The sequence below is a fragment of the Sporomusa sp. 246TCP1 genome (genome assembly GCF_057319775.1).
Genome location: NZ_CM170492.1, coordinates 5,537,501 through 5,595,171, shown reverse-complemented (window position 1 = coordinate 5,595,171; position 57,671 = coordinate 5,537,501). Strand labels below are relative to the sequence as shown.

Sequence of the window (57,671 nt, the reverse complement as noted above, 5' to 3'; positions counted from 1 at the left end):
GATTTGGGCCGTATTTTAAGCTTACCCGAATCATACCCTGCTTGCCATCGGCAATCATATCATAGTCTCGAACAAATCCTTCGTCTTTCAGGATTTGTACTACAGCTTGCTTGATTTTGGATGCCGGAATTTCGACTTTATCGTGATAAACCGAGTTGGCATTGCGTATGCGAGTCAGCATATCGGCAATTGGATCGGTCATTACCATGGTTCAGAACCCCCTTCCTATATGTTGCTGCTACTACCAGCTGGCCTTGGTTACTCCAGGAATGGCGCCTTTGTAGCTCAGTTCCCGGAAACAAATCCGGCACATTTCAAATTTACGCATATATCCGTGCGGACGACCGCAAATTTTGCAGCGATTGTATTTACGGACTTTAAACTTCGGCTCATTCTTCCATTTTTCAATCAAAGACTTTTTGGCCACCGATTTCCCTCCTTTGATTTAACTGTTTCCTAAAGATTATGCGCTGAATGGCATACCCATCAATCGTAACAGCTCTCTAGCTTCCTCGTCAGTCTTGGCGGTGGTAACTATGATGATTTCCATACCGCGAATCTTATCTACTTTATCATACTCGATTTCAGGAAAAATCAGTTGCTCTTTAATACCCAAGGTATAGTTACCGCGACCATCAAAAGATTTAGGGCTTATACCTCGAAAATCTCGAACCCGGGGTAATGAGATGTTGACTAGTTTATCAAGAAATTGATACATCCGCTCGCCACGCATAGTAACTTTGGCACCAATTGGCATACCTTCACGAATTTTGAACGCAGCAATTGATTTTTTTGCTCTGGTTATGACCGGTTTTTGGCCGGCAATGAGTGTCATATCGTTTACCGCTGCGTCGAGAACTTTGGGGTTGCCTACAGCTTCACCAACACCCATATTAATAACTACTTTCTCGACTTTGGGGATCTCCATAACATTTTTGTAGCCAAACTTCTGCATCATAGCTTGTGCTACTTCGTTTTTATATTTTTCTTTCAGTCTTGTAGCCATGAGTTAACCTCCTTTCCGGAAAGAATGGTTTTACTTATCTTTATCAATAACTTCGCCGCATTTTTTGCACGTGCGTGCAAACGCGCCGCTACTTAATTGCGTTTTTTTAATGCGTGTAGGTTTGTCACAAGCAGGACATACCAGCATAACTTTGGACGATGCAAGGGCTGCTTCTTTTACCATAATGCCGCCTTGGGGCGCCTTCTGGCTGGGTTTTGTATGACGTTTTACTTTGTTTACGCCTTCAACCACAACTTTGCCTTTTTTAGGCTGAGCCTCCACAATTTTGCCTTGTTTGCCTTTATCTTTTCCTGACAATACAACTACTTTATCGCCTTTTTTAACATGCAATTTTTGGGCTTCGGACACTCCGGACACCTCCTTAATCTAGATAACTTCCGGCGCCAGTGAGATAATTTTCATGAAATCTTTGTCCCTGAGTTCGCGTGCTACAGGTCCAAATATCCGTGTACCTCTCGGGCTTTTATCATCTTTTATAACAACGGCTGCATTTTCGTCAAACCGGATATAGGAACCATCCGGACGACGCAGTCCTTTACGAGTACGAACAACAACGGCTTTAACTACATCGCCTTTCTTGACAACGCCACCGGGTGTAGCGTCTTTAACAGCAGCTACGATAATATCACCAATGTTGGCATAGCGGCGGTAAGAGCCACCCATTACGCGGATGCACATAATCTGCTTTGCGCCGGTATTGTCAGCAACATTCAAGATAGTCTGTTGTTGAATCATAGTGCTTATCCTCCTTCCTTATGCGGCTCAATGCACTTGGCATTCTTGAGCGTTAGAAGCATATTCTTGGTGCTATGCTCGTATTATTTTGCTTTTTCCAAAACTTCTACTACACGCCACCGTTTTTCTTTAGATAATGGACGCGTTTCCATGATTTTGACAGTATCCCCAACATGGCTTTCATTATTATCATCATGGGCTTTAAATTTAACAGTTTGTTTAATCAATTTATGATACAGCGGATGGCGTACTAAACGTTCAACCGCTACTACTACTGTTTTTTCCATTTTATCACTTACTACTTTACCGATACGGGTCTTGCGGTCGTTTCTTTCAACGGTCACTTTTGCTGCCTCCCTTCATCCTCACTTCTATAATGCCCTTACTATTGAGCCTTAAGTTCACGTTGACGCTGAACGGTTTTAATGCGGGCAATTGTTTTCTTGACGGCAGGAATCCGCATAGGGTTATCCAGTTGACCGGTTGCATGTTGGAACCGTAAGTTAAACAGCTCTTCTTTCAGTTTGTTTAAGTTTTGGTCAAGTTCGGCGGCACTCATTTCGCGGATATCATTAGCCTTCATTTACTTCACCACCCGCTTTAGCATTAGCACCTGGTGCGTCCATATCCAAATTCGCGGTATCCTCCCGCGTAACGAACTTGGATTTAATAGGCAGCTTATGCGCAGCAAGGCGCATAGCTTCACGCGCTATTTCTTCAGGCACGCCATCCATTTCAAACATTACACGACCAGGCTTAACAACAGCTACCCAATACTCTGGTGAACCTTTACCACTACCCATACGAGTCTCAGCAGGCTTGGCAGTGATTGGTTTATCCGGGAATATTTTTATCCAAACTTTACCGCCCCTTTTGATATAACGGGTCATAGCAATACGGGCTGCTTCAATTTGACGGTTGGTAATCCAAGCCGGTTCAAGCGCTACAAGTCCGAATTCACCATGGGAAACAGTAATGCCTTTAGTGGCTTTACCAGTCATACGTCCACGGAATTGTTTGCGATGTTTTACTCTCTTTGGAATAAGCATTATTATTCGCCCCCTTCAGTGGCGGCAGCGGCAACAACAGTTTTCTTGGCTTCAGGCAGAACTTCACCTTTATAAATCCAAACTTTTACGCCGATACGACCATAGGTGGTATGAGCCTCGGCTGTGCCATAATCAATGTCGGCACGCAGTGTATGAAGAGGAATGCTGCCTTCACGATAGCTTTCAGTACGAGCAATTTCAGCGCCGCCCAGACGTCCACCTGCCGTTACTTTGATCCCTTTGGCACCCATACGCATTGTACGGGTTACTGACTGTTTCATCGCCCGACGGAAAGCAATACGCTTCTCGAGTTGAGCGGCAATATTTTCAGCAACCAATGTGGCATCAAGCTCAGCCTGTTTAATTTCAGCGATGTTAACATCAACACTTTTATTGGTAAGATCTTTTAGCCATCTTTTAATATTCTCAATTCCGCTACCGCCGCGGCCAATAACCATACCAGGCTTAGAGGTATGAATGGTAACTTTCACCCTATTTGCCGCACGTTCAATAATGATTTGCGACACATTCGAAGTGTAAAGTTTTTCTTTCAGCAAAGCACGGATTTTAATATCTTCATGCAGGTTTTTAGCATAGTCTTTGTCGGCATACCATCTTGCGTCCCAAGTCTTGATAATGCCAAGGCGAAGACCATGTGGATTAACTTTTTGACCCACTAATTTTCCCTCCTTCGTCCTTAGTTTATCTCTCTTTAACAACCAATGTTACATGGCTGGTACGTTTTAAAATTTTGAATGCTTGACCACGTGAGCGCGGATGAATGCGCTTTAATGTCGGACCTTGATCCACAAACACCTGCGATACATAAAGAGCATCAGTATCCAAATCACAGTTGTTTTCAGCATTGGCGACAGCTGATTTAAGCACTTTTTCCACAACTTCAGCTCCAACTTTCGGAGTGTATTTTAGTATTGCAAAAGCTTCGCCCACGTTCTTGCCGCGAATTAAGTCAACAACAATGCGGATTTTGCGGGGAGCAATACGAATGTGTCTGGCAATTGCTTTAGCTTCCATTATTTAACCCCCTTCCGGCTATAATTTCCGGATTTTTGCTAAGCGAATTATTTTACCCCGGTAGACCGCTCAGAACCGCTGTGGCCTTTATATGTCCGAGTTGGCGCAAATTCGCCAAGTTTGTGCCCTACCATATCTTCGGTAACATATACTGGCACATGCTTACGGCCATCATGAACAGCGACGGTGTGTCCGATAAAAGTAGGCAGGATGGTCGAGCTGCGCGACCAGGTTTTAATAACTTTTTTTTCATTTTTAGCATTAAGTGCATCAATCTTTTTAGTCAAGCTTGCATGCACATAAGGCCCTTTTTTAATTGATCTTGACACCTAAAATAGCCTCCTTTCGCTATGTTCGCGGGTCGTTCATTCGTGATTTCTCACTACTCCTCATCCCCGAACATTTAAACTCGACTTATCTGCCTGTCGTCTGCCTGGAACTACGTCTCTTAACGATCAGTTTGTCAGAAGCTTTCTTTTTACGGGTTTTGGCACCCATAGCACATTTACCCCACGGAGTAACCGGATGCTTACGGCCAACAGGGGAACGGCCTTCACCACCGCCATGTGGATGGTCACACGGGTTCATGGATACACCACGGTTAGCAGGACGGACGCCCAGCCAACGAGAACGGCCAGCTTTGCCAATGGTAATATTTTCGTGTTCAAGGTTGCCTACCTGACCAATAGTAGCCCGGCAATTAATATGAACTTTTCTAAGTTCACCAGATGGCAATCTGAGAAGTGCATAACTGCCTTCCTTAGCCATAAGCTGAGCAGACGCACCGGCTGAACGGACCAATTGGCCGCCTTTACCGATTTTCATTTCAATGTTGTGAACCAGGGTACCTACCGGTATATTTTTAAAAGGTAAGGCATTACCCACCTTGATATCGGCTTCAGGACCGCTCACGATGGTATCGCCTACTTTAAGACCGTTAGGAGCTAAAATATAACGTTTCTCGCCATCAGCATAGCTCAAGAGAGCAATCCGTGCTGAACGGTTCGGATCATATTCAATAGTGGCAACGTTTGCAGGAACGCCATCTTTATTGCGTTTGAAGTCAATTATACGGTACAGGCGTTTATGTCCACCGCCTTGATGTCGAACAGTTAAACGACCTTGCTGGTTACGACCGGCGTGTTTTTGTAAACGCTCGGTAAGAGAACGCTCGGGACGATCTGCGGTAATATCCGAAAAATCGGCTACCGTCATAAATCTTCTGCCAGGAGCGTATGGTTTAAAACTTTTAACTGGCATGTATGCCCCTCCTTTTTTTAAGAATTTGGTTATACACCTTCAAAGAATTCTATGCGCTCGCCGGCAGCCAATTTGACAATGGCTTTTTTGAAGTCCGAACGTTTGCCGATATTCTTACCCATACGTTTGGTTTTACCCATTACCCGAATGGTGTTCACGTTAAGAACTTTTACTTTGAAGATTTGCTCAACAGCTTGACGAACTTCAACTTTATTAGCTGTAAGCGGCACAATAAATGTATATTTGTTCTCAGCCATCAATGCATTAGTTTTTTCAGTGATGTATGGTCTGAGGAGAATGTCGCGTGGATTTGCCATTATGCCAGCACCTCCTCAATCTTAGCGACTGCTTCTTTGGTTACAAGTACCTTATCATGATGAAGAAGGTCAAAAACATTCAGTCCAATAGTCCCGATAGCTTTAACACCCGGAATATTGCGGGACGATTTTGCAACATTTTCATCATTATCAGCAGTAATAATTAAAGCTTTTGCCGGCGCTTCAAAGTTACCAAGGAAATTTACTACGTCTTTGGTTTTTGGTTCAGCAAAATTAATACTTTCAACTACCATTAATTCACCATCGTTGACCTTGGCGGTCAGTGCCGATTTAATTGCTAAACGGCGAGCTTTACGAGGCATACTAAACTTGTAGCTGCGTGGATGCGGTCCAAACGCAACACCGCCACCTACCCACAACGGAGACCGAATGCTACCAGACCGTGCCCGGCCGGTACCTTTTTGTTTCCAGGGTTTTCTGCCACCACCACGTACCATAGATCTGGTCTTAGTTGCGTGATTACCTTGACGCTGGCTTGCCAGCTGCATAACTACGGCCTGATGAACAACAGCTTCATTTATTTCTACGCCAAATACGCTATCATTAAGTTCCATTTCACCGGTTTTTGCACCGGTCATGTCATATACTGCCACTTTCGGCATATAGCACGTCCTCCTTTCGATGCTCGCAACCTGTACTCTACGACAAATCGCAAAGCTGCAAGCTGCGATTACTTATTGGGTTTTACTGTATTTTTAACAATGACGAAACTGCCTTTAGGTCCGGGAACAGCACCTTTAACCAGTAAAAGGTTACGAGGTACATCAACGCGAACCACTTGCAGCCGCTGTACGGTAACTTTTTGTCCGCCCATACGACCCGGAAGTTTCTTACCTTTAAATACTTTACCGCCGCCACCGCTCATCCGGGAACCAATAGTTCCTGGCTCACGATGGGATTTAGAACCGTGCCCCATAGGTCCGCATGCAAAGTTGTGGCGTTTAATGGTACCAGCAAAACCTTTGCCTTTAGCAGTACCGGTTACATCAATAAGTTCACCTTCGCCGAACACATCAGCATTGAGAACTTGACCTACTGTATATTCAGAGGCTCCAGGCAGGCGCAACTCACGGATAAATTTTACCGCTTTAACGTTGGCCTTGGCAAAGTGGCCCTGCATAGGTTTGTTAACATTTTTCTCTTTAACAGCGCCAAATCCAAGTTGCACTGCATTGTAGCCATCATTTTCAACTGTCTTGTTTTGCACTACGACATTGGGACCGGCTTCAATAACAGTAACCGGAATAACTCTACCCTCAGCCGTAAAGATTTGGGTCATGCCCAGTTTTTTTCCTAAAATTCCTTTAGCCATATTATCGCACCTCCTCTTACAGCTTGATTTCGATGTCCACACCAGCCGGCAAGTCGAGACGCATTAAAGCATCTACGGTCTTAGGGGTCGGCTCCAGAATGTCAATAAGACGTTTATGTGTCCGCATTTCAAATTGTTCGCGGGAGTCTTTGTTGACATGGGGTGAACGCAAAATAGTAAAAATATTTTTCTCTGTAGGAAGCGGAATAGGGCCAGAAACCATAGCGCCGGTACGTTTCGCAGTCTCAACAATCTTGGCCGCACTTTGGTCAAGCGCCTTATGGTCATATGCCTTAAGGCGGATTCTGATTTTTTGTTGTTTAGCCATTTATTTTATTCCTCCTTATCGCCCAGTTTCTCTGAACGGACATTCTCGGTGGAAATTTCCCCGCGCGTGCGGGCCACCTTCCACGTCATCGCCGGTCAATATCCTGGTAAAAGGCGGCATCTGCCGCCCTACCAGATATTATATTTATAAAAAGAGATTATTCTTCAACAGCAGTTACAACACCAGCGCCTACCGTACGACCGCCTTCACGAATAGCAAAGCGCAGACCTTCTTCAATAGCAATTGGGGTAATAAGCGCTATATTCATTTGAATGTTATCGCCAGGCATTACCATTTCTACACCTTCAGGTAATGTAACAACACCAGTTACGTCTGTTGTTCTAAAGTAGAATTGCGGACGGTAACCGTTAAAGAACGGGGTATGACGACCGCCTTCTTCTTTGGACAATACATATACTTCGGACTTGAATTTGGTGTGCGGTTTAATGGTACCAGGCTTAGCCAATACTTGGCCACGCTCGATTTCTTTACGCTCAACACCTCTTAAAAGTGCGCCAATGTTGTCACCGGCTACTGCCGAATCCAATAGTTTCCGGAACATTTCTACACCAGTTACTACTGTGGATTTCGGTTTTTCGCTCATACCAACGATTTCTATGGTATCGCCTACTTTTACTACGCCACGCTCTACACGACCGGTAGCTACAGTACCACGACCAGTGATGGTGAATACGTCTTCCACAGGCATCAGGAAGGGCTTGTCAGTAGCACGCTCCGGAGTTGGAATATATTCATCAACTTTGGCCATCAGCTCATGGATTTTGCCACACCATTCGCAATCAGCTTTCGCGCAACCGCAGTTAAGTACTTTTACGGCCGAACCTGATACGACCGGAATGTCGTCACCTGGGAATTCGTAGCTGGTGAGAAGTTCACGAACTTCCATTTCTACTAGTTCCATCAGTTCAGCATCATCAACCAGGTCGGCTTTGTTTAAGAATACAACCATGGCAGGTACGCCAACTTGGCGGGACAGCAAAATGTGTTCGCGAGTTTGCGGCATCGGGCCGTCAGCTGCCGATACAACCAGGATAGCGCCGTCCATTTGCGCTGCGCCGGTGATCATGTTTTTAACATAGTCAGCATGACCTGGGCAGTCCACGTGGGCATAATGGCGAGCTGCAGTTTCATACTCAACGTGAGCTGTGTTGATGGTGATACCGCGTTCCCTTTCTTCTGGTGCTTTGTCAATCATGTCATAAGCCATGAACTCAGCGCCACCGTGTTTTGCCAATGTCATGGTAATGGCAGCAGTCAGCGAGGTTTTGCCATGGTCAACGTGACCGATAGTACCAATGTTAACATGTGGTTTGTTTCTTTCAAACTTTTTCTTAGCCATTTGAGTGTTACCTCCTAAGTTTATTACTTTAATGTTTTAGGTAAGCAATTAAGCGGGCAAGTTATCAGCCTTTGTTCTTAGAGGCGATAACTTCGGCAATATTTTTAGGAACTTCTTCATAATGATCAAATTCCATGGAGTAGTTACCACGTCCTTGCGTCTTCGAACGAAGGTCTGTTGAATAGCCGAACATCTCAGACAGCGGCACAAATGCTTTTATCGATTGTGCACCAGAACGTCCTTCCATACCTTCAATGCGGCCTCGGCGGGAGTTTAAGTCGCCGATAACATCGCCCATGTAATCTTCAGGTACTATAACTTCAACTTTCATGTATGGTTCAAGAATAACCGGGCCCGCCTTAGCACAACCAGCTTTAAAGCCCATTGAACCCGCAATTTTGAATGCCATTTCTGAGGAGTCAACGTCATGGTACGAGCCGTCATAGACAGTAACCTTGATGTCAACCATCGGGTATCCAGCCGATACGCCTGTGGCCATAGCTTCTTTAACACCGGCTTCAATTGGGGAGATGTATTCTCTAGGAATAGCACCACCGACAACTTTGTTCTCAAAGATAAATCCTTGTCCTGGTTCCAATGGTTCAATTTCCAACCAGCAATGACCATATTGGCCGCGTCCACCAGACTGACGAACAAATTTACCTTCAGATTTAACTGTTTTGCGGATCGTTTCACGGTAAGCAACCTGGGGTTTACCCACGTTACATTCCACCTTGAATTCTCTTAGCATCCGGTCAACGATAATCTCAAGATGCAACTCACCCATACCCGAGATAATAGTCTGACCGGTTTCCTGGTCAGTATACATCTTGAAGGTAGGGTCTTCTTCTGCCAGACGATTGAGGGCTACACCCATTTTCTCCTGGTCAGCCTTAGTTTTGGGCTCAACAGCTATAGAAATAACAGGATCAGGGAAAACCATGGATTCAAGAACAATAATGTTTTTATCATCACAAAGGGTATCCCCGGTAGTAGTATCTTTAAGGCCTACTGCAGCAGCGATATCACCTGTATAAACTACTTCGATCTCTTCCCGGTGATTAGCGTGCATTTGTAGAATCCGCCCAATACGCTCCCGTTTGCCTTTAGTAGAGTTATATACATAAGAGCCAGAAGCTAACTGACCGGAGTATACCCGAAAGAATGCCAACTTACCAACATAAGGATCAGCCATAATCTTGAAGGCCAACGCCGAGAATGGCAAGCTATCATCTGCCGCACGTTCACCTTCTTCACCAGTCTCAGGGTTAACACCCTTAATAGCCGGGATATCGATTGGTGCAGGCATATAGGCAACTACTGCATCCAAGAGCGGTTGTACGCCTTTGTTCTTATAAGATGACCCACACAGCACCGGTGTCATCTTACAGGCAATGGTGGCTTTACGGATAGCTGTCTTGATTTCCTCGACAGAAATTTCTTCCCCCTCGAGGTATTTCATCATTAGTTCATCGTCGCTTTCAGCAACAGCATCCAAGAGGTTTTGACGGTAAGTCTCAACATGTTCAGCCATATCTTCAGGTATATCAGCAGCTTCACTTACCTTACCCAGGTCGTCGGTATAGACAACAGCCTTCATTTCAATAAGATCAACAAATCCTTTAAAGGTATCTTCAAAACCGATGGGCAGTTGGATTGGCACAGCATTAGCGCCTAGCCGAGTCTTCATCATTTCGACAACCCGGTAAAAATCAGCACCGGTAATGTCCATTTTATTAACATATGCCATACGGGGAACGTTATATTTATCAGCTTGACGCCATACAGTCTCAGACTGTGGCTCTACGCCACCTTTAGCGCAAAAAACTGCAACTGAGCCATCAAGCACTCGCAATGAACGTTCTACTTCAACTGTAAAGTCCACGTGCCCTGGCGTGTCAATGATGTTAATACGATGCCCGTCCCATTGGGCTGTAGTGGCCGCAGAGGTAATCGTGATACCTCTCTCTTGTTCTTGCACCATCCAGTCCATAGTCGCAGCGCCATCATGTACTTCGCCGATTTTGTGTACTCTGCCAGTGTAAAACAGAATGCGTTCAGTGGTAGTGGTCTTGCCGGCGTCTATATGTGCCATAATACCGATGTTCCGCGTCTTTTCCAGTGGAAACTTTCGGGCCACTATTTTCACTCCTTAGTATCGTGAGTTCGCATGTTCGTTTAGACACAGGGGTTGCTTACGCAACCCTACTTGGTCCGAACTCGAACCCCAGACCTTGAACTTCAAATTTTACCAGCGATAATGTGCAAAAGCCTTATTAGCTTCAGCCATTTTATGGGTATCTTCACGTTTTTTAACAGACGCGCCAGTATTATTAGCAGCATCCATCAATTCCGAAGCAAGTCTTTCGTGCATGGTTTTTTCGCCGCGCAAGCGAGAATAATTAACCAGCCAGCGAATACCCAGTGACATTTTGCGGTCAGGCCGCACTTCTACAGGAACCTGGTAGTTAGCACCGCCTACACGGCGAGCACGAACTTCCAGAACCGGCATAACGTTTTTCAGCGCAACTTCAAATACTTCCATCGGATCTTTACCTGTTTTGGCGCGAATGGCTTCAAACGCATCATATACAATATTTTCAGCAACACCTTTTTTGCCGTCCAACATAATTTTGTTGATAAATCTTGTTACAAGCTTGGAACTATATACCGGATCCGGCAATACATCCCGCTTGGGAACAGCACCTTTTCTTGGCATCAGTATCCCTCCTTCTTCCAAAAATCTGCAGCAGGTCTAGTAATTATTTCTTGGCAGCAGCGGCCTTTTTAGCACCATATTTCGAACGGCCCTGACCACGCTTGGCAACACCAGCGGTGTCAAGAGCTCCACGAACAATGTGATAACGCACACCTGGCAAGTCCTTTATTCTGCCGCCGCGGATAAGTACAACCGAGTGTTCTTGCAAGTTGTGACCAATACCCGGGATGTAGGCAGTTACTTCAATGCCGTTAGTCAAACGCACACGAGCAACTTTACGGAGTGCAGAGTTAGGTTTTTTGGGAGTAGTTGTATATACCCTCGTGCATACACCACGTTTCTGTGGACATTCCTTAAGTGCAGGAGCAGTAGACTTTTGCAGTAACGACTCCCGGTTTTTGCGCACTAATTGATTAATTGTTGGCATGTTATTAAGCGCACCTCCTTCCCCAATCTCGTTATTTATTATTAAAAATTTCAGCCACCGACAAGCATGTGGATAAAATTATTAACGACCTGTCCCCATACTGACTTATTTCAATAATGCTACAGCCGCCGCAGCTACTTCAATACCACAAGCTTTTCCCAGTTCAGTCATGGTTGACTGATCGTCAACCTGGACTTCTTTTTGATTACATAGCAGTGCAAGTGGAGCAACTACCCGTCTATCAGCATCAGCAGCAAGGTATACCTTGGTAGCCAGACCTTTTTCCACAGCTCGCACCGTTTGTTTAGCACCAATGGCTTTCTTGCCACTCTTGAAAACTTCCAGTTCTTCACTGTTCACGGCGTCCAACTCCTTCGGAAAAATGCAATATTCCCAAGACACTCTAATATATTATCATTTTGGTTTCTAAATGTCAATAAAGTATTAGAGTTTCTGCGGATATTTATAACCACTATCCCGGGTGTTTCCAAAATGCAAAATACTACTGCTTAATTTTTATCCCTGATACTATATCTATATCCTAATAGCTTAGTCTTTCTAAATCTTTTGTTTGAATTAATAATCTCCAAGGCAGACAGTTCCCGTAAATCACCCCATATGCCTAGACGGGATAATTTTTCTGCATCATAATAACCATACTTATAAGCATATGCATTCCACTCCTCATGACTGGGCCAGTAACCTTTTTCTTTTATATACATTATAAGTGCTTGCGTAGATTTAATTAACTCTGGATACATTAGATACCTCCACTAAGTTATCCCCGTAAACATTGATGAATTATCAGCAGCTTTTTGCCTCATAGCTGAAAGGCATTCCTTACAGACATTTTTTTCCTTGAACTTCGTTACCTCATCTCTACTGCCGCAAAGTACACAAGCCAACTCGTATTTCCGCAAAATAATTTGATCATTGTAGGTATATATTTCGAGACCATCATATTCTTTAATGCCAAAGGTACGGCGTAATTCGATAGGCAATACAACTCTACCAAGTTGATCAATTCTTTTAACAATTCCAGTAGCTCTCATTTTCTCTCCTTTTTTTACCCTATTCAACGTAAACATATTTGAATTATATTCCTCTATTTTTAGATTTTTTTTAGAAAAGACTGGAAAATTATTGCCGCCCACCAGGACGAACCCGGTAGACGCCACGCAAAGAGCCTATAATCCTAGTAAAATCAACATCTACAGGATTATAGGCTCTATTTTACCACTATACCGGGTGTTTCATAATACTAAAACTGGGAACGGTGTAAACCGTCCCCAGTATGTGTATGCTTATTCAACTGGGAATTCTTCCTCCACTTGATCAGAAACAACTTTTTTTAATCGAATGTTACGGTAACGACTCATGCCTGTACCAGCAGGAACAAGTTTACCAATTATAACATTCTCTTTAAGCCCCAATAGTGGATCAACCTTACCTTTTATGGCCGCTTCGGTGAGCACGCGTGTGGTCTCCTGGAAGGAAGCCGCAGATAAGAAGGAATCAGTGGCCAGCGAGGCTTTCGTAATACCAAGAAGAATGGGTCTGGCAATGGCGGGTTCTCCGCCAGCTTCAATAGCCTTAGCATTTTCTTCTTCAAAGGTATTCAAATCAATATACTCGCTTGGCAGAAGATCGGTGTCGCCTGCCTCCTCCACCTTGACTTTGTGGAGCATCTGACGAACCATAACTTCAATGTGCTTATCGTTTATTTCAACACCTTGGGATTTATATACTTTTTGAACTTCGTACACCAGATACCGTTGTGTGGCTTTTAGCCCGCTAACCCGCAAAATATCATGCGGATTAACGGCACCCTCAGTCAGACGATCACCTGCCTCAACCATTTGACCTTCGCTGACAATTAGTCGTGAGCCATAAGGTATTGGGTATACACGTTCTTCACCCAGGGACGCGTCTGCCGGATAAATGGTAACTCGGCGCATACCTTTGATTTCTTTTATTTCCGCCCTACCGTCAACTTCAGTAATAATAGCCTGACGTTTAGGTTTACGGGCCTCGAACAATTCTTCTACCCTCGGCAAGCCCTGGGTAATATCGTCACCAGCAACACCGCCGGTATGAAACGTTCTCATTGTAAGCTGAGTACCTGGTTCACCGATAGACTGAGCAGCGATAATACCGACAGCCTCACCGACATCGACCATGTGGCCTGTGCCCAAGTTACGGCCATAGCAATTAATACATACACCATAACGGGAACGGCAAGTGAGTACTGAGCGGATGGAAACCTTATCACGTACTTTAACAACCTTCTCAGCCAATTCTTCCGTAATCAGGTCACTAATCTTGACAATAATCTCACCGGTGGCTGGATCAATAATATCTTCCGCCGCCATTCTGCCGACGATTCGATCTTTAAGTGATTCAATTACACCAGAGCCTTCTGTGATAGCCTCAACTTCAATTCCTCTAACATTATTATTCCGCACTTTAACTTCTTTAACAGAACTAGCTAAAACAGCCTCAATGTGTTCTTCGGTAAACGGCGTATCAGCAGGAACAAGCTCGACGCCATCCCTGGTTTTGATGGCCTCTGTTGTGTTTTTGCCAAGCATCTCACGGATCATAGCTTCTTTGAGAGCAGCGCGTACTTTCTCTTCCGGTGCACCAAGAACAATGGTTTCAGCAGCTGCACGACCGACATCTTCTTCTATTTCATCTGCCTGACCTTCAATCATGATTTCCGGAACACCATTTTCACCAATTAAGCGTAAGGCATCTTCATCAAGTAGTGTTCCTTGGGGCAAAATTATATCTAATGTTTTGGGATCTAATACATCCTGAGCCAAAACTCTGCCTAACAAGCTATCTTTCAGCATATCAATTGCCCCGGCACTTGACTTAGCTAAACGAGCCCGTTCCCGCACTAGGTTAAGTCCGACAACATCACAATCTTCTTCACGAACGATAACGTCTTGGGCGACATCAACAAGCCGACGGGTAAGGTAACCGGAGTCAGCTGTCCTAAGTGCAGTATCTGCCAAGCCTTTACGCGCTCCATGAGTAGAGATAAAGTACTCTAACACGGTCAAGCCTTCCCGGAAATTAGCTTTTATCGGCAAGTCGATGATTCGTCCGGAAGGATCGGCCATAAGACCCCGCATACCGGCCAACTGACGTATCTGCTGAATATTACCACGGGCACCGGAGTTAGCCATCATATATACCGGATTAAAGCGATCCAGGCTGTTCATGAGCGCTGTGGTAACATCATCAGTTGCCTTGGTCCAAAGATCAATCGTCTTTTTATAGCGCTCATCATCAGTAATCAAGCCGCGACGATACTGTTTATCAATGGTGTCAACTTTTATCTCAGCCGTCGATAAAATTTCTTTCTTGGCAGCTGGAATCTTGATGTCTGAAATCGCTATGGTTATCCCGGCGCGACAGGCAAACGAGAAACCAAGACGTTTTACAGCATCTAGTACAACTGCTGTTTTGGCATTACCAAAAGTTTGGTAGGAGTCAGCAACTAATTTACCAAGCTGCTTTTTGTCCATTATCTTACCTAAATGCCAGCCATCGTCCTGTTTGGAAAAATGCCTGAGCTCTGGCGGCAATACTTCATTAAAAATCACTCGACCTAATGTGGTATGTACCAAGCCATAGCCGTCTAAACGCATTTTTATTTTTTCGTGTAACCCCAGCACCTTATGCTGATAAGCTAGTAATCCTTCGTTTAAGCTTGAAAAAGCTCTGATTTTACCATCTTCAGGTTCTTTTTCAATCGTTAAATAGTAAGCACCCAATACCATATCCTGAGTAGGCGTAGCTACCGGCCTGCCATCTTTGGTGGATAAGATATTATGCGCTGACAGCATCAGCATGCGTGCCTCGGCCTGGGCTTCGGCTGAAAGTGGTACGTGCACGGCCATTTGGTCGCCATCAAAGTCCGCATTATAGGCAGTACATACCAAAGGATGAATTTTAATAGCCCGCCCTTCGGACAATACCGGTTCGAATGCCTGAATACCAAGTCTGTGCAGGGTCGGTGCACGGTTTAAGAGTACTGGATGTTCTTTGATGACCTCTTCCAGTACATCCCATACCTCAGGACGAACCCTTTCCACCATCCGTTTAGCACTTTTAATATTATGAGCATGACCGGCATTAACCAGCTTTTTCATAACAAAAGGTTTAAACAGTTCCAGCGCCATTTCTTTAGGCAGACCGCATTGGTGTAACTTAAGTTCCGGACCAACTACGATAACCGAGCGTCCAGAATAATCAACCCGTTTGCCCAAAAGGTTTTGCCTAAACCGCCCTTGCTTACCTTTAAGCATATCACTCAAAGATTTTAAAGGGCGATTACCAGGACCGGTGACAGGGCGCCCACGTCGTCCGTTGTCGATAAGCGCATCCACAGCTTCTTGCAACATGCGTTTTTCGTTGCGCACGATGATATCAGGTGCACCTAAATCTAACAGTCTCTTTAGGCGGTTATTGCGGTTAATTACCCGGCGATACAGATCATTTAAGTCAGAAGTGGCAAACCGTCCGCCATCCAATTGAACCATGGGGCGCAATTCCGGCGGAATAACAGGTACTACGTCCATAATCATCCAGGCTGGGTTATTTCCTGATTTACGGAAGGCTTCTGTAACTTCCAAACGTCTAATCGCCCGGATTTTACGCTGTCCGCTTACTTCTTTTAGTTCCTGGCGGAGTTCACGACTCATCTTTTCTAAATCAAGTTCTTCCAGCAACTTTTTGACAGCTTCCGCACCCATGCCAACCTTGAATGCGCTGCCATATTTATCGCGGTGTTCCCGGTACTCATTTTCATTTAAAAGTTGTTTTTTCATAAGCGGCGTATCGCCTGGATCAAGCACAATATAGGAAGCAAAATATAAAACTTTTTCCAGTGAGCGTGGTGAAACGTCCAAAATGAGTCCCATCCTGCTGGGTATACCTTTAAAATACCAGATATGAGAGACTGGTGCAGCCAGCTCAATATGCCCCATTCGGTCACGCCGGACTTTGGATCGAGTTACTTCTACGCCACATCGATCACAAATAATACCTTTATAACGAATCCGCTTATACTTACCGCAATGACATTCCCAATCCCGGGTTGGCCCAAAAATCTTTTCACAGAACAAACCCTCTCGTTCGGGTTTTAGCGTACGGTAATTAATGGTTTCCGGTTTTTTAACTTCACCGTGCGACCACTTAAGAATTTGCTCCGGTGATGCCAGACCAATACGCATTGAATCAAAATTATTTACGTCTAACAAGGGGTTATCGCTCCCTTCTAACTAGTCTAAATCCTAGTCTTCTAGGACTTCTTCCAAATCTTCATGGGAAGTAGACTTTTTAGCATTTTCCTTGAGCTTCGCAGCATTGCTTGCAGAGGACTGCAAATCAAATTCATCTTCATGGGATCTATGAGCCGCATCAGGCTCCATTTCACCAATCTCAGCAATAATATCAAGTTCTTCTTCCAGCGGTTCGATGTCATCATTTGCTTCTAGTTCGTCAACCATGTCCGCCTCAAAGTCCGTCTTTTTACGTTCAAGCGAGGCTTTCGGCATGTCATCACCAATATTCAATTCTAATTCTTTAGCTGTTTCATTGATGTCTTCGTCTGAGTCCCGAATCATAATTTCTTGGTCATCTTCTGTCAGTATCTTAATATCAAGGCCGATACTCTGGAGTTCTTTGATCAGTACCTTGAAGGATTCAGGCACGCCTGGTTCAGGTATATTTTCGCCTTTTACAATGGCCTCATAGGTTTTTACGCGACCAACAACATCGTCAGACTTGACAGTTAATAATTCTTGCAGAGTATAGGCGGCTCCGTATGCTTCCAAGGCCCACACTTCCATCTCACCGAAACGCTGACCGCCAAACTGCGCTTTACCACCAAGCGGCTGTTGCGTTACAAGCGAGTACGGACCAGTAGAACGAGCATGAATTTTATCATCAACCAAGTGATGCAGTTTGAGCATATACACATAACCAACAGTAACGTGATTATCAAATGGTTCACCTGTTCTGCCATCAAACAGTTCGGTCTTGCCATCTTCTGATAAACCGGCAGCTTTTAATGTGTTAATGACGTCAGTCTCAGTGGCGCCATCAAATACTGGTACAGCCAAATGAATACCAGCCTTATCCGGTTCAGGCATTCCATTTTTGTCAAAATCATAATTGACCGCTTTCAGTCTATCAGCTACGGTCGGATCGCCCAGCTTAATCTGCATGCCAATAGCAGCGGCAGCACGACCTAAGTGAGTTTCAAGTACCTGACCAATATTCATACGCGATGGTACGCCTAGTGGATTTAATACGATTTGAACAGGTGTGCCATCAGGCAGGAAAGGCATATCCTCCTTCGGCATTATCCGGGAAACGACACCTTTGTTGCCGTGACGACCGGCCATTTTGTCACCTTCAGAGATTTTACGTTTTTGGGCGATATAGCATCGTACCAGCTGGTTTACACCTGGTGGCAATTCGTCGCCATTTTCACGGGTAAAGACCTTTACATCAACAATCTTACCTGCTTCGCCATGCGGTACTCTAAGTGAGGTGTCACGAACCTCGCGGGCTTTCTCACCAAAGATGGCCCGTAATAATCGTTCTTCGGCAGTCAGTTCAGTTTCGCCTTTTGGTGTTACTTTACCAACCAGGATATCCCCTGGACGAACTTCTGCACCAACACGGATTATGCCGCGATCATCAAGATCACGCAGTACGTCTTCGGCAACGTTTGGAATGTCACGGGTAATTTCTTCAGGACCAAGCTTGGTATCACGGGCATCACATTCATATTCTTCAATATGTATAGAGGTAAATACATCGGCTTTTGTTAAGTCCTGGCTTAGGAGAATAGCATCTTCGTAATTGTAGCCTTCCCAAGGCATAAAAGCTACCAGTACATTAAAGCCTAAAGCCAGTTCACCGTTATCGGTGGCCGGTCCATCAGCAAGCACTTGCCCCTTAACAATAGTATCGTTTTTGTATACGATGGGTTTCTGATTAATACATGTTCCCTGGTTGGAACGCAAGTATTTAAGCAACTTATAGGTATCAAGCGCACCCTTTTCGGTACGAATATGGATTTCTGTGGCTGTTACTTTTTCAACAACACCCGCATTTTTTGCCAAAATTACAACCCCGGAATCACGGGCGGCTTTATATTCCATGCCAGTACCGACAAGTGGTGCCTGCGTTCTAAGAAGCGGTACAGCCTGACGCTGCATGTTTGCCCCCATCAACGCCCTGTTAGCATCATCATTTTCCAGGAAGGGTATCATGGCAGTAGCAATAGATACTACTTGTTTGGGCGATACGTCCATATAGTCAACTTTTTCAGCTGGAACTACCAATATTTCATTTCTGTAGCGACAGGTAACACGCGGCTCCACAAACCAGCCATTTTCGTCCAAAACATCATTAGCCTGGGCAACAATCATTTCATCTTCTTCGTCAGCCGTCAAATAGTATACTTCTTCTGTTACCCGATGCTCTTGTTTGTTGACTTTACGATATGGTGTCTCAATAAAACCGAATTCATTAATTCGTCCAAAAGTGGAAAGTGAACCGATAAGACCGATGTTTGGACCTTCAGGTGTCTCAATCGGACACATCCGGCCATAGTGGGAATGGTGGACGTCACGAACCTCAAAACCAGCACGTTCCCGGCTAAGACCACCAGGGCCGAGGGCACTGAGACGCCGTTTATGAGTAAGTTCAGCCAACGGATTGGTCTGATCCATGAACTGGGATAATTGACTGGACCCAAAAAATTCTTTTATGGCAGCAACCACTGGTCGGATGTTTATGAGCGCCTGCGGCGTAATTACATCAATATCCTGAATAGTCATACGTTCTTTAACTACCCGTTCCATCCGGGACAAACCAATGCGGAACTGGTTTTGCAAAAGTTCGCCTACTGAGCGCAATCGACGATTACCTAAATGGTCAATATCATCAGTAGTTCCATGACCCTCTGTTAAGTTAAGAAGATAGCTAATGGAAGCAATAATATCTTCTTTCGTAATGGTACGATGCGTAAATGGCAATACTGTATTAAGCAGCAATTTTACAGATGTACCATCTTTTTGTTTAATCCAAGCTTCATTCAGGCCCACATCGTCAAAAACTTTAGCAGCAGCGACCCTATTAAGAACGTCCTCATCTACTTGTGTATTTTCATCTACTACAAGTTCACCAGTTTCTTTATCCACCAGCGGCTGAGCAAGAACTTTTCCTAACAGACGGCGACGCCACCCTAACTTTTTGCCAAGTTTATAGCGCCCTACAGTAGCCAAGTCATAGCGCTTAGGATCAAAAAATAACGTTTCAAGCAATTGCGCAGCATTATCTACCGTTGGCGGTTCACCAGGACGCAATCGTTTGTAGATTTCGACAAGAGCCTCTTCGCGTGAATCTGTGTTGTCTCGTTCCAGTGTCGCCCGAATGCGAACATCCTCATTAAAGAGTTCAGAAATCACGCCATTAGATACATAGCCTAATGAACGGATCAGGACAGTTACTGGTAACTTACGGGTGCGATCGACGCGAACAGATATAACATCATTGGCGTCAGTCTCAAGTTCCAGCCAGGCACCACGATTAGGAATCACAGTCGCATTATACAGTTTCTTACCGGTAGCATCAATGCTCTCACCATAATATACTCCAGGTGAGCGCACTAATTGGCTGACAATAACCCGTTCAGCGCCATTAATGATAAATGTACCGTTGTCGGTCATGAGTGGAAAATCACCCATAAATACTTCTTGTTCTTTTATTTCCTGTGTTTCTTTGTTGTATAGCCGAACACTAACACGAAGCGGAGCGGCGTAGGTAACATCCCGCTCTTTACATTCCTCAACATCATACTTAGGTTCGCCCAGTGTAAAGTTTTCAAACGATAGGATCAGGTTGCCGGTAAAGTCCTGGATTGGAGAGATATCATGAAATATCTCTTGTAAACCCTCCTTAAGAAACCAACGATACGAATTCTTCTGAATTTCAATAAGGTTGGGCATGTCCAGCACTTCTTTAATTTTGGCATAACTATACCTGAATCTTTTGCCCACCGGAACAGGATTAAACATTAACCCCTTCACCCCTTAGCCATTTTGCCTGGCATATTGCATTATTCACAGCTTACACATAAGCAAGCGATATTTCGCAAATACTAAGCCAGCAAATGAATGATTAAATAAATACAAAACAAAGCAAGGTTCTTTTCGTTTTTGGTAAGGACCTTGCCTTTTTTTTCGATGAAAAACGATTCATCCTCCATTATATTACTATTTCCTGCCATTCCATAATTTATACAAGGTTTTGCTATGATTCTGCTAATACACAGTAAAATAAATATGTACGGCAATATATAATGTTATCACGTAACTTTTACTATGTCAAGAACTTTTACCCTTATATGTATAGTTTTTCAATTGAAAAAAGGAGCACCAGTAGGTGCTCCTTCCTTTATTAAGCTTAAATTACTTAACTTCGACAGTTGCGCCAGCTTCTTCAAGTTTAGCTTTAAGAGCGTCAGCATCAGCCTTGGAGATTTTCTCTTTAATGGCTTTAGGAGCGCCGTCAACCAGTTCTTTAGCTTCTTTGAGGCCAAGACCGGTAACTTCGCGCACCACTTTAATAACATTGATTTTGCTCGCACCAGCGCTGGTTAAAATTACATCAAACTCGCTTTGTTCTGCAGCAGCAGCAGCAGCCCCGGCAGCAGGAGCAGCAGCTACAGCTACAGGAGCAGCAGCAGATACGCCAAATTTTTCTTCAAGCGCTTTTACCAGTTCGGAAAGTTCAAGCACAGTCATTTGCTCAATAGCTTCCATAATTTGTTCTTTAGTCATTTTAAAATTCCTCCATAAACTTTCATTAAAATAATTTTTTTAGGCAACAATCAAATCGATTTGTTTACAAGATCCTCGCTTAAGCGGATTCTTTTTGTTTACGAACAGCTTCAAGCGCATACACCAGGTTGCGCAACGAACCAGAAAGTACGTTGACAAAACCGGCAATAGGAGCCTGCATGCCAGCCAGCACTTGAGCAATAAGAACTTCCCGTGCCGGCAAGCTGGCTAGAGCTTTAACACTGTCAGCATCAATCACTTTTCCTTCAACCAAACCAGCTTTTACTTCCAGAGCTTGCAACTTATTCTCTTTTACAAAGTCAGCAATGACTTTAGCTGGGGCTACCGGATCAGTGTAAGACATAGCAATAGCAGTCGGGCCTTCCAGATAAGGATCAAGACCTTCAATACCAGCTTCTTTAGCAGCAATGCGTGTCATGGTATTTTTGAATACACGGTATTCCACGCCAGCTTCCCGTAATTGACGGCGAAGCTTGGTATCCTGTGCCACAGTCAAACCACGGTAATTAGTTAAAACAGCACCTTTGGTAGTACTGAGCTTTTCTTTAATCCCAGCAACCGTCTGCAGTTTTTCTTGAGTTACAGCCATTTAGATTACACCTCCTTAATCAAGTATTCTTGAAACCAAAAAGCGACCCACGGTGTAAACACCGGAGGCCGCATAATAACTAGTTAGTAGTTATATCTTGCAATTCTCCGGCCTCGGCAGGAAAGTTTCAACAAACTTTTACATAAACCTGCTGTCTACAGCCGCATATTATTCATAAATACCCATTTGCGTTATTGCTACTGAGTATTCCCATATAATATTCTATATAATATTATTCTTTTTTACCCGCAGATTTAAGCGGGTTAACTTTAACACCAGGTCCCATTGTTGAACTTAAGGAAATGTTCCGCATATACTGGCCTTTGGCCGCAGCGGGCTTAACCTTAATCAATGTATCAATCAGGGTATGGAAATTTGCGAGCAGTTTTTCGTTGTCGAAAGATGCTTTACCAATCGGAGCATGGATATTACCAGCTTTATCGGTACGGTATTCAATCTTACCGGCTTTAATTTCGTTAATGGCACGTGTTACATCAAGAGTAACAGTCCCTACTTTAGGATTAGGCATTAAACCTTTTGGGCCGAGAATTTTGCCAAGACGCCCTACCATACCCATCATGTCCGGCGTGGCTACTGCAACGTCAAAATCAGCCCAACCACCCTGGATTTTTTCTACCATATCTTCGGCACCTACAAAGTCGGCACCAGCAGTTTCCGCTTCTTTGGCTTTTTCGCCTTTGGCAAAAACAAGAACTTTTTTACTCTTACCTGTGCCATGAGGAAGTACAACAGCACCACGCACTTGCTGATCAGCATGTTTCGGATCAACACCCAGTTTGACAGCAATTTCTACTGTTTGATCAAACTTTGCGGTAGCAGTTTTTTTGATAAGTTCTACTGCTTCTTCAGGATCATACAACTTATCCTTATCAATGAGCTTAGCAGCTTCAATATACTTTTTACCATGTTTTGGCATATTATTTTTCCTCCTTTGTGGTAATAACGGAAGTACATAGTCCTCCCACGCAAGACTGCAACAATCTATTAGTCAACAATCTCAATGCCCATACTGCGGGCAGTACCCTCAATCATCCGCATAGCAGCTTCAACGCTAGCGGCATTCAGGTCTTGCATTTTGGTTTCTGCAATTTCTCTAACCTGATCACGTTTTACTTTGGCAACCTTCTTCTTGTTCGGTTCGCCGGAAGCTGTTTCAATACCAGCAGCCTTTTTAAGAAGAATAGGTGCAGGTGGAGTTTTGGTAACAAAGGTAAATGATCTATCTTCAAATACCGTAATTTCCACCGGAATGATAAGACCGGCTTGGCTGGCCGTTCTTTCGTTAAACTCTTTAACAAAAGCCATGATATTGACACCAGCTTGACCAAGTGCCGGACCTACGGGAGGAGCCGGAGTGGCTTTGCCAGCGGGAACTTGCAGTTTTACAAGCTTTACAACCTTTTTAGCCATTTATTATATTACACCTCCTTAATCAACTTTCGTAATCTGTGTGAAATCAAGTTCTACTGGTGTTTCACGACCAAACATATTGACAAGCACCTTGATCTTGCCTCGTTCAGGATTAATTTCAACTACAGTGGCTGTCCAATTTTCAAAAGCACCTGCAGTGATACGTACCAATTGGTCAAGCTCAATATCAATTTTAGGTTTCGCATCTTCTATTCCCATTGACTTGAGGATATGTTTCACTTCATTTTCGCTCAACGGAATAGGCTTGGTTCCCGACCCGACAAAACCGGTAACACCCGGAGTGTTACGAACAACATACCAGGAACGGTCTGTAACAATCATTTCTACCAAAACATATCCGGGGAAAACCTTTTTCTTGGTAATTTTTTTCTTACCATCTTTTATTTCCACTTCATCTTCCATAGGTACAAGCACACGGAAAACTTCATCTTCCATCGCCATGGAATGAACTTTTTTCTCCAGATTGGCTTTTACCTTATTTTCATAACCGGAATATGTATGGATAACATACCAATGTTTTTCGAGTTTTTCGGATTCCATAGCCTCAAGGGACGTATTGCGTCCCCCACCCCCAGTCTACTTGATGATAGCCTTTAAAATTTGAGCGAAAGAAGCATCAAGCACCCAAATCAAGGCCGCGACAACAGTAACCGTCACAAATACAACCCCTGTAAAGGAAATAAGCTCTGCCTTGCCTGGCCATGTTACCTTTTTAAGTTCAGCTTTTACTTCCCGTAAAAATTTTTTCCAGCGCGATGCATTCGACTGGATAGCTGTTTCCTGGGCGGCCATTTTCTCACATCCTGTGCATACGTTTTGGCAGGGGCAGAAGGACTTGAACCCTCAACCAACGGTTTTGGAGACCGCTACTCTACCAATTGAGCTATACCCCTACAGTGTAGCGAAGTTACCCTATCTTAGAATTACTTTGTTTCTTTGTGCAGCGTCTGTTTTTTGCAAAACTTGCAGTATTTGTTGAATTCCAATCTATCCGGGTCATTTTTTTTGTTTTTATTGGTCTGATAATTGCGTTGTTTGCATTCTGTGCAGGCCAATGTTACCGCGTTGCGCATCCTGTTACACCTCTCTTACCAGTAAATATAGCATCATGCCTATTTATTGATAACACTTTTTTTAAATGTCACTAATACAATTTATCATAATTATATCAGTGTGTCAATAGCCCACAGGCTCGGGTATGTCAATAAATAAAGCAGGGTTATCCCCCGCTCTATTATTATATCAGGCAATGACCAATTTATACCTTTTTTCGTAAAATATTAGCAGTTATTCTTCAATAGCAGTTACAACACCAGCGCCTACCGTACGGCCGCCTTCACGGATAGCAAAGCGCAGACCTTCTTCAATAGCAATTGGGGTAATAAGCGCTATATTCATTTGAATGTTATCGCCAGGCATTACCATTTCTACGCCTTCTGGCAAAGTAACAACACCTGTTACGTCTGTTGTTCTAAAGTAGAATTGCGGACGATAACCATTAAAGAACGGGGTATGACGGCCGCCTTCTTCTTTGGACAATACATATACTTCGGATTTGAATTTGGTGTGCGGTTTAATACTGCCAGGCTTGGCCAGTACCTGTCCACGCTCGATTTCCTTACGTTCAACACCTCTTAAAAGTGCACCAATATTGTCACCGGCTACTGCCGAATCCAATAGTTTCCGGAACATTTCTACACCAGTTACAACTGTTGATTTCGGTTTTTCACTCATGCCAACGATCTCCACTGTATCACCGACTTTTACTTCGCCACGTTCTACACGGCCGGTTGCTACTGTGCCACGGCCAGTGATGGTAAATACGTCTTCTACAGGCATCAGAAAGGTTTTATCGGTAGCACGAACCGGAGTCGGAATATATTCGTCAACTTTAGCCATCAGTTCATGGATTTTGCCACACCATTCGCATTCAGGGCTCGCGCAACCGCAGTTAAGCACTTTTACAGCAGAACCTGATACGACCGGAATGTCGTCACCTGGGAATTCGTAGCTGGTGAGAAGTTCACGAACTTCCATTTCTACTAGTTCCATCAGTTCAGCGTCATCAACCAAGTCGGCTTTGTTTAAGAATACAACCATGGCAGGTACGCCAACTTGGCGGGACAGCAAAATGTGTTCGCGAGTTTGCGGCATCGGGCCGTCAGCTGCCGATACAACCAGGATAGCGCCGTCCATTTGCGCTGCGCCGGTGATCATGTTTTTAACATAGTCAGCATGGCCTGGGCAGTCCACGTGGGCATAATGGCGAGCTGCAGTTTCATACTCAACGTGAGCTGTGTTGATGGTGATACCGCGTTCTCTTTCTTCCGGTGCTTTGTCAATCATGTCATAAGCCATGAATTCAGCGCCACCGTGTTTTGCCAATGTCATGGTAATGGCAGCAGTCAGCGATGTTTTGCCATGGTCAACGTGACCGATAGTACCAATGTTAACATGTGGTTTGTTTCTTTCAAACTTTTTCTTAGCCATTTAAGTTAATAGCCTCCCTTACTATATCTTTAATTGCCACTATAGTATACAGCTTTTTACAAAATTAGAAATTCTATCTCCTATGTAAAAATCCTGCTGCAAAAAGTTACTAAATAAAACTTTCATAGATAAAAAACCTTGCAATTAATTGCAAAGTTTTTTATCTGGTGGCGGCGCAGGGATTTGAACCCCGGACACTGCGGGTATGAACCGCATGCTCTAGCCAACTGAGCTACGCCGCCGTATTAAAATGGAGCTAGTGACCGGGATTGAACCGGTGACCTTATCCTTACCAAGGATACGCTCTACCGACTGAGCTACACCAGCGAAAGTTCTTGGTTGCGGGGACAGGACTTGAACCTGTGACCTTCGGGTTATGAGCCCGACGAGCTACCAACTGCTCCACCCCGCGATATAAGGTGAAAAAGGCCTTGGTGGAGGGAGGTGGATTCGAACCACCGAAGTCAAAGACGGCAGATTTACAGTCTGCTCCCTTTAGCCACTCGGGAATCCCTCCAAGATTATTTATTAGAGAATGTTCTTTGCTACGGCTTGGAGAATTAAGCAACTTATTCTAATTCCCTACCTGCTTAAGAATGGAGCTGGCGAGAGGAATTGAACCCCCAACCTGCTGATTACAAGTCAGCTGCTCTACCAATTGAGCTACGCCAGCATCATTTTTCGAGAATTCGCCTCAGTGACAAAACTTATTATATAATAGTCTATAGACTATGTCAACATCTTTTAGGCCTTAATTATATTACTTTTATTTACATTTACCTTAGGAAAAAGTAGTAATAGGATATACCTGCAACAATAAACCGATAATAGGCAAATGAAGCCAGCGTCGAGTTATTTAGGAAACGCAAAAACCATACAATGGATATATACGCCGTAATAAATGCAACAATAAAGCCAATTATAAATAGGTTAAACTCAGCCATACTCAATTTATCCCAGATCTTCATTAAATCATAAACACAGGCAACAAGCATTAACGGCACAGCGATAATAAAAGAAAATTCAGCTGCTGCTTTACGGCTCATCCCAAAGAATAAACCACCCGCAATAGTTGATCCTGAACGCGAAAAACCTGGCCACAGTGATAACACTTGAAACAACCCCACCCAAAATGCCTGTTTAATTGTCATGCTATCAACACTATGAGTAACCGGACGATTTGCCATTTTTTCAGCCACCAACATAAAAATTGCACCAACTATCAAGCCAATAATTACAGTATACGGAGAAAATAAGTAGGTCTTTATCGGTTTATGTAAAAAAAATGCTATTCCCATGACAGGCACAATCCCAACCAGAATGTGCATAGCAGTTAGTCCATTACCATAAATATTAATGGGGCGCGGCCTAATCATAGCTAAAAACTTGTCTCGATACAAAATTAGTACAGATAAAATAGCACCCAATTGAATAAACACTTCAAATACACTGGCCTTTTCCCCTTCAAATCCCAGCAGCGAACCAACTAAGATCATATGTCCGGTTGAAGAAATAGGCAGAAATTCTGTCAATCCCTCCACTACGCCAATAATTACTGCAATGATATTTTCACTCACATAGTCACTTCCTTAGTCTTTGTTGTTGTGCCATCCCAATAGGACGATGTTACTATTTTACCATATTCATCGCAATATCCTGCATAATTAAAAAAATAAATTAAAAAGTCGAGGATTTCAGTGTAAAAATACACTTTGTCCCCGAGCATTCTCATTTACTATATGCAGCCGTTTATTTTGATCCATGAAAGCAATAAACACATTATGAATAGTATCTTGGTGCTGGCGGCGAAATTCTTCAATCTGTCGCTTAGAAAGTCCCATCTCTGCCAAAGCATTTTCTTGCAGCTTCCCCTCCAAAATTACCGGTATTAAAACACTGTTCGGGGTTACGCTAAAGTTAACCTGACTTGGTGTCAATGGCAGATGTTCTGCTTTTTTAAGTACACTTAATCTGCCATACGGCTCCAAAATAGCAAGCTCTACAGTGGTAATATCAAATGCATCCTTTTCCCGCAAAAGTTGCAATAAGGTCTCTACAGGCATCCGCACTTTACGTAAGTTTTTTTTGATAATCTGACCATCTTCCACCAGCACAAGCGGCTTAAAATTCAGTTTGTGATTAACTGGGCGAACCTTGATGCTAAGCCAGCCGAAAAAAAGCTGCATACCTCCGAGCGCCAGCAGGGCAATTAATGAACTAACAAGTTCAATCCGGTGATCCACAATTAATGCACCGGCCACTGCCCCAATGGTGATTGAAGTCAAGAAGTCAAACGAACTAAACTCACTGACCTGACGGCGACCAGTGATCAGCATAATGATAAGCAACACGCCCATGCCTGCAACTACCCTAAATAGGGTAATGCCCAAGGTTTCCATTACAGCCCTCCACTGCATATCTATATAACTGCTAAGGTTTGGCAACACACCACACGCCTGTGCCTGCAACTTCCTTACTGCAGAAAATATAGAAAAACTACGCAATATTTAGACTTAGTGTAACCATATAACTATTTTTTTAATCTCCAAAACAAATACCAATAGACCTTCCAGCTTTTAATAATTCGTCGTTGGCTGTTACATTATTTGCTTTGCCGGCAATATCTACGATTGGCACACGAATAATCTCATTTTTCCGCAAAGCCACCATGTTGCCGAAAGCCCCCTCAAACAGACACTCTGCAGCCGCCACACCATACCGGGTAGATAATACCCGATCAAAGGCAGTTGGTGTACCACCCCGCTGAACATGCCCCAGCACCGTGCAACGAGATTCAATACCGGTAAGACTTTCTAGTTGTCGTGCCAACTTTTCCCCTGCACCACCTAATCGAATCTTCTCATGGCTGCCTTCTACAATACGTGATACCGATATCTCCCCACCTTGGGGATAGGCCCCTTCGGCAATAACAATTAGACTAAACAAACGGCCGCGCTGCTGACGTTCTTCAATCTTGGCGATAATCGCATCTATTTGAAAGGGTATCTCTGGAATCAAGATACAGTCAGCACCACCTGCTATCCCCGCATGCAGCGCAATCCAGCCAGCATATCGACCCATAACCTCCAGCACCATGACCCGATGATGAGATTCAGCCGTGGTATGAAGCCGGTCAAGCGCATCGGCAGCCACACCGACAGCGGTATCAAATCCGAAAGTCCGCTCGGTTCCCGGTATATCATTATCAATCGTTTTTGGCACAGCCACTACCGGCAAACCCAATTGATAAAATTCTGAGCCAATCTTAAGACTGCCATCACCGCCAATCACCACAAGTGCTTCAATGTCCCGTTGCCGCAAATTGTTAAGTGCCTGACCGGACATATCCTTATATACGGTTTTGCCCCCTTGCATCGTGGGATAATTAAACGGATTATCGCGATTGGTTGTCCCTAATATTGTTCCTCCACGCGGCAAGATACCGGCAACATATTCATCTGTCATCTCAATAACTTGGTTTTCAACCATACCGCCAAAACCGTTTTTTATCCCCCACACCTTAAGCCCATGCCCAATCCCAGTCCTGACAACAGCCCTAATAACAGCGTTAAGTCCAGGCGCATCTCCGCCGCCTGTAAGTACAGCAATACTTTTTACTTTGCTTGCATTGATCATCTAATAATCACCTCATCAAAGTAGTTTCACCAGAATAATGCCAAAAATGACACCTACTCCTGGTGTCATTTTTGGCTGCCGTTATTGCTCAAAATTAACATTATTCAGCTAACTCTGTCTGAGAATCTTTATTAAGACTGGTAAGACCTTTATATACACCACGGATATCGCTGTCATCACCGCGGTTTTCCAGATATCGTTCGAGTTTGCGCTTTACTCGCTGCAAAGCGTTATCAATCGACTTAACATGGCGCTCTAGCTCAACGGCAATCTCCTGGTAAGACTTGCCATCAAGATAAGCCATCAGCACTTTCCATTCAAGATCGCTCAAAATTTGGCCCATTTTTTCTTCAATATCAATAAATTCCTCACGGCTGATCACCAATTCTTCCGGATCGGTCACTTTCGAACCAGATAATACATCTAACAGCGTGCGGTCAGAATCTTCATCATAAATAGGCTTATTTAGCGAAACATAAGAGTTCAAGGGAATATGTTTCTGCCGGGTAGCCGTCTTAATTGCAGTAATAATCTGTCGTGTTACACACAATTCGGCAAATGCTCTAAAGGAAGAGAGCTTGTCATTGCGAAAGTCGCGAATGGCCTTATATAAGCCAATCATGCCTTCCTGAATGATATCTTCACGCTCAGCGCCAATTAAAAAATACGATCTGGCCTTAGCCCGCACGAAATTGCGATATTTGTTAATCAAATACTCCAGAGCGACCGTGTTGTCATTATCTTTGGCGTCGAATACTATTTCTTCATCAGTTAAGTTATCAAAACAACCGTAAAGATCGCGTTGAGTATTTACTCGCATCGCATCGCCCCCATAAGTTTTCTTTTACTGCATATAAGTGAGTACAACCCCACTTTTTCTCTGCACAGCATTTGCATACCATAGAAAAATAAAAATGCACTAAAGATCTTAGTGCCGCAGCCTCGCCGCATGTCTGTCATATAGATTATACTTGTTCGAACTAAGTTAGTCAAGCCCATCCCGTCGCATAGCATCAAGGCGTTTTAAGATATCTGCTTCCAAACGGCTGCCAACTTCATGACGGTCACGCGCTACTATCTTTCGCGAAAGGCCAGCTGCGATTTCCTTTTTGACAGCGTCAATATCATTTTTTAGTTCCCGCGTCGATATCCGATAAGCTCCTGCTCCTAAAATAAACATTTGCTCGGCCCAGTCGGAGGTAACAACATAGATTTTCTTATTGTGGCGGCCAAGGTCGTATACCATTTTTTCAATATAGCTGTCAGCTGTTTCGCCTTCTTTCGTATAAATCACTGTAAGCACGCCAGTTCTACTTTGGCTGACACTTTTTTCTGTTGTCAAATGAGCATCAAATACTATTGTTGTCCTAAATCTTTTATATGCGCCGTATTCACTGATTATATCCACGAGTTTGTCACGGGCATATTCTAGATTATCTCTAATAGCAATGAGTTCAGGCCAAGCGTTAATCACATTATAGCCGTCAACAATTAACAATTCCATTGAGAAAAATTCTCCAATCTTACTCCTACAGATAGCGGCTACAGCTTTGATTGTACCGCTTTAGGCTCTGGCCCAAACCGTATTAGCGTATTATCTGGAGCGTATTTGTCATGCGATACGATTTCACGTTGTAATTCTTTACCTGCGCTGTTACGTGTGATGCGTACAACAGTTACTTCATACCCAGGCTTCCCTTGCCTTTCTATTTTATTTTCGCCAGGCAGAAGTGCTGGGTCAGATTCTTTTATAATAGCCGGCTGAATAACTTGCTGCCGGGTTGTAATAATATCAATATTTTTTTCAGGCAGCCGCTGACCAAATATACCTACATTGAGCTTATTGCCTATAGTTTCGGCCATAATCATAACCGGTGCCGGACTGTTGTTAACAAATTTAAAATCCAGTATATTGTACACGACAGTAGCATCCCGTCCCAGCGGTACATAGGAAAGCGGTTTAGAATGATTCGTACGTTCAACAATAGCAAGTCCTGACAAGAGTACCGCATTATATAAGGTTGATGAAACCTGACACACACCTCCGCCTACTCCTGGTACAAACTCACCATTAATTATCTCCATCGCTTCTTTGAATCCCTGTGATTTTTCCCGTGGTCCAACAGTATCATTATAAGAAAAAATTTGGCCAGGATACAGTAGTTTACCGGCAATCTTCTGTGCTGACAATTTTATATTGGCTGTCCGGTTAACATCCTCAGTATTAAATTGGGTAGTATACCTGGCCATAAGTTCTTGGATACCGTTTTCAGCAAGATCGCTGGCCGTAATTTCGGGATAAACCGGAGTAACCGGCAAAGCAGCTGTACTAGCATCGGTTCGATTAAGGGCAAGAAGTATTAGTTCTTTTAGCTCAGTTACATTAAGTTCACGCCCCTCTTCCTCTGGTACAACTCTTCCGGTCCACAAACTTAAGGTCGCGTTACAGGGCGGACGGTTAACTGTCTCTTGCAGTTGTTCTACTATGCTATCTAATTTATTTTCATTATACTTGATCCTTAGGGGGATAGACCAGCCCTCAGCCTCAGCATTACGAATTTTTTTCAGTCTGGCCCACAGGGGGCCTTCGCGTCCAAACATCCATACGGCCTCAGCTGTTGCCTCTTCATCGATGCTATAATCAAGATTTTCAGGCTCGATACGAAATGTTGTATCTTCATAAGACAATAAGATGGGCCTGGTTTTTTGATCCTTTTGCCAGGTGACGAGCAGTTGCGCTACTTCCTCCCGTGTTTTTCCGCCAACTTCGACATTAGCAATAGATACCCCCGCATAAACAGTTTGCGAAAACAAAGGTCTGGCCAGCCCAAAAACGGCTATCCCTGCAATACTTACCGTCACTGCCAGAATAATACCGGCCCAACGTTTCACTTTCCATTCAGCTCCCTTTGTCTTAGAACTTCATACAACAGCAAGGAACAGGCGACAGAGGCATTTAATGACGCGATCTGTCCGCGCATAGGAATCTTCACAATAAAATCACAGGCCTCTTTAGTCAATCGCCCCATTCCCTCTCCTTCACTGCCGACAACAATTACTACCGGACCTGTAAGATCGGCCTCATAATAATTTTTTGTACCATCCATATCGGCCCCCACAACCCAAAGGCCCTGTTTCTTTAAGGCTTTCAGGGTTTGTGATACATTACCAATCCTGGCAACAGGTACATGTTCAACTGCTCCTGCGGATGTTTTCGCCACAGTTTGGGTAAGTGGACAACTACGCCGTTTAGGTATAAGTACACCGTGAACGCCACTGGCATCTGCAGTGCGTAATATAGCTCCAACATTGTGTGGATCAGCAAGTTCATCTAAAAGAACTAAAAATGGCGGTTCATTTTTTCCATAGGCAATCGATAAAATATCATCAACCTCAACATAAGCTACCGGTGCCGCCATGGCGACTACTCCTTGGTGGCGCACTCCGGCTGAAAGTTGCTCAAGTTTAGCAACATCCACTTCTTGTATAATGATTCCCTGCTCACGGGCTTGACTAATAATCTCGCGAACTGACCCCTGGCGTTCACCTTTAGCAACAAGAATTTTATTTAGTGACCGCCCGGCTTTCAGCGCCTCAAGCACACTATTGCGTCCTACAATAATTTCTGCATCCTCAGACATGATGATTCGCTCCTCCGGCTTGTGCCTCATTTTTTATAGTTATTATTATGAAAAAACGGCAGAATATAATCCTGCCGTTTTTTTAGGAGTCTTGCGGGTGTTGGCCGCGGTTTTCAGGAAATATCAGCAATATAAATAGTAGGGTTAGCTTCCATATCAATCGTTACTGTTTGATTGACACGCTCTCCGGACTCATTGTTGGTTATCTTAAGAATGGGTTTAGTTCTTAATTCGTCAGCATAATCATTAACAATGCCTACTACTTGATTATTCAATCGAACAATGGCCCCCAACGGATAAATAGCCACATTGCTAACTAACACCCGAATAAGTTCAGGGTTAAAATACGCGGCTCCGGCTTTCTCAATAATCGCTAGAGCATCATAGACAGATAACGCTTTACGATAGGGGGTATTCGCCGTCATGGAAGAATATACATCTGCCAATGCTGTAATTTGCGCAAATTCATGGATATTGTCGTCTTTTGCCCCCCGTGGATAACCACTGCCATCAAAGCGTTCATGATGCTGCAAAGCACAATTAGCTGCAGCTAAGCTTATTTCTGAATTACGATGAAGTATTTCATGGCCCCTCTCTGTATGCTGCTTTACAATAGCCATTTCCTCCGGGGTTAAGGTACCAGGCTTATTAAGTATATCCCGGGAAATTGCAATCATTCCCACATCCCGCAGCAAAGCCCCTAATCCCAAATCTCGTAGCCGCAGGCCTTCTATACCGCAGCCAATTCCAATCATCATGGCAAAGAAGTACCCACAAACAGCGTGTTTAAACAGATAATCATTACAATTCTGCATGGCAGTAAATAAAGGTTGCAGTTCCTTATGCATGCAACACTCGTCCAAGAGTGTCATTACCCGGCCTTTTATGTGTTCGATTTGAACATATTTGCCTACCCGTACTTCTTCAAGCGCCAGATGGGATGCTAATACAAATTCACTTTTGGCATTTTGAGCTACCATATCATTCTCATCAATTAATTGTGCTTCTCCTTGCACATAAATATACTTAACATCCAACTGTGCAATTTTCGAAATATGAAATTCACTAAGTTCTACACCGCTATTTATTATTACCTGACCATTAATCCCATATATTGGCTGAGCTAATGTCATCCCCGCACTAATATTTTCCTGAAGCACACGCTGCACAGTTAATTTCCTCCACCACATTTAACATATTGTTTAAACTAATTCTTGTATATGTATGCACTTCTCATTCTGTTGTACTTTCTACTTATTTGCGATAATTCCTGCCAAGCGGCCACAGGACATTTCGCCCTCCGGACAATATCCAAGCGCCACACATGCAGGCCCTGCCTTAACAAATATTATGGTCTCTTACTCCCATGTCCAAATATACGGGTCGGATCCACCAATCCTTATATTATAAACATTGTCAATGTTTATAATATATTAAACTCAAAAACTAATTTTGACACTACAGGAACTGTTCCCTGACTTTTGCTTGCTGCCCACAGGAAAGTTTTCCTTCGCGGCAATTGCCAAAAACACAAGAAGGTAAAGCTCTTTCATATAGAACTTGTGATAGTGACCTTAATATCTTAATCTTTTTAATTGCTAACTCTCTGATCTCCCATTGAGCATTCATACAGGTGCGGTCAGATAGCATTGATATATCAGCCCTAGCGTTCGCTGACATAATGAGCTTAATTTGGTCACAGTTGAGCAAGAATGATAATGCTTTATCTTGCCCATATTTCGATGCAATAAAAAGTCTAAATGTCTTAAATTCGTCAACTAACTCCCGAAACTCTTGACCAAAGCATGATTTCTTTATCGTTTCAGGAACTTGAGGCTCTCTATTCCTATCCTGTAACAGTATAGAAAGTTCTTCTCTATAATTTTGGGATAGCCTATGTCGCAGTTGTTGATGATAGGTTACTAAGCTACACATCATCCCAAATGTTGTCCGAGCTTGTTCGGCTATGCTATCGTGTCCGTACCCTAACACTCGATCGACAACAGTCCTTGCCTTTGCAGAAGCATCTTGTCCCCATTTTTCGATTGCTTGAGATGGTGTTTCTTTTAAGGTGCTGGTTAAAGCACCGAAGCCAACCTTCATATCAAGGTTATCAAAACGCTCTAATAATACAAGATTGTTCTCAGTATTGATTTTAGAGAAATAATCGACGTAAAAATCCTGAACGCAATCATAGCAAGCGCCGCTATCATTAATGCAATGCAGCAGGTTAGCAATGCCTACAGGTAACTGCGACATCAACGCTTTACATGGTTCTGAAAAAATAGTGCCGTATTTCTTGTCATTCATTAACCTAAATAGCTCTAGTAGCTTGTCCCCAGACATAGCTACGCACACATTAGTCTTAGTAGATAACGGTAGAATATATCGTGCATCTTCAATCGGGATTCCAAACACATAGTTTTCGGCCTTCGGTCGCCCCTTAAAGCTGGCCTCCTTTAACATTGACATTTTACCATACAAATCAAAAGCTTTTTCAGTAAGCTCTACAGCTTTTATCCCGTCATTATGACCTAGGTCTGGCAGTATATATGCTCCTTGGGACATTGTGACGTATCTCTGACTTTGTTGAACATATGAATCTTTTAGCTCGCAGATTAGGGTACTTTGTACCCGGTCAATCTCTTCCAGAGCAAATGATACATTTATGGTTTTCAAGACCTGTATCAAGGATATCTCATCTATAATGATATTCTCGTTGCGCTCAATCCACGCTTCTACTTTACCAAATCCAGTCGCTTCAAAATTAGCAATTCGCAAAAATTAACACTCCTTCCGTTTGGTTAGCCATTCTATATACAACGCGTTAAAGATTTTTGCAGACGGATGGTGTGGTTGGCAAAAGCGGAAGTCAAACGCTAGTGATGAAGCATTGTCAATACACCATCCGTCTGTTAGGTTTGTTAAACCACAAAGGACACAAAGAGCGCAAAGAGCGCAAAGGGATACGAAGGGTAGATTGTTTAATAAAAATAAACCTTTGAGAACTTTGGAAACTTTGAGTACTTTGCGGTAACAATCCTTAAAACAGGCTTGGCACCTGAAACCTCTTTACTGCGGAATATATAGAGCTAATTTATCGGTATGAACACCATTCCATCGATATCGGCTTTTGAATAAACAATAGAACACCGTAGGGAATAAATTCTTCTACATAAAGCTAATATAATCTTATTTTCTTTCGTTAAGTCTATATTTAATTCCTTCAGTTCTATATCAACATTATCTGTGTAATTTTTTATTCGGGTTTACTCCGCTCCACTCTTAAAAAAATTACCCGTCTTTATAATGTTATACAATTATAAAACGGGTACTATTTTGACATTAATTTAACGGACCATAATCGAATGTCGATAAGTGTCTGACGGTAACTCTCCCTTTTTGTTATTTTGGGGAAATGTTTGTCATTTCCCGGGAAATAACAGCAAACGCTTTGTCCACAATTTCCGACAATCTATCTTGTTTCTTTTGCAAGTACAGGTAACCAATGAGCGCCTCAAAACCAGTCGCTGCACGGTATTCAGCAATAGAGGCGCTCTTGGGCACAGTTGATTTAGCATTGCGCCCCCTCCGCACAATATCTGTCTCTTCAGGCAAAAGCTCAGCTTCCAGAGCTTTAACTGCTTTGGACTGCATCACAGCAGAGACAATCTTAGCATCAAAATCATGTAGCACCCGTACCTTGTTTTGCTCATAACCGAGCAAACGGGTACGTACATATAAGGTAAAATATGCATCACCAATATAAGCCAACACCAAAGCCGGTAGTCGTTCGATTGGAATATCCTTATATTTAGCCGGAGAAAGTTTACCGGTTTCATCTACGGTAAAAAAGTTATCTACTAGCTTTTGATAGTGGTCAAAGTTCACTGTCTTTTCCACCTTACTCCTTGCGGTGAATCTTCGAGAACAATACCAGTTGCGGCTAATTTATCCCGGATTTGGTCAGCTGTCGTCCAATCCTTTTTTTTGCGGGCTTCTTGTCTTATCTCAATAATGATATTCATTAACTCATTTACCAACTCAGCATTTGCATCCTGTGTTCCAGCACCAGTGTCATTTAATATACCCAGTACCTCCGCCATCTGTCCATAGGCCTTGTCAGCCCGCTGTAGAGCATCAGCGTCCACCCCTGCTTTGCCGCCGGTAACTTTACTGTGGTAGATATTAATCTCTTTTGCCAGACCAAACATAGTGCCAATCGCTAGCGCGGTATTAAAATCATCATCCATTGCGGCCTTAAATTCAGCCGAAGCTTGAGCAGCCGCCTGCGAAAGCGCCTCTGATTCTTCACCACCATTTGCCGCCGGCAAGGTTTTTAGCTGCCGCAAGTTTGCCTCAGCAGTTTTTAGCCTTTCTAAGCTGCGTGCAGCCTCTTGCATACGTTCATCACTAAAATCCAAGGGACTCCGGTAATGGGTTGACAAAATAAAAAATCGTAAAATTTCCGGACGAAAGTGCTCCAGTATATCAATTACTAAGAAAAAGTTTCCTAGTGATTTGCTCATTTTCTCTTCATTAATTGTTATAAATCCATTGTGCAGCCAATATCGTACAAAAGGTTCTATACCCGTAAAGGCTTCTGATTGGGCAATTTCATTTTCATGATGTGGAAATACCAGATCACTACCGCCCCCGTGGAAGTCGAAGCTGGCACCCAGATATTTATATGACATCACTGAGCATTCAATATGCCACCCTGGTCTTCCCTGTCCCCAAGGACTCTCCCAAGACGGTTCACCCGGCTTAGCACTTTTCCATAAAGCAAAGTCCATAGGATGTTTTTTTCGTTCATCAACATCAACCCTTGCCCCAGCCTTCATGTCTTCGAGGTTTCGTCCACTCAATTTGCCATAGCCTTGAAAAGCTTCAACACTGTAATAGACATCACCACCCGTTTCATAGGCGAACCCCTTGTCAATAAGGGTTTTAACCATGGTCACAATCTCGGGAATATGTTGAGAAACTTTAGGATATACATGGGCATGGCGGATATTTAACTTATCCATAACCTCAAAATAAGAAGCAATATACCTGTTGGCGATTACATCCCAAGTAACTTTTTCTCCATTCGCTGTATTAATGATTTTGTCATCAATATCTGTAAAGTTTTGAATATGATAGACCTCATAACCTGAGTATTCAAGATACCGGCGAATGACATCCCAGGTAATAAACGGCCGGGCATTACCAATATGGGGGTGATTATAGGGAGTGACACCGCAAACATATATTTTAACTTTTCCCGGCGTTAGTGGTACAAATTCTTCTTTTTGCTTTGTCAGGGTATTATACACTTTAAGACTCATGCTTTTTTAACTCCTTTTCCAAGTGTCCGATACGTGCTTCCATTCTCATTATATTGCGTTGCATACAGTTCATCATTTCTACTACAGGATCTGGCAAATTATCATGTTCAAGATCAATCCCGTCCAAATCAGGGCGGCCTTTTATTTTTACGCCGTCATGCCAAACAACCCTGCCAGGTATGCCAACAACGGTAGAATTAGGCGGAACCTCACGCAGTACAACCGAACCGGCCCCAATTTTCGAATTGTCACCAACAGTGAATGAGCCTAATACCTTAGCGCCGCTGGCCACAACAACATTGTTACCAATAGTTGGGTGACGCTTGCCTTTTTCCTTACCAGTACCACCTAATGTTACACCTTGATACAAGGTAACATTATTGCCGATGATACAGGTCTCGCCAATAACCACACCGGTTGCATGATCAATAAACAGCCCTTCGCCAATTGTGGCTCCTGGGTGAATATCCACACCGGTTAATAAGCGATTAAAATAGCAAATCATTCGTGGCAATAATACCCAGTCACGTTTAAACAAATAATTGGAAATACGATACAGCCAAATGGCATGCAGCCCGGGGTAGCATAACAATACTTCAAGCACACTCTTTGCTGCCGGGTCACGGTCAAACACTACGCTAATGTCCTTTTTAATCCGGGTAAACATATTATTCCCTCCCTAGCTTAATTTAGAAGAACAAAATATAAAGCCACCGTCTCTGTACAGAGACGGTGGCCCGTGGTTCCACTCTGCTTGGGCATAATACCCCTGCTTAACACTGATAACGGCAGTGACCGGGATGGCCTACTTATCTTTCAGCTCACCTGCTACCAGATGCATTTCAGCGAAACCTTTCCCAGCACTGCTTTCAGCCGGTGACAGTGCCTCTCTAAGGGAGGTAAACACATACTTCTTCTGGTCCTCGCATTTCAAGTATACAAATAGGCTTATAAATAAATTATACTAATGCCAGCTTGACCATGTCAAGCTAACATTCACTGCAATGCAATAAATTAACATACTGCTCCATACTGATCAATATTTCGGTCAATTCAATCGCTTATGTGCAAAATCCGCCTACTTAGATCTTAGCAATCAGACAATCCATTCTCGCCAACGTACGCTCTTTACCAATCAGCGGAATAAGATTAATCAGCTCTAGCCCATGCATTTTACCTGTTATAGCAATCCGGACAGGCATATATACCTTTTTACCACCCAGTTTTAACTCTTTGGTAATACCTTTTAATATAGCCTGAACACCTGCCGGTTCTACTTGATCTAACGCAGTCAGCCTGGTTTTAAAGGCCTCCATAACTTTAGGAATATCAGCGTCTTTCATAATCTCATGCGCCTCTTCATTCTCAAAGTTGATATCATCATTAAAGAAAACACCAATATGTTCTGTTATTTGGGCCGCATAGCTGATATAGCCCTGAAGCTCAGCCACCACCTTTACCAACCACTCCCGCTGCGGAGTCGTTAACTCTTCCCCAATAAAACCGGCTGCCCGAAGATGGGGCAAAGCTAGCTCTGTAATAAGTTCCGGGCTGGCTTGCTTGATATAATGAGCGTTTATGTAGTTAAGCTTGTCTACATCAAACACAGCTGGGTTTTTTGCTACCCGTTCCATGGAAAATGCCTGAATCAGTTCTTCCTGGTTGAATATTTCTTCTTCTCCAGCAGGTGCCCAGCCTAAAAGAGCCAGGAAATTGACAATTCCTTCAGGCAAATAACCCAGGTTTTTATATTGTTCGACCGAGGTCGCACCATGACGCTTACTCATCTTGGTACGATCTTTACCAAGGATAAGCGAAATGTGTCCAAACTGTGGCAAGGGCAGACCAAGTGCCTGATATAGCAATACTTGACGGGGTGTATTAGATAAATGTTCTTCTGCCCGAATAACATGGGTTATCTTCATCAGTGCATCATCAAGCACCACAGCATAGTTATATACAGGAATACCGTCCGACTTCACTATAACAAAGTCGCCCACACCATTTGATTCAAAACTTACCGTATCCCTGACCATGTCTTTAAAAACAATTTGCTGATTTTCCGGTACGCGAAAACGTACAGTAGGTTTGCGGCCCTCGGCGATAAACCGCTCACGTTCAGCTGGACTCAAATCACGACAGCGTCCGGTATAGTGGGGATTTTCACCATTATCCAGTTGCCGCTGACGCTCAGCATCAAGCTCTTCTTCGCTGCAGTAGCAGTAATAGGCTTGTCCACTAGCCAGCAATTTTTGCGTATATTGGCGATAAATATCGAGACGCTCGGTCTGACGGTAAGGACCATATTCGCCACCTATATCAATTCCCTCGTCCCATTCAATCCCCAGCCAGCGCAAAGAAGCCTTGATATTCTCCTCAGATTCCCTTGTGGAACGTTCTAAGTCAGTATCTTCAATCCTAAGAATTAGCTTACCACCCTCTTTACGGGCCAGCAGCCAGTTAAACAGTGCAGACCGTGCTCCACCGATATGAAACGGTCCGGTCGGGCTGGGAGCAAATCGTACTCTAATTTCCTGTTCCATTTATATGTACCCCTTCCATGTACTTGAAGTAGCAGTAGTAGTGTCAATCATTGTATATTTTAGCAGATTCTACGTCAGCTTGCAAAATAAAAAGCGTGCTACTAAATTTATTAGCAGCACTCCTATGGTTGTCATTCAACTTTGACTACAAACATACCATTCACAATATCAGGAATAACTAACGTTGTATTGGCACCATTACCATTGTCTGATACTGGTTTTGCCCCATCTGACAAAAGTGCCAGCCGCCACACTAATGTATTATTAAGCCATAATTCACCGCACGTGGCTCCCTCCTGCCGGACAATAGCAATATTAAAACTAAAATCAGTTGCCAGCACCGACGAGGGGTGCATAATTAGTATTGACAGTAGTAATGACACTACTACTCTTCGTATTATTTTCTGCATAATTCGCCCTCCAACTAGCGTCAGTATCAATTATTCATAATATGTCTCGCCGACTGGCTTTTATGCAGGTTATTTCAAGCTATTAAACTTATGCTGTTATGATGGTGGCCGTCGCATAAGCTGCCATACCCTCGCCTTGTCCGGCAAAACCTAACCCTTCAGTAGTAGTGGCTTTAACATTTATTTGGTTAATGGCAATGCCTAATGCTTCGGCAATATTGCTATTCATTTGGGGGATATAAGTCGCCAGTTTCGGCTTCTGTGCAACAATAGTCGCATCAATATTATTGACATGATAGCCATTTTTACTCAATATTTGACGCACATCGACTAATAACTTCAAACTGGAAATTCCTTTATACCGTCCATCAGTATCAGGAAAGTGGCAGCCAATATCACCTAACGCCGCTGCACCCAACAGCGCATCTTTAATAGCATGTAGCAGCACATCAGCGTCAGAATGACCATCAAGACCAAGCGTATAGGGAATGTCTACTCCGCCAAGAATTAGTTTACGTTTAGGAACTAAACGATGTACATCATAACCAATACCCGCTCGAATCATACTTCTTGCCTCCTGTCGCTCTCCTAGTACCGTTTCAGCAAACTGCAAATCTTCGGGAGTAGTAATTTTTATATTTTGGTAATTGCCGGGAACAACTTTTACCTTGATTCCCAGTCGTTCCACTAAGGCTGCGTCATCTGTCCCCAGATAGCCCTCCTGCATTGCTTGCTTGTAAGCCGTTAGCAGCAGTTCCCGCTCAAATGCTTGCGGTGTCTGTACTGCCCACAAGGTATGACGATCTGGTGTGTCTGTTACCCAGCCAGAAGGATCGGCTATCTTAATTGTGTCTTTAACTGGTACGCCGACAATAGCAGCTCGCTCTTCACGGGCAACGGCAATAACCTGATTAAACAGACTCGGCTGCGCCAGCGGGCGAGCTCCGTCATGCACTACCACAATCTTAGCCGAAGGTGCAACCACCTTTAGCGCATTAGCAATCGAGTATTGTCGCTCACTGCCACCAGAAACGACTTGCCAGGAAACAGCTAGCTTAAGACTGGCAAGTAGTTCACTAGTCCTTTCCACCTCCTCAATAGCGGTTGTTACGACAATACTTGTCACAGCCTCTGCCTGACAGACCGCTTGCACTGTATGTGCCAATACGGACTTGCCGGCAAGTGGCAATAACACCTTATTAATAGCACTCCCCATTCGCTTTCCCTGTCCGGCCGCGGCAATAATAACACATACCATATACTTTCCTCCCATCAAAATATGCCAAAAAGCCCCCAAACCCAAAGGGCTTGAAGGCCTGAAATCAAATTACAATTTTGGGTTTAGCAAAAATCATTCGACCAGCAGCTGTTTGCAGCACTGATGTAACCAAAACCCCCACAGTCTCGCCAATATGCCTTTTACCACCGTCAACCACGATCATAGTGCCGTCATCAAGATATGCCACACCTTGACCAAATTCCTTGCCATCCTTTACAACATGCACTACCATTTCTTCCCCTGGTAGTACTACTGGTTTAACGGCATTAGACAATTCATTAATATTAAGAACTGACACGCCCTGAAGTTCGGCCACTTTATTAAGATTATAGTCATTTGTTATTACCTTGGCTTGTAAAAGCTGCCCCAGTTTAATAAGTTTAGAGTCTACTTCAGCAATGTCCTCAAAATCTTGATTTTCAATCTGCACGTTCAATGCAAATTCCTTTTGCATGCGGTTTAAAATATCTAAACCGCGCCGCCCCCGATTGCGTTTCAAAAGATCAGAAGAGTCAGCAATATGCTGCAATTCTTCAAGAACAAATGTCGGGATTATGAGCGCGCCTTCAATAAAACCACTTTTACAAATATCAGCAATACGTCCATCAATAATCACGCTGGTATCTAAAATTTTGGCCTGACATACACTAACATCCTTAATTTCCCTTACGCGTTCTTTTCCATCACGATTAAGCCAGGGCAATGCCGGCAGATTAGAAAACATATTTAATATCTCTTCCCGTTTTCTAATGGCAACATTAACACCCAAATAGCCAAGAATAACGCTCAACACTAACGGAATATACTTGCCAACGATCGGAATAGGCAAAAAAGCAGACCCGAGTAAATTAGAAATTATTAGTCCAGTGGCTAACCCCAACACACCGGCTAGTACATCATATCCGGGCATCTTGTTTAGGCGTAACTCTAGCCAATAAGTAAAGTTCCATAAATGTTTCAGCAAAAATGGCGCCACTAAAAATCCAACAACTCCTCCAGCAAAACCGCCAAAAACAAAGGATAGAATGGTGGTCATCGTAACGCCAAACACGCCAATTCTTAAAAACTCTTCACTTATCACAGTGGCCAGGAGCGGCATAATCCTCTCAGTTATCATAAGTCCGCCAACTGCAGCTAATATAGTAATAATGATCTTAAGCGTCTTGTCAATCATAGACTTAACCTCCTTTCTTTTAAATCAGCATTCATCCAAAAAGTGGAAATACAGCTCTATTATGTCCTACTTTTAATAAAAAAATACGTCCCAGATGTTACTGCATCCTGACTGTATTCGGATTTAGTATATCATAGAGCTTAAGTCTTTGTCAAAATTTAGTATTGTATCATGTATAATTCAACCTTGTCAAGAAATTACCTCATAAGTATCCTATCCCCCATTATCCGTATGTTATAAACAACCTATAGTTTTTCTTCCAGCAACATTGACAACTATAGAGAGCAGTTTATATAATTAAAAGCAAAGTGAGGTGAACCTAGAGTGTATGATAATACATGCTGCTCTGACTTCCAGTCTGCTGTAGACGAATACTTAATCCGACACCGTAGCGTACTTGATATCCTGACAAAATATCAGGAAGCGTCTGCCCGGGTGAACCGAGCCATTGCGAAAGCAGTTACCGAGTGCGGCTGTATCCAGGTTGCCGCCGCCCGCCAAGCTGTGCCTGAAAATACTTCCTATAGTGAGCTCAAGGATCACATGTCCTCCCATCTTGTTGGTGAGCCCTGTCCACAATGCCAAGAAGTAATTGCCAAGGAGCTAGGCCACAGCATGTTCTATCTTGCTGCACTATGTAATCTTACCGGACTTTCCTTGCATAAAGTAATGCAACAAGAGCACAGCAATGTTAAAATGTTAGGCGTTTTCCATTTATCTTAGACAATACCTGTAGTAACACAGTCTTTATGAGACTGTGTTTTTTTTCGTTTAAAACAAGAATTAAGAGCAGCTTGGTCATCGGATAAACATTTTCTCAGTGGGAATGATATTTGTAAAGGGGGGTAAATATGCACTATCTTATGAGACTTTTACTGATTATTATTGTATTACTTAGCTTTACCGGGCTTCCCGCTATAGCGACTGAAGCCGAATCATTATCTAGCGATGAACTGATCTCCGGCTATGTAACCCTAATTGATGATCGAGGTCTAATTGTGTTGCAGACAGGACACGAAGTTCACCTAGGTGATGAATATATCAGTGAAGACAACATCCTCTATGAAGTTACTGCCGTTGAAGGTACGTTGGCCCGGTGCCGCTCGGTAGAGAAACTTTCGAGTCAAGCTCCGGATAATGCCATTTTTGTCCAGGCCCCTGTGCCCGAAGCACCTAAGCCTAAAATCGCCATATATCACAGCCATACCGATGAGTCCTATATTCCTAACGATGGAACACCGACTCAGCGCGGTAAAGGCTCTATCATGGCCGTTGGTGACGCTTTTGAGCAAAAATTAACCGAGCTTGGCTATCAGGTTCAGCATTCAAAAACTTTGCACGACCCCCACGATGCCAATGCGTACCATCGTTCCCGCCGAACGGCTATGAAACTTTTGCAGCAACAACCTGCTGCTATTTTTGACGTGCATCGCGACAGTGCTCCACTTAGAGTATATAGTACTACTATTAATGGTGAAAATGTCTGCAAGTTGCTGCTTGTCGTCGGCCGTCAAAATCAAAATCGAAAAACCACTCTCGATTATGCTAGAAGTATCAAGGCCGCCACTGATGCCAAATATCGCAGCCTTATCCGGGGAATCTTTATCGCCCATGGTAATTATAACCAGGATTTAAGCCCCCGGGCATTATTAATTGAAGCCGGCACCCAATATAATAACCGCGAAGCTGCTGAACGCAGCCTCTCTCTGTTTGCTGATGTTGTTCCCTCTTTTCTAGGTCCAGGTGGCACTAGTGGCGGCGTAGCTGAGGCTAGTCAAACCGGGACTTATACGGAGATAAATGACACCACTCCTAATGGTAATACCGCAGCTGCCTCCTATGTACCAACTGACGCAGCCCCCGGTTATGATATCTTGGTGATAGCGTTGGTTGTTGGTGGTGGCATCATCATTTTTTTGTTTCTTAGCACTGGCAGTTGGCAAGAGGCCAAGAAAAAACTTAAGCATTTTTTTAAATACGAGTTTGCCAATTTTTTAGGATCACGCAAAAAGCGCAAAGAGTAGGAGGTGCTGACTTGTGAGTAGAAGGAATGTAACAAAACTGGCCAGCCTTCTCGCCGTAGTCGCCATTGTTATCGTCGGAGTTTACTATGTCCCGCTTACCATGTTCTCAGTTCAGCCAAAACCTGAACAAACCCCGCAAAAAATATATGACTACTATATTATAGTAGAAGAAGATACCAAAGAAGTTCTTATGTATGTCCCGATTGTTGTCAACGTCGGCGATGAGCTTGTCAGCGACCAGAATAAGCGTTACAAAATTGTAAAGATCGAAGAAAACCAGGCTTATGCCCGATTTGTTGAGGACTTGAATTTAGAATTGTATAAAAAGAACGGTCGTCAGTAATTACGCAAAAGCTAAGGTTGATTTATAGTATCCAGATGCGAGGCGCGACGAGGACGTGACCGTAGTCGTACTGGGAAGTACGTCGGAGGGAACGCCCGCAGGAGTAACAAAGCAGATGGGTGCTAGAAATCAGCCGCGTACTTAAAAGTGCCGGTCTAAAAGGGCCTGCTCCCGCACCCGCTTTAGGCCGTCTTTTATTGTCCTGGCCCGTACCTCACCAATACCCTCGACTTCATCCAGTTCTTCCAGGCTGGCGCTATAGATATGGTGAAGTGTTTTAAAACGAGCCACTAGCTTTTCCCCTACTAACATCGGCAACCGGGAAATCTGACGAAGCACCCGATAGCCGCGCGGAACAACAGGAATATCCATCGCAGTCGGGCTAACACCATAGCCTAACAGCCTACATATGGTAAACGGCTCAAGGCTTTCTTCCGGCAAGGCAGCAATTTGCGCCCTGACAGTTTCACAGTCTTTGGGCTCATTCGTACTGCAATAATCTTTAATCAGCAGCGCTACATCATCCACACTCGAAATAAGTTCTTCCATCTGCATACTGACAAGACGGCCTTCTATTCCTAGTTCAATGATATTTCGTTCAATCTCTCCGGCAATACGGTTAACCTGTTCAGCCCGTATCAGAATTATGGCCACATCATATAATGTGGCCAAATCTTCAAATTCCAGCGCACTTAAGTTGGTTAACCCTTTATCAAGTACTTTTTTATACTTTTCCAAGGTTTGCAGTGCCTGATTAGCCCGGTTTAATATTACGGATATATCTTTAAGTGTATAACGAAGATTACCAAGATACACCGATATTATGTTACGCCGCTGCGAAATAGCTACAACCGGTGCTCCAGTCTGTTTAGCTACCCGTTCCGCGGTACGATGCCGCGTACCTGTTTCGGCAGTAGGTATCCCCGGATCAGGTACTAATTGAGCATTCGCAAACAGAATTCTTTTACCATCATTGGAGAGCACAATAGCTCCATCCATTTTGGCTAATTCATAGAAACCGGCCGGTGTAAATTCTGAGTTGATTTCGAAACCACCATCGACAATCTCGAGCACAGTTGGATTATCTCCCACTAGCACCAGCGCTCCCATCTTGGCTCTTAGCACATTCTCCAAACCATCCCGTATTGTTGTACCTGGCGCTAGTGTTTTTATTGTTTTAACAAAGCGAGCATCCCATAACCGTTCTGAACGCTCTTCCCGATTTTTACTCATACGAATACCGCCTCCATAGCCTCGCTGACACTAGCAGCACCAATAAGTTTAAGGCCTGTTGTCCGGGCAAGCTTAAGACTGGATAAATTTCCCGCAGGAATTACAAAACGCTTAAAACCCAGCGCCGCTGCCTCGGCAATCCGGGCTTCAACCCTGCCGATCATTCGCACCTCACCTGTCAGACCTACTTCACCCATAACTACAGTACTCGGGTCAACCGCAGTACCTCTAAAGCTGGATGCAATTGCCAGCACTACCGGTAAATCAGCTGCTGGCTCGACAATTTTAAAGCCACCCACTGCATTAACATATGCGTCTTGATTCGCAAGCATAATACCTACCCTTTTTTCCAGCACAGCCATTAACAATAGTAAGCGATTGTAGTCAAAGCCTGCCGCCATTCGGCGCGGCATACCAAAACAAGTAGTACTAACCAAAGCCTGAATTTCAATTAAAAGCGGCCGAACACCTTCCATATATACCAACACCACCGAGCCAGGTGCTCCCTGGGGCCGTTCGGCCAATAATAGCCCGGAAGGATTGGTCACTTCCGCCAAGCCATGTTGTTCCATGGAAAAAATGCCACTTTCATTCGTTGAACCAAACCGATTTTTGATCGCTCGCAGCACGCGAAAAGCGTAACTGCGTTCCCCCTCAAAATAAAGCACAACATCGACCATGTGCTCTAGTAGCCGCGGACCTGCAATGTTGCCATCTTTAGTAACATGCCCGATTATGGCTGTAGGAATGCCACTTTCTTTGGCAAACCGCATAAGCTTGCCAGTGCTTTCCCGCACTTGCCCCACACTCCCTGGAGCTGATGGAATATCTGGACTATACATAGTCTGAATAGAATCAATAATAACTAACGCCGGTTTGTGCTGCAATGCCTCCACAATAATTGTCTCTAGATTATTCTCTGTAAAAATTAACAAATTATTACTTATTTTTCCCAGTCGCTCAGCTCTTATTTTTATTTGTGCTGCCGATTCCTCACCAGATATATATATAACTGAACCATATTTTTCGGCTATCCCTGTAGCCACTTGTAACAACAATGTTGACTTGCCGATTCCCGGATCACCACCGATTAAGAGAAGCGCACCCGGTACTATTCCCCCGCCAAGTACCCGGTCAAACTCACCCACGCCGGTTAATAATCGCGGCATAGCAGAGGTATCCACCATACTAATTGGCTTTGGCTTTGACGCAGGCATACCAGTCAGTCTTATTTCCGACTTTTTTACTGCTACCTCTTCCACCATTGTATTCCATTCACCGCAGCCAGGGCAACGTCCCAACCATTTACTTGCTTCCGATCCACATTGCTGGCAAACAAACTTAGTTTTAATTTTTGCCAAAATTATTCTCCTTTAATACAGTAACTAATATAGCGCCAGAAGGAGTATTTTTTAATATATTCAATACAACTATCCACCAGACCAACGCAAAAAAGCACTCATTTTGAGTGCTTTTTCGCGTTGATAGAGCAAGATTCCTGCTAATCAAGCTTTCTTAGCAAAATTTAATTTACCACTGTCATCAGTTTCAACTACCACCGTATCGCCGGCGGCAATGGTTTGACGGATAATCAGCTCCGAAACTTCATCTTCAATCAGTTTTTGAATAGCACGGCGTAGCGGTCGGGCGCCAAAAGCATGGTCACGTCCCTCTTTTAATAGTTCATTTTTGGCGGCCTCGGTTAACTCCAGGCTTAAGTTAGCAGTTGACAATCGACTGGCTACCTCTTTAAGCATAATATCTACTATCTGTTTCAAGTCTTCGTCTGTCAGACTGCTAAAAACTATAATTTCATCAACTCGATTTAAAAACTCAGGTCTAAATATCCGCTTAACCTCGTCAAGCACTCGCGTTTTGGCTGCCTCGCCTTCGTTAGCCTTAGCTCTTTCTTCAGATAAAAAGCCCAAACCAGCGGCATCTTTCTTTAAATGCTGGGAACCAACATTTGATGTCATGATAATAACGGTATTTTTAAAATCAACTGTCCGTCCCTGGCTATCGGTCAAACGACCATCTTCCAGTACTTGCAGCAGCATATTGAACACATCATAATGAGCCTTTTCAATCTCATCCAGAAGAATAACCGCATAGGGCTTGCGTCGAATAGCGTCAGTTAACTGACCACCCTCTTCATAGCCAACATAGCCGGGAGGTGCACCAACAAGGCGTGATACTGTATGCTTTTCCATGTACTCCGACATATCCAGGCGAATCATGGCTGCTTCATCGCCAAATAGCGCTTCCGCTAAAGCGCGAGACAGTTCTGTTTTACCAACCCCTGTCGGCCCCAGGAACAAGAAAGAGCCAATAGGCCGTTTAGGATCTTTGAGACCAGCCCGGGCGCGGCGTACTGCTTTGGCTACCGCCTGCACCGCCTGATGTTGGCCAATTACCCGATTATGCAAAATTTCTTCCAACTTGAGTAATCGTTCCGATTCTTCTTCAGCTAATTTTTTAACCGGAATCCGAGTCCAAGTAGCAACTACATGGGCAATATCATCAGCCTCTACAACGATGCGTTCATTACCACGCTGTTTAGCCTCCTTTTGCTTGGTTTCCAGTTCTTCGCGAATTTGCTGTTCCATATCGCGCAGGCTTGCTGCCCGCTCAAACTCCTGCGCTGCAATAGCTGCTTCCTTTTCTGTCCGCACCTGCTCAAACCGTTTTTCCACCTCCTTGATATCAGGAGGAATAGAAAATGATTGTAGCCGTACGCGTGAAGCTGCTTCATCCATAAGATCAATAGCTTTATCTGGCAAAAAGCGATCAGAAATATAGCGATGCGAAAGCCTTACCGCTGCCTCAATAGCTTCATCGGTAATTTGTGCCCGGTGAAAAGCCTCATATTTATCTCTTATGCCTTTTAAAATGTTAATGGCATCTTCAACACTAGGCTCACCCACAGTGATCGGCTGAAAACGTCGTTCCAAGGCAGAGTCTTTCTCAATATATTTTTTATACTCATTAAGTGTGGTAGCTCCAATGACCTGCAGTTCACCCCTCGCCAACGCTGGTTTTAAAATATTAGCAGCATCAATGGCTCCCTCCGCAGCCCCAGCGCCGATGAGGGTATGCAATTCATCAATAAACAAGACTACATTACCGGCTTCCCGAATTTCATCGATTACTTTTTTTAAGCGTTCTTCGAATTCACCGCGATATTTGGTGCCAGCAACCATAGATGCCATATTAAGCGATACCACCCGTTTGTTACGCAAAATTTCCGGCATCTGTCCCTCAACAATGCGTTTGGCTAAACCCTCGGCAATGGCTGTTTTACCAACTCCAGGTTCACCTATAAGCACCGGATTATTCTTAGTGCGCCGTAAAAGAATTTGAATTACCCTCTCAATCTCCGCAGCCCGGCCAATCACCGGATCAATTTTCCCTGCCTGAGACATCTTATTGAGATCGCGGCCAAATTCATCTAAAAGCGGTGTTCCAGTACTACCTGATGACGCTTGACCGCCATTGGTTGTGGACTTTGGTTGTGGTGCCTGACCCGACATCGAATACCCACCCAACATTTCAATGACCCGTTGTCGCATAAGATTAATATCTACGCCCAGTCCTGTTAGAACTTGCGCTGCGATACCTTCGCCCTCGCGGATGAGCCCAAGAAGAATATGTTCTGTCCCCACATAATTATGACCTAGACGCAACGCCTCTTCCATCGCTAATTCAATAACCTTTTTAGCTCGCGGCGTATAGCCAATATCACTGGTCTGCTGCTGACCTGTACCAAGAATATTTTCCACATGTACCCGGACGGCAGCTATTTCCAAACCCAATGAATTCAAAGCCTTGGCAGCCACTCCTTCACCTTCCCGCAATAGCCCCAGCAATAAATGTTCAGTACCGATGTAGCCATGACCATATTTGGCAGCTTCCTGCTGTGCCAATATTAATACCTTACGAGCTCTGTCTGTAAATCTATTAAACAAAAGTACTTACCTCCTTACGCCTTCATCTTGTTTTCTTATTAGTTTCCTTGTAAACTTAAACGAACTAATTTAGCCCGCAATTTGTTGCTTTCTGCTTGATTTAACGCTACCTCTCCAGACAGATTTTGCAAAAAATTAGGCCGGGTTGTTACCAGTAACTGATTAAATACCGCGGGAAGCGCCTCATCAATAACTCCTAGATCAATCCCCAATCGCACCTCGCTTAATAGTGCCAAGGCTTCTGATGCTGACAGACTTTGTGCGTAGCGCAGCACGCCGTAGGCTCGCCACACCCTGTCAGCAAGCACATCCGGTGTTTCATTAATTAGCAGGCTCCTCGCCATCCGTTCCTTATCGACAATCTGCTTTACGACACTATTAAGATTATTGATAATATCCTGTTCACTACGGCCTAAGGTAACCTGATTTGATATCTGAAAAATGTTACCTATTGCCTCTGTGCCCTCACCATATAAACCACGCACAGTCAGCCCTAACCGTGTGGCAATAGCCACCATTGTCCCCATTTGCTTGGTTAATGACAACGCAGGCAAATGAACCATAACTGAGGCCCGTAAACCAGTACCAATATTGGTAGGGCAGGAAGTCAAATAACCAATATGCTCCATAAAAGCAAGACCATGTTTGGCTTCGATAATATCATCTACCGTATTTGCTTTAGTAAAGGCTTCAGTCAGGTTAAGCCCGGCCGCCAGACATTGCAGCCGCAGGTGATCTTCTTCGTTAACCATAATACTAACACTGGCATCATCGCGGACAATAAGCGCCCGATTCTTAGGGTCGGCAACATGGTTAGGACTAACAATATGTTTTTCCACAAGCACATATCTAGCCAGCGTTGATAACCCTTCCAGTTCAACAAATGCATAGTCGTGTCCGTCATCTGCCATAAGTTCGGCCGGAACAGCTTTGAGCTCAGCCATTATTTCACCAAGCTTCGCGGCCGAAGCCCGCCCGGGAAAAGGCTGGCTTTTTAGGTTGCGAGCTAGACGAATCCGGCTGGAAAGCACAATCTCACCTTCAGGCCCTGAGCCACTAAGCCAGGGCGTAAGTGGCTCGCTTAACAGATTTTCTAAGATATGATCCATCTGGCATCCCTCCCCCTTACTGTTCGCTGGCGTCAGAATCAGCAACAAGCTGTCTCTCCAGTATTTTTATTTCATCTCTAAGCTGAGCTGCTAACTCATACTCTTCGTGCGTAACATGTTGCTCCAACTTATGACGCAGGCGCTTAATTTGCTGCTCCACACCCAAGCGCCTGCCGCCTCGTTTAGGTACTTTACCCGTATGGGCTGCCGTCCCGTGAATACGCTTAATCAGCGGTTCCAATTGCCCCGCAAAAGCCTGGTAACAGCCACTACAGCCAAATTTTCCGCTTTGGCAAAACTCACTATAGCTAAGACCACAGTCTGAACAAACAGGTTCAAGTGTAGGACGGGCATTCTCTGTCAACGTATAATCAAACATTTCTTTCAAGAAATCGTGGATAGAAAACTTACTGCTAAAAATTATCCCCTTACTCATGATTTCGCCTGCTTTTTGCGCACACTGCTCACACAAATGTTTCTCAATCTTTTGCTGGTTTATTACTTTAGTAATGTGCACACAGGCTGGCTCTTTTTGACATTCATCACATAACATATCTTTGCCTCCGTACTCATCCTTCATTTTGACTAGCTAAGGTCATTAATAATGACTTTAACAACGGTACCCGTTCCCTTGGGGAAATCTGATCATACAACATCGCAAAACACTTACATACAAGTGCGGCCTCGCGATTCGTCATAAGATTATGGCTTCGCAAACGGGCGACAATGGCATTTACTTCTTCTAAACTTATCGATTCATTAATTTGATTAGCGGCATCTTGATATACAATAGTTTGCACTGGGATGCGGGCAATCCGGACAAAACCACCGGAACCACGCCGGGATTCAACAATAAAGCCCCGCTCAATAGTAAAACGCGTACTGAGCACATATGTGATTTGCGAAGGTGCACAGGCAAGCTCTTCTGCCATTTCGTTTCGCCGCAAGATAATGATTTCATCTTGCTCGCTTGCCATCTGATGCAAAATCCATTGTTCAATCACATCGGCCAAATTCTTCAAATTCCCACCTCCCTACATCTATTTTGACTTTAATTGACCTTTTGACTTTATTTTATTTTATTTCATTTTTTAATGCAATACTACTGTATTGGGAAATTCAATCCTCTGAGTTACTCCATATCGATTATTGACGAATATCTCCTGGTTTATAACTATTTCTTAGTCAGACATTATCTCACTTCCAACTACGTGCAAAATCACAAGGTTTTAGCTGTATTCTCTATTCATTTATCCTTATTTTCTTATCCGTTTCCGTTTTATCCACCATTCCCAAAACATATAAATTGCTACTGCTGCCATCAAACAGGCATTTATGAGCCTATATTCTCGAAACCAATGAGTACCTTCCCAATAAGATACCGGACTTTCCACAGTATTGGCTCCTAAAGGAAAAAGATAAAAGTTAGAGTATGCGCCATGCGTAAAAGCGTCTATTAGTAAATGTGTACCCCAGCCAATAATGAATGCCTGAAAACTTTTTATTCCGGGTAAAAAACTTACGACTAACGCAGTAAACCAAATTGGTACAGAATGGCCTATTAGATCGATTTTTACCACCCAAGGAAAAAGGGGTACAAGGCTCATCAGCACGTCTGGTCCTAAACTGCCAAGCTCAGACCAAGCCACATAGCCTTTATGCAACAGCAAGCCTAAAAGCACCACGTAAATATAGTCTGGCAACATAGCACCAAAGACAAATTGGCACACCTTAGGATGATGTCTTGTAAAAAAATAAATCCAAAACCCATGATGGAGGGTATGCATTTTACCTCCTAAATTTTAGTCTCTTTATACTAGTGTGCTCCACAACAGGCACAGTATGTAGAAAGGCAGCGCTCTAGCAGCACTGCCTAATCATTTAGATCTTATTCAATAATTTGGTTGCAAACTCGCGGCCAAATTCAAAGCATTTATCCAGTTCCGCCGCATCAGGTACCCATTTAAGCGATAAGCCAGGCTGCTCCCAAGCTATCCCGCTGCTACTTAGCATCTCTTCGATCGACTTTTGCGCACCGCCACCCCAGCCGTAGGCACCAAACGCAGCCCCGATTTTCCCTGTTGGCCGCAAGCCCTTGAGATAGATCATTAGGGCTCCTACTGTAGGCATCATGCCATTATTTAACGTCGGTGAACCAATCAGCACGCCACCTGCCTCCAGCATATCCCGGACAACCTCACTCCGGTCAGCTACCGATAGCTTGTACAGCTTGCCTGTAACACCAGTACTTGCGACACCATCTAGTATTTGGCGGGCCATGCGTTCCGTACTGCCCCACATACTATCATAAGCAATAACCACTTTACCCACCGTATTACCATGACCCCAATCTTGATATTTAGCTACAATATCAGGGATATGCTTACGCCACACAACTCCATGGCTGGGAGCAATAACCTTAATTGACAATTCGTTAAGCTTATTTACTGCCTTTACTACCATCTTGCCAAAGGGCTGAAGAATATTCGCGTAATATTTCTCAGCCTCATAAATCAATTCAGGCAGTTCATTCTCATCATCAAAATGTTTTGTTGTAGATATATGCTGCCCGAAGGCATCATTAGAAAATAGAATTTGTTCGCCTGCTAGATAACTAAGCATCGAATCAGGCCAATGCAACATGGGTACAGGTACAAAGTGCAGCTTATTGCGGCCAAGGTCAAGCACCTCGCCTTCTTTAACCACCTGAAAATCATAATTTTGCTGATAGTGTTTAATAATACCAGTACGCCCCTGTTCAGTTAATAGTACCTTAGCCTGTGGCGCCCTAGTCATTACTGCCGGCAAACCGCTGGAGTGATCTGGTTCAATGTGATTAGTAATAATATAGTCAATTTTACCAGGATCAATAATTTGGCTGATTCGCTCTAGAAGCTCCTGGGCAAAAGGGGCCTTAACTGTATCAATTAGACATACCTTTTCGTCGATAATAAGGTATGAATTATATGTTACCCCCCGAGGCGTAGTATAACCGTGAAAATCACGCAAATTCCAATCAACTGCACCAACATAATACACACTCTCAGATAGTTTAACAGTATTCATTTACTATCCACTCCTTGTACGACAATGCTTATCTTAGTTTCTTCGTTACTCATGTAAATAATTCCTAAATCCTATCTGAAAATTATTATATGTTTTTTTCAAAATCATTAAATAACTATTTACATTCTTGACCATTATAAATATAATGTATAATTGTATAAATCTTAAATTATATTAGAAAACATTTACAAAATCTCTTTAATTCGCCGTTTTTCTGATATAACGTGAAAATTTGCTCATTTACCGCTGTATATCTCACGATTTTTCATAAAGGGGCGAGCCATCATGACATCTATTGGAAGACATCTAACCATCGATATGTACGGCTGTAACTATGACCATCTTAATAACCTCGAATTTATTAAGACTGCTATGCTGGCGGCAATCAAAGAAACGAACCTGACACTACTCGATTTAGTTGGTCATCAAACTGAGCCTCAAGGTCTGACAGTCTTTGCCTTGCTAGGACAAAGCCATATGAGTATTCATACCTTTCCAGAGCAAAGCTACGCAGCTATTGACATTTTCACCTATGGTGATTATACCAGGCCAGATAAAGCGCTTTCTGTTTTTAAAAAAATTCTGAGGCCTGAAAAAACTAGGATGACCAACATTACGCGAGGCTTACAAAAGGATATGAAGCCCCGCATACGAGTGAGCATTGCACCTCTACGCCGCATGCGCAATACAAGTGCCAGGGTTTGGCGCTTTTTTCGTAACAAGTGAACTCTCTCAGCATATTGTTAATTCGTATCCAAGATAAAAATGTGCAGCCAATTCGTTGGCTGCACATTTTTTGTCCAGATGTTTTCTTTACTCAAATGCAGATATTTGGACATACTAGTATTGACAAAACGAGGAAAAAAGATAATAATAATCCATAGATAATATGTTCTATTAAATTTTAAGGAGGCATTTTATAATGAGTACAACTGATAAAAATCTTGCCGCCGCTTTTGCCGGTGAATCCCAAGCTAATCGTAAATACCTTGCTTTTGCCAAACAAGCTGACAGTGAAGGTCATGCCCAGGCAGCCAAACTATTCCGGGCTGCAGCTGAAGCAGAAACCTTTCACGCTCATACCCACTTAAAAACATTGGGTGGAATAAAGTCAACTTCTGAAAACCTTCAGTCCGCTATAGAAGGTGAAACCTATGAGTTTGAATCTATGTACCCTGACTTCATTAAAATAGCTAAAGAAGAAAATAATGCGGCAGCTGTTCGAACTTTTACTCTTGCCAACGAAGCCGAAAAAGTTCATGCCGAGTTATATAAAAAAGCTCTTGCCAATCTTGATAATGCTGAAACCTATGACTATTATATTTGTACAGTATGCGGCCATATTGCTGAAAAAGGAGCTCCGGAGAAATGTCCTATCTGTGGGGCTAAATCCCAAGCTTATAAAACCGTCGGTTAAAAAATACATATATCTATACCAAGTCCAGCCTTAACACAGGTTGGGCTTTTTATTTGCCCCTTGCTAACACAAAAACACCTACAACATATAGTAGGGCGGCCTTTTAATCTTCAGCCAAAAAATAGTAATGCTATAGTCCACGATACCGTTATTCCTTTGCGTACTTTGAATACTTTGCGGTAACAATCCTTAAAATGGGATGGGCTTGGCTTTTGGCTAGTTCTTTGGATTTGCACACATCAGATATTTGGTCAATCGAATACAAGGTGAGGGCCTTTTACTTTTTACATTGCCCCAAAAGTAACAAAAGGTCTAGGCCCCAAGCCTCCAAAAGCTGAAAAGCCAGGCGGTATTCCTAAAATCCGTAAACTCGCTACGCTCAAACAGCACGGATTTTTTTACGGAATACCGCCCGGCTTTTCTCCTGCGGAACGCTTTTTCCGGCAAAGGCCGAGGGGTTACGGGAGTTACGAGGGTTACTGGACGC

General features: G+C 43.6%; 62 protein-coding genes, 6 tRNA genes, 1 pseudogene and 1 other annotated feature (1 of these 70 cut by a window edge). Of the genes and pseudogenes, 5 read left to right on the top strand and 64 right to left on the bottom strand.

The annotated features are described in order from the left end of the window. The 56 genes and pseudogenes from rpsH to AC1ECB_RS26175 all read right to left on the bottom strand — a co-directional run. On the bottom strand, nucleotides 1-208 hold the 5' portion of the coding sequence (gene rpsH / locus AC1ECB_RS26450) for a 30S ribosomal protein S8 (protein ID WP_021168707.1). 191 nt of this gene lie to the left of the window's left edge; 208 of the gene's 399 nt are visible here — the first part of the coding sequence; its start codon is at nucleotides 206-208; its stop codon lies beyond the left edge, outside the window. A gap of 33 nt (nucleotides 209-241) precedes the next feature. Then, nucleotides 242-427, bottom strand: a complete 186-nt coding sequence (locus AC1ECB_RS26445; protein ID WP_021168706.1) for a type Z 30S ribosomal protein S14 — start codon at nucleotides 425-427, stop codon at nucleotides 242-244. Nucleotides 428-463: 36 nt separating this feature from the next. Then, nucleotides 464-1,006, bottom strand: coding sequence for a 50S ribosomal protein L5 (rplE, locus tag AC1ECB_RS26440; RefSeq protein WP_021168705.1), 543 nt, complete (start codon nucleotides 1,004-1,006; stop codon nucleotides 464-466). Nucleotides 1,007-1,036: 30 nt separating this feature from the next. Then, nucleotides 1,037-1,375: a 50S ribosomal protein L24 gene (rplX, locus tag AC1ECB_RS26435; protein ID WP_021168704.1), complete on the bottom strand. Its 339-nt coding sequence runs from the start codon at nucleotides 1,373-1,375 to the stop codon at nucleotides 1,037-1,039. 18 nt (nucleotides 1,376-1,393) lie between these two features. Beyond that, nucleotides 1,394-1,762 carry a 50S ribosomal protein L14 gene (gene rplN / locus AC1ECB_RS26430; RefSeq protein WP_021168703.1) on the bottom strand — a complete coding sequence of 123 codons (369 nt, stop codon included), beginning with the start codon at nucleotides 1,760-1,762 and terminating at the stop codon, nucleotides 1,394-1,396. An 83-nt stretch (nucleotides 1,763-1,845) separates the two neighbouring features. Further along, the gene (rpsQ, locus tag AC1ECB_RS26425; RefSeq protein ID WP_021168702.1) at nucleotides 1,846-2,106 is read right to left on the bottom strand and encodes a 30S ribosomal protein S17; all 261 of its coding nucleotides are present in this window, start codon (nucleotides 2,104-2,106) and stop codon (nucleotides 1,846-1,848) included. Nucleotides 2,107-2,147: 41 nt separating this feature from the next. Then, nucleotides 2,148-2,345: a 50S ribosomal protein L29 gene (gene rpmC / locus AC1ECB_RS26420; protein ID WP_021168701.1), complete on the bottom strand. Its 198-nt coding sequence runs from the start codon at nucleotides 2,343-2,345 to the stop codon at nucleotides 2,148-2,150. Beyond that, nucleotides 2,335-2,811 (bottom strand): 50S ribosomal protein L16, encoded by a 477-nt coding sequence (gene rplP, locus AC1ECB_RS26415; RefSeq protein ID WP_255451212.1) that lies wholly within the window; start codon nucleotides 2,809-2,811, stop codon nucleotides 2,335-2,337. The genes rpmC and rplP overlap by 11 nt, the downstream gene beginning before the upstream one ends. A gap of 2 nt (nucleotides 2,812-2,813) precedes the next feature. Further along, a complete protein-coding gene (gene rpsC, locus AC1ECB_RS26410; RefSeq protein ID WP_485666549.1) occupies nucleotides 2,814-3,488 on the bottom strand; it encodes a 30S ribosomal protein S3 in 675 nt (224 codons plus the stop codon). A gap of 25 nt (nucleotides 3,489-3,513) precedes the next feature. Continuing rightward, nucleotides 3,514-3,846 (bottom strand): 50S ribosomal protein L22, encoded by a 333-nt coding sequence (rplV, locus tag AC1ECB_RS26405; RefSeq protein ID WP_485666548.1) that lies wholly within the window; start codon nucleotides 3,844-3,846, stop codon nucleotides 3,514-3,516. A 47-nt stretch (nucleotides 3,847-3,893) separates the two neighbouring features. Beyond that, nucleotides 3,894-4,175, bottom strand: coding sequence for a 30S ribosomal protein S19 (rpsS, locus tag AC1ECB_RS26400; protein ID WP_021168697.1), 282 nt, complete (start codon nucleotides 4,173-4,175; stop codon nucleotides 3,894-3,896). An 85-nt stretch (nucleotides 4,176-4,260) separates the two neighbouring features. After that, nucleotides 4,261-5,106 (bottom strand): 50S ribosomal protein L2, encoded by an 846-nt coding sequence (gene rplB / locus AC1ECB_RS26395; protein ID WP_021168696.1) that lies wholly within the window; start codon nucleotides 5,104-5,106, stop codon nucleotides 4,261-4,263. 29 nt (nucleotides 5,107-5,135) lie between these two features. Then, nucleotides 5,136-5,423, bottom strand: coding sequence for a 50S ribosomal protein L23 (rplW, locus tag AC1ECB_RS26390; protein WP_021168695.1), 288 nt, complete (start codon nucleotides 5,421-5,423; stop codon nucleotides 5,136-5,138). After that, entirely contained in the window at nucleotides 5,423-6,046 is a 624-nt protein-coding gene (rplD, locus tag AC1ECB_RS26385) for a 50S ribosomal protein L4 (protein ID WP_485666547.1), read from the bottom strand. The genes rplW and rplD overlap by 1 nt, the downstream gene beginning before the upstream one ends. Nucleotides 6,047-6,114: 68 nt before the next feature. Next, on the bottom strand, nucleotides 6,115-6,756 hold the full coding sequence (gene rplC / locus AC1ECB_RS26380; protein WP_021168693.1) for a 50S ribosomal protein L3: 642 nt from the start codon (nucleotides 6,754-6,756) through the stop codon (nucleotides 6,115-6,117). A 16-nt stretch (nucleotides 6,757-6,772) separates the two neighbouring features. Further along, the gene (rpsJ, locus tag AC1ECB_RS26375) at nucleotides 6,773-7,084 is read right to left on the bottom strand and encodes a 30S ribosomal protein S10 (RefSeq protein WP_021168692.1); all 312 of its coding nucleotides are present in this window, start codon (nucleotides 7,082-7,084) and stop codon (nucleotides 6,773-6,775) included. 157 nt (nucleotides 7,085-7,241) lie between these two features. Beyond that, nucleotides 7,242-8,444: an elongation factor Tu gene (gene tuf / locus AC1ECB_RS26370; RefSeq protein WP_485666546.1), complete on the bottom strand. Its 1,203-nt coding sequence runs from the start codon at nucleotides 8,442-8,444 to the stop codon at nucleotides 7,242-7,244. Nucleotides 8,445-8,508: 64 nt separating this feature from the next. Then, nucleotides 8,509-10,584, bottom strand: a complete 2,076-nt coding sequence (fusA, locus tag AC1ECB_RS26365) for an elongation factor G (RefSeq protein ID WP_485666545.1) — start codon at nucleotides 10,582-10,584, stop codon at nucleotides 8,509-8,511. A gap of 108 nt (nucleotides 10,585-10,692) precedes the next feature. Then, nucleotides 10,693-11,163 carry a 30S ribosomal protein S7 gene (rpsG, locus tag AC1ECB_RS26360; RefSeq protein WP_021168690.1) on the bottom strand — a complete coding sequence of 157 codons (471 nt, stop codon included), beginning with the start codon at nucleotides 11,161-11,163 and terminating at the stop codon, nucleotides 10,693-10,695. Nucleotides 11,164-11,206: 43 nt separating this feature from the next. Further along, a complete protein-coding gene (rpsL, locus tag AC1ECB_RS26355) occupies nucleotides 11,207-11,590 on the bottom strand; it encodes a 30S ribosomal protein S12 (protein ID WP_021168689.1) in 384 nt (127 codons plus the stop codon). Nucleotides 11,591-11,695: 105 nt separating this feature from the next. After that, nucleotides 11,696-11,950: a L7Ae/L30e/S12e/Gadd45 family ribosomal protein gene (locus AC1ECB_RS26350; RefSeq protein ID WP_021168688.1), complete on the bottom strand. Its 255-nt coding sequence runs from the start codon at nucleotides 11,948-11,950 to the stop codon at nucleotides 11,696-11,698. A 149-nt stretch (nucleotides 11,951-12,099) separates the two neighbouring features. Then, a complete protein-coding gene (locus tag AC1ECB_RS26345; RefSeq protein ID WP_485666544.1) occupies nucleotides 12,100-12,351 on the bottom strand; it encodes a hypothetical protein in 252 nt (83 codons plus the stop codon). A gap of 12 nt (nucleotides 12,352-12,363) precedes the next feature. Further along, nucleotides 12,364-12,642: an AbrB/MazE/SpoVT family DNA-binding domain-containing protein gene (locus tag AC1ECB_RS26340; protein WP_485666543.1), complete on the bottom strand. Its 279-nt coding sequence runs from the start codon at nucleotides 12,640-12,642 to the stop codon at nucleotides 12,364-12,366. Nucleotides 12,643-12,894: 252 nt separating this feature from the next. Continuing rightward, the gene (gene rpoC, locus AC1ECB_RS26335) at nucleotides 12,895-16,863 is read right to left on the bottom strand and encodes a DNA-directed RNA polymerase subunit beta' (RefSeq protein ID WP_485666542.1); all 3,969 of its coding nucleotides are present in this window, start codon (nucleotides 16,861-16,863) and stop codon (nucleotides 12,895-12,897) included. 33 nt (nucleotides 16,864-16,896) lie between these two features. Beyond that, entirely contained in the window at nucleotides 16,897-20,697 is a 3,801-nt protein-coding gene (gene rpoB / locus AC1ECB_RS26330) for a DNA-directed RNA polymerase subunit beta (protein WP_485666541.1), read from the bottom strand. A 393-nt stretch (nucleotides 20,698-21,090) separates the two neighbouring features. Continuing rightward, the gene (gene rplL, locus AC1ECB_RS26325; protein ID WP_021168682.1) at nucleotides 21,091-21,462 is read right to left on the bottom strand and encodes a 50S ribosomal protein L7/L12; all 372 of its coding nucleotides are present in this window, start codon (nucleotides 21,460-21,462) and stop codon (nucleotides 21,091-21,093) included. A 79-nt stretch (nucleotides 21,463-21,541) separates the two neighbouring features. Further along, nucleotides 21,542-22,072, bottom strand: coding sequence for a 50S ribosomal protein L10 (gene rplJ, locus AC1ECB_RS26320; RefSeq protein ID WP_021168681.1), 531 nt, complete (start codon nucleotides 22,070-22,072; stop codon nucleotides 21,542-21,544). Between the two features lie 28 nt (nucleotides 22,073-22,100). Beyond that, nucleotides 22,101-22,251 (bottom strand) — a sequence feature (ribosomal protein L10 leader region). A gap of 53 nt (nucleotides 22,252-22,304) precedes the next feature. Continuing rightward, nucleotides 22,305-23,009 carry a 50S ribosomal protein L1 gene (rplA, locus tag AC1ECB_RS26315; protein WP_485666540.1) on the bottom strand — a complete coding sequence of 235 codons (705 nt, stop codon included), beginning with the start codon at nucleotides 23,007-23,009 and terminating at the stop codon, nucleotides 22,305-22,307. A gap of 68 nt (nucleotides 23,010-23,077) precedes the next feature. Continuing rightward, on the bottom strand, nucleotides 23,078-23,503 hold the full coding sequence (rplK, locus tag AC1ECB_RS26310) for a 50S ribosomal protein L11 (RefSeq protein ID WP_021168679.1): 426 nt from the start codon (nucleotides 23,501-23,503) through the stop codon (nucleotides 23,078-23,080). A gap of 18 nt (nucleotides 23,504-23,521) precedes the next feature. Further along, complete coding sequence (gene nusG, locus AC1ECB_RS26305) at nucleotides 23,522-24,064, bottom strand: transcription termination/antitermination protein NusG (protein WP_094607436.1); 543 nt, start codon at nucleotides 24,062-24,064, stop codon at nucleotides 23,522-23,524. 36 nt (nucleotides 24,065-24,100) lie between these two features. Continuing rightward, a complete protein-coding gene (gene secE / locus AC1ECB_RS26300) occupies nucleotides 24,101-24,316 on the bottom strand; it encodes a preprotein translocase subunit SecE (protein WP_021168677.1) in 216 nt (71 codons plus the stop codon). Nucleotides 24,317-24,341: 25 nt separating this feature from the next. Then, nucleotides 24,342-24,417 (bottom strand) — tRNA-Trp (locus tag AC1ECB_RS26295). A gap of 30 nt (nucleotides 24,418-24,447) precedes the next feature. Next, nucleotides 24,448-24,597, bottom strand: a complete 150-nt coding sequence (gene rpmG / locus AC1ECB_RS26290) for a 50S ribosomal protein L33 (RefSeq protein WP_021168676.1) — start codon at nucleotides 24,595-24,597, stop codon at nucleotides 24,448-24,450. Nucleotides 24,598-24,811: 214 nt separating this feature from the next. Further along, on the bottom strand, nucleotides 24,812-26,014 hold the full coding sequence (tuf, locus tag AC1ECB_RS26285) for an elongation factor Tu (RefSeq protein WP_485666539.1): 1,203 nt from the start codon (nucleotides 26,012-26,014) through the stop codon (nucleotides 24,812-24,814). A 165-nt stretch (nucleotides 26,015-26,179) separates the two neighbouring features. Continuing rightward, a tRNA-Met gene (locus tag AC1ECB_RS26280) sits at nucleotides 26,180-26,256 on the bottom strand. A 9-nt stretch (nucleotides 26,257-26,265) separates the two neighbouring features. Next, nucleotides 26,266-26,341, bottom strand: a tRNA-Thr gene (locus tag AC1ECB_RS26275). A 9-nt stretch (nucleotides 26,342-26,350) separates the two neighbouring features. Next, nucleotides 26,351-26,426 (bottom strand) — tRNA-Met (locus AC1ECB_RS26270). 20 nt (nucleotides 26,427-26,446) lie between these two features. Further along, nucleotides 26,447-26,531: transfer RNA gene (locus tag AC1ECB_RS26265), tRNA-Tyr, on the bottom strand. 80 nt (nucleotides 26,532-26,611) lie between these two features. Then, nucleotides 26,612-26,687, bottom strand: a tRNA-Thr gene (locus AC1ECB_RS26260). Between the two features lie 103 nt (nucleotides 26,688-26,790). Then, on the bottom strand, nucleotides 26,791-27,591 hold the full coding sequence (locus AC1ECB_RS26255) for an undecaprenyl-diphosphate phosphatase (protein WP_485666538.1): 801 nt from the start codon (nucleotides 27,589-27,591) through the stop codon (nucleotides 26,791-26,793). A gap of 117 nt (nucleotides 27,592-27,708) precedes the next feature. Continuing rightward, the gene (locus AC1ECB_RS26250; RefSeq protein ID WP_485666537.1) at nucleotides 27,709-28,413 is read right to left on the bottom strand and encodes a DUF421 domain-containing protein; all 705 of its coding nucleotides are present in this window, start codon (nucleotides 28,411-28,413) and stop codon (nucleotides 27,709-27,711) included. Between the two features lie 139 nt (nucleotides 28,414-28,552). Continuing rightward, nucleotides 28,553-29,650, bottom strand: coding sequence for a 6-phosphofructokinase (locus tag AC1ECB_RS26245; RefSeq protein ID WP_021168672.1), 1,098 nt, complete (start codon nucleotides 29,648-29,650; stop codon nucleotides 28,553-28,555). Nucleotides 29,651-29,750: 100 nt separating this feature from the next. Beyond that, nucleotides 29,751-30,470, bottom strand: coding sequence for an RNA polymerase sporulation sigma factor SigH (gene sigH, locus AC1ECB_RS26240; RefSeq protein ID WP_485666536.1), 720 nt, complete (start codon nucleotides 30,468-30,470; stop codon nucleotides 29,751-29,753). A gap of 165 nt (nucleotides 30,471-30,635) precedes the next feature. Continuing rightward, nucleotides 30,636-31,154 carry an NYN domain-containing protein gene (locus AC1ECB_RS26235; RefSeq protein WP_485666535.1) on the bottom strand — a complete coding sequence of 173 codons (519 nt, stop codon included), beginning with the start codon at nucleotides 31,152-31,154 and terminating at the stop codon, nucleotides 30,636-30,638. Between the two features lie 38 nt (nucleotides 31,155-31,192). Beyond that, nucleotides 31,193-32,542: a VanW family protein gene (locus AC1ECB_RS26230; protein ID WP_485666534.1), complete on the bottom strand. Its 1,350-nt coding sequence runs from the start codon at nucleotides 32,540-32,542 to the stop codon at nucleotides 31,193-31,195. Then, a complete protein-coding gene (rlmB, locus tag AC1ECB_RS26225) occupies nucleotides 32,539-33,291 on the bottom strand; it encodes a 23S rRNA (guanosine(2251)-2'-O)-methyltransferase RlmB (protein ID WP_485666533.1) in 753 nt (250 codons plus the stop codon). The genes AC1ECB_RS26230 and rlmB overlap by 4 nt, the downstream gene beginning before the upstream one ends. A gap of 113 nt (nucleotides 33,292-33,404) precedes the next feature. Next, on the bottom strand, nucleotides 33,405-34,460 hold the full coding sequence (locus AC1ECB_RS26220; protein WP_485666532.1) for an HD-GYP domain-containing protein: 1,056 nt from the start codon (nucleotides 34,458-34,460) through the stop codon (nucleotides 33,405-33,407). Between the two features lie 289 nt (nucleotides 34,461-34,749). Next, nucleotides 34,750-36,072, bottom strand: a complete 1,323-nt coding sequence (locus tag AC1ECB_RS26215) for an FAD-dependent thymidylate synthase (protein WP_485666531.1) — start codon at nucleotides 36,070-36,072, stop codon at nucleotides 34,750-34,752. Between the two features lie 624 nt (nucleotides 36,073-36,696). Beyond that, nucleotides 36,697-37,182 (bottom strand): Mini-ribonuclease 3, encoded by a 486-nt coding sequence (locus AC1ECB_RS26210; RefSeq protein WP_485666530.1) that lies wholly within the window; start codon nucleotides 37,180-37,182, stop codon nucleotides 36,697-36,699. Next, nucleotides 37,179-38,621 carry a cysteine--tRNA ligase gene (gene cysS / locus AC1ECB_RS26205; protein ID WP_485666529.1) on the bottom strand — a complete coding sequence of 481 codons (1,443 nt, stop codon included), beginning with the start codon at nucleotides 38,619-38,621 and terminating at the stop codon, nucleotides 37,179-37,181. Before cysS ends, AC1ECB_RS26210 begins: the two co-directional genes overlap by 4 nt. Then, complete coding sequence (cysE, locus tag AC1ECB_RS26200) at nucleotides 38,611-39,288, bottom strand: serine O-acetyltransferase (RefSeq protein ID WP_485666528.1); 678 nt, start codon at nucleotides 39,286-39,288, stop codon at nucleotides 38,611-38,613. Before cysE ends, cysS begins: the two co-directional genes overlap by 11 nt. Nucleotides 39,289-39,703: 415 nt before the next feature. Continuing rightward, a complete protein-coding gene (gltX, locus tag AC1ECB_RS26195) occupies nucleotides 39,704-41,164 on the bottom strand; it encodes a glutamate--tRNA ligase (RefSeq protein ID WP_485666527.1) in 1,461 nt (486 codons plus the stop codon). A gap of 131 nt (nucleotides 41,165-41,295) precedes the next feature. Continuing rightward, complete coding sequence (locus AC1ECB_RS26190; RefSeq protein WP_485666526.1) at nucleotides 41,296-41,574, bottom strand: hypothetical protein; 279 nt, start codon at nucleotides 41,572-41,574, stop codon at nucleotides 41,296-41,298. An 88-nt stretch (nucleotides 41,575-41,662) separates the two neighbouring features. After that, the gene (gene ispF, locus AC1ECB_RS26185; RefSeq protein ID WP_485669412.1) at nucleotides 41,663-42,139 is read right to left on the bottom strand and encodes a 2-C-methyl-D-erythritol 2,4-cyclodiphosphate synthase; all 477 of its coding nucleotides are present in this window, start codon (nucleotides 42,137-42,139) and stop codon (nucleotides 41,663-41,665) included. Between the two features lie 33 nt (nucleotides 42,140-42,172). After that, nucleotides 42,173-42,832 (bottom strand): annotated as a pseudogene (gene ispD / locus AC1ECB_RS26180) (2-C-methyl-D-erythritol 4-phosphate cytidylyltransferase); the annotation flags it as partial. Between the two features lie 64 nt (nucleotides 42,833-42,896). After that, nucleotides 42,897-44,027, bottom strand: coding sequence for a PIN/TRAM domain-containing protein (locus AC1ECB_RS26175; protein WP_485666525.1), 1,131 nt, complete (start codon nucleotides 44,025-44,027; stop codon nucleotides 42,897-42,899). Nucleotides 44,028-44,351: 324 nt separating this feature from the next. Here AC1ECB_RS26175 and AC1ECB_RS26170 point away from each other — a divergent pair, with 324 nt between their 5' ends. From AC1ECB_RS26170 to AC1ECB_RS26160, 3 genes are all read left to right on the top strand, one after another. Then, entirely contained in the window at nucleotides 44,352-44,750 is a 399-nt protein-coding gene (locus tag AC1ECB_RS26170; RefSeq protein ID WP_021168658.1) for a nucleoside triphosphate pyrophosphohydrolase family protein, read from the top strand. 128 nt (nucleotides 44,751-44,878) lie between these two features. Then, nucleotides 44,879-46,051, top strand: a complete 1,173-nt coding sequence (gene spoIIP, locus AC1ECB_RS26165) for a stage II sporulation protein P (RefSeq protein ID WP_485666524.1) — start codon at nucleotides 44,879-44,881, stop codon at nucleotides 46,049-46,051. Nucleotides 46,052-46,064: 13 nt separating this feature from the next. Then, complete coding sequence (locus AC1ECB_RS26160) at nucleotides 46,065-46,394, top strand: stage II sporulation protein P (protein WP_485666523.1); 330 nt, start codon at nucleotides 46,065-46,067, stop codon at nucleotides 46,392-46,394. A gap of 141 nt (nucleotides 46,395-46,535) precedes the next feature. Here the strand turns inward: AC1ECB_RS26160 and disA are convergent, their stop codons facing one another. The 8 genes from disA to AC1ECB_RS26120 form a co-directional block, all read right to left on the bottom strand. Then, nucleotides 46,536-47,627, bottom strand: coding sequence for a DNA integrity scanning diadenylate cyclase DisA (gene disA, locus AC1ECB_RS26155; RefSeq protein ID WP_021168655.1), 1,092 nt, complete (start codon nucleotides 47,625-47,627; stop codon nucleotides 46,536-46,538). Further along, nucleotides 47,624-48,991 (bottom strand): DNA repair protein RadA, encoded by a 1,368-nt coding sequence (radA, locus tag AC1ECB_RS26150; RefSeq protein ID WP_485669411.1) that lies wholly within the window; start codon nucleotides 48,989-48,991, stop codon nucleotides 47,624-47,626. Before radA ends, disA begins: the two co-directional genes overlap by 4 nt. A 141-nt stretch (nucleotides 48,992-49,132) precedes the next feature. Then, entirely contained in the window at nucleotides 49,133-51,592 is a 2,460-nt protein-coding gene (locus tag AC1ECB_RS26145; protein WP_485666522.1) for an ATP-dependent Clp protease ATP-binding subunit, read from the bottom strand. Between the two features lie 38 nt (nucleotides 51,593-51,630). Further along, complete coding sequence (locus tag AC1ECB_RS26140) at nucleotides 51,631-52,701, bottom strand: protein arginine kinase (RefSeq protein WP_485666521.1); 1,071 nt, start codon at nucleotides 52,699-52,701, stop codon at nucleotides 51,631-51,633. A 16-nt stretch (nucleotides 52,702-52,717) separates the two neighbouring features. After that, complete coding sequence (locus AC1ECB_RS26135) at nucleotides 52,718-53,254, bottom strand: UvrB/UvrC motif-containing protein (protein WP_021168651.1); 537 nt, start codon at nucleotides 53,252-53,254, stop codon at nucleotides 52,718-52,720. Between the two features lie 16 nt (nucleotides 53,255-53,270). Continuing rightward, a complete protein-coding gene (locus AC1ECB_RS26130; protein WP_021168650.1) occupies nucleotides 53,271-53,723 on the bottom strand; it encodes a CtsR family transcriptional regulator in 453 nt (150 codons plus the stop codon). Nucleotides 53,724-53,957: 234 nt separating this feature from the next. Then, a complete protein-coding gene (locus AC1ECB_RS26125; protein WP_485666520.1) occupies nucleotides 53,958-54,488 on the bottom strand; it encodes a zinc dependent phospholipase C family protein in 531 nt (176 codons plus the stop codon). 94 nt (nucleotides 54,489-54,582) lie between these two features. After that, nucleotides 54,583-55,767 (bottom strand): FprA family A-type flavoprotein, encoded by a 1,185-nt coding sequence (locus AC1ECB_RS26120; protein ID WP_485666519.1) that lies wholly within the window; start codon nucleotides 55,765-55,767, stop codon nucleotides 54,583-54,585. 285 nt (nucleotides 55,768-56,052) lie between these two features. Here AC1ECB_RS26120 and speD point away from each other — a divergent pair, with 285 nt between their 5' ends. After that, nucleotides 56,053-56,493 (top strand): adenosylmethionine decarboxylase, encoded by a 441-nt coding sequence (gene speD, locus AC1ECB_RS26115; RefSeq protein ID WP_485666518.1) that lies wholly within the window; start codon nucleotides 56,053-56,055, stop codon nucleotides 56,491-56,493. Nucleotides 56,494-56,689: 196 nt separating this feature from the next. Further along, complete coding sequence (locus AC1ECB_RS26110; RefSeq protein WP_485666517.1) at nucleotides 56,690-57,184, top strand: rubrerythrin family protein; 495 nt, start codon at nucleotides 56,690-56,692, stop codon at nucleotides 57,182-57,184. The last annotated feature ends 487 nt before the right edge of the window (nucleotides 57,185-57,671 follow it).

Excerpts from the sequence above, each read along its gene's own strand:
- rplE (WP_021168705.1), bottom strand. The coding sequence starts at position 1,006 with ATGGCTACAAGACTGAAAGAAAAATATAAAAACGAAGTAGCACAAGCT.
- rplN (WP_021168703.1), bottom strand. The coding sequence starts at position 1,762 with ATGATTCAACAACAGACTATCTTGAATGTTGCTGACAATACCGGCGCA.
- rpmC (WP_021168701.1), bottom strand. The coding sequence starts at position 2,345 with ATGAAGGCTAATGATATCCGCGAAATGAGTGCCGCCGAACTTGACCAA.
- rplP (WP_255451212.1), bottom strand. The coding sequence starts at position 2,811 with ATGCTTATTCCAAAGAGAGTAAAACATCGCAAACAATTCCGTGGACGT.
- rplV (WP_485666548.1), bottom strand. The coding sequence starts at position 3,846 with ATGGAAGCTAAAGCAATTGCCAGACACATTCGTATTGCTCCCCGCAAA.
- rplB (WP_021168696.1), bottom strand. The coding sequence starts at position 5,106 with ATGCCAGTTAAAAGTTTTAAACCATACGCTCCTGGCAGAAGATTTATG.
- rplW (WP_021168695.1), bottom strand. The coding sequence starts at position 5,423 with ATGGCAAATCCACGCGACATTCTCCTCAGACCATACATCACTGAAAAA.
- rplD (WP_485666547.1), bottom strand. The coding sequence starts at position 6,046 with ATGCCGAAAGTGGCAGTATATGACATGACCGGTGCAAAAACCGGTGAA.
- rplC (WP_021168693.1), bottom strand. The coding sequence starts at position 6,756 with ATGGCTAAAGGAATTTTAGGAAAAAAACTGGGCATGACCCAAATCTTT.
- rpsJ (WP_021168692.1), bottom strand. The coding sequence starts at position 7,084 with ATGGCTAAACAACAAAAAATCAGAATCCGCCTTAAGGCATATGACCAT.
- tuf (WP_485666546.1), bottom strand. The coding sequence starts at position 8,444 with ATGGCTAAGAAAAAGTTTGAAAGAAACAAACCACATGTTAACATTGGT.
- rpsG (WP_021168690.1), bottom strand. The coding sequence starts at position 11,163 with ATGCCAAGAAAAGGTGCTGTTCCCAAGCGGGATGTATTGCCGGATCCG.
- rpsL (WP_021168689.1), bottom strand. The coding sequence starts at position 11,590 with ATGCCAACAATTAATCAATTAGTGCGCAAAAACCGGGAGTCGTTACTG.
- AC1ECB_RS26345 (WP_485666544.1), bottom strand. The coding sequence starts at position 12,351 with ATGTATCCAGAGTTAATTAAATCTACGCAAGCACTTATAATGTATATA.
- AC1ECB_RS26340 (WP_485666543.1), bottom strand. The coding sequence starts at position 12,642 with ATGAGAGCTACTGGAATTGTTAAAAGAATTGATCAACTTGGTAGAGTT.
- rpoB (WP_485666541.1), bottom strand. The coding sequence starts at position 20,697 with ATGTTTAATCCTGTTCCGGTGGGCAAAAGATTCAGGTATAGTTATGCC.
- rplL (WP_021168682.1), bottom strand. The coding sequence starts at position 21,462 with ATGACTAAAGAACAAATTATGGAAGCTATTGAGCAAATGACTGTGCTT.
- rplJ (WP_021168681.1), bottom strand. The coding sequence starts at position 22,072 with ATGGCTGTAACTCAAGAAAAACTGCAGACGGTTGCTGGGATTAAAGAA.
- rplA (WP_485666540.1), bottom strand. The coding sequence starts at position 23,009 with ATGCCAAAACATGGTAAAAAGTATATTGAAGCTGCTAAGCTCATTGAT.
- rplK (WP_021168679.1), bottom strand. The coding sequence starts at position 23,503 with ATGGCTAAAAAGGTTGTAAAGCTTGTAAAACTGCAAGTTCCCGCTGGC.
- nusG (WP_094607436.1), bottom strand. The coding sequence starts at position 24,064 with ATGGAATCCGAAAAACTCGAAAAACATTGGTATGTTATCCATACATAT.
- secE (WP_021168677.1), bottom strand. The coding sequence starts at position 24,316 with ATGGCCGCCCAGGAAACAGCTATCCAGTCGAATGCATCGCGCTGGAAA.
- rpmG (WP_021168676.1), bottom strand. The coding sequence starts at position 24,597 with ATGCGCAACGCGGTAACATTGGCCTGCACAGAATGCAAACAACGCAAT.
- tuf (WP_485666539.1), bottom strand. The coding sequence starts at position 26,014 with ATGGCTAAGAAAAAGTTTGAAAGAAACAAACCACATGTTAACATTGGT.
- AC1ECB_RS26250 (WP_485666537.1), bottom strand. The coding sequence starts at position 28,413 with ATGGAAACCTTGGGCATTACCCTATTTAGGGTAGTTGCAGGCATGGGC.
- AC1ECB_RS26245 (WP_021168672.1), bottom strand. The coding sequence starts at position 29,650 with ATGATCAATGCAAGCAAAGTAAAAAGTATTGCTGTACTTACAGGCGGC.
- sigH (WP_485666536.1), bottom strand. The coding sequence starts at position 30,470 with ATGCGAGTAAATACTCAACGCGATCTTTACGGTTGTTTTGATAACTTA.
- AC1ECB_RS26235 (WP_485666535.1), bottom strand. The coding sequence starts at position 31,154 with ATGGAATTGTTAATTGTTGACGGCTATAATGTGATTAACGCTTGGCCT.
- rlmB (WP_485666533.1), bottom strand. The coding sequence starts at position 33,291 with ATGTCTGAGGATGCAGAAATTATTGTAGGACGCAATAGTGTGCTTGAG.
- cysS (WP_485666529.1), bottom strand. The coding sequence starts at position 38,621 with ATGAGTCTTAAAGTGTATAATACCCTGACAAAGCAAAAAGAAGAATTT.
- cysE (WP_485666528.1), bottom strand. The coding sequence starts at position 39,288 with ATGTTTACCCGGATTAAAAAGGACATTAGCGTAGTGTTTGACCGTGAC.
- gltX (WP_485666527.1), bottom strand. The coding sequence starts at position 41,164 with ATGGAACAGGAAATTAGAGTACGATTTGCTCCCAGCCCGACCGGACCG.
- AC1ECB_RS26190 (WP_485666526.1), bottom strand. The coding sequence starts at position 41,574 with ATGCAGAAAATAATACGAAGAGTAGTAGTGTCATTACTACTGTCAATA.
- ispF (WP_485669412.1), bottom strand. The coding sequence starts at position 42,139 with ATGATTCGAGCGGGTATTGGTTATGATGTACATCGTTTAGTTCCTAAA.
- AC1ECB_RS26175 (WP_485666525.1), bottom strand. The coding sequence starts at position 44,027 with ATGATTGACAAGACGCTTAAGATCATTATTACTATATTAGCTGCAGTT.
- spoIIP (WP_485666524.1), top strand. The coding sequence starts at position 44,879 with ATGCACTATCTTATGAGACTTTTACTGATTATTATTGTATTACTTAGC.
- disA (WP_021168655.1), bottom strand. The coding sequence starts at position 47,627 with ATGAGTAAAAATCGGGAAGAGCGTTCAGAACGGTTATGGGATGCTCGC.
- AC1ECB_RS26140 (WP_485666521.1), bottom strand. The coding sequence starts at position 52,701 with ATGGATCATATCTTAGAAAATCTGTTAAGCGAGCCACTTACGCCCTGG.
- AC1ECB_RS26135 (WP_021168651.1), bottom strand. The coding sequence starts at position 53,254 with ATGTTATGTGATGAATGTCAAAAAGAGCCAGCCTGTGTGCACATTACT.
- AC1ECB_RS26125 (WP_485666520.1), bottom strand. The coding sequence starts at position 54,488 with ATGCATACCCTCCATCATGGGTTTTGGATTTATTTTTTTACAAGACAT.
- AC1ECB_RS26120 (WP_485666519.1), bottom strand. The coding sequence starts at position 55,767 with ATGAATACTGTTAAACTATCTGAGAGTGTGTATTATGTTGGTGCAGTT.
- speD (WP_485666518.1), top strand. The coding sequence starts at position 56,053 with ATGACATCTATTGGAAGACATCTAACCATCGATATGTACGGCTGTAAC.
- AC1ECB_RS26110 (WP_485666517.1), top strand. The coding sequence starts at position 56,690 with ATGAGTACAACTGATAAAAATCTTGCCGCCGCTTTTGCCGGTGAATCC.